The sequence below is a fragment of the Azospirillum sp. UENF 111221 genome, assembly GCF_058780625.1.
The window spans coordinates 260483-317713 of sequence record NZ_JBSNCH010000004.1; the positions used below are offsets into that span (position 1 = coordinate 260483).

A 57231-nucleotide genomic window follows, 5' to 3' on the forward strand; every position below is an offset into this window, starting at 1 on the left:
CGGCCAGCACCACGTCGAAGGGATGGCCGCCGGCCGCCCGGCGCCGCAACGCCTCCAGCGCGTCGGCCCCGTTTTCCACACAGGTCGGCCGGGCGCCCAGGCTGTCGAGCATCGAGGCCAGCACCCTGCGGTTCACCGCCAGATCGTCCACCACCAGCACGCTGCGACCGGCCAGCAGCTGTTCGGCCGGCGGCAACGCCTCTTCCGACAGGGCCAGCGGCAGGTCGACAAGGAAACGGCTGCCGATGCCAAGGCTGCTTTCCACCGCGATGCTGCCGCCCATCAGTTCCGACAACTGGCGGCAGATTGCCAGCCCAAGGCCGGTGCCGCCGAACTTGCGGGTGATCGAGCCGTCCACCTGCTGGAACTTGTTGAACAGGGTCGGCATCGCCTCGGCGGGGATGCCGATGCCGGTATCCGTCACGGTGATGCGCATCACCAGATGGGCGTCGGTGACGTCCAGCACTTCCAATTCCACCGCGACGGAGCCTTGATCGGTGAATTTCACCGCATTGCCGACCAGATTGACCAGAATTTGCCGGATGCGGGTCGGATCGCCCAGCAGGGTACGGCGCAGCAGCGGATCGATGTAGAAGCCGATCTCGATCCCCTTCTCGTGCGCGCGAGGCGTCAGCAGTTCCACCACCCCTTCCACCAGATCGGCGGCGTCGAAGGGCAGCGTTTCGATGGTGACGCGGCCGGCCTCCAGCTTGGAGATGTCGAGGATGTCGTTGATGATGGTCAGCAGTGCATTGGACGAGCTGCGGATGGCCTGGGCGAACTGGCGCTGCTCGTCGGTCAGCGGTGTGTCGAACAGCAGCTCCGTCATGCCCTGGATGCCGTTCATCGGCGTGCGGATCTCGTGGCTCATCGCCGCCAGGAATTCCGATTTCGCCTGGGTCGCCGCCTCGGCACGGGCGCGCAGGGCGTCGGCCTCCTCGCGGGCGGCGTCGAGCCCTTCGGCCAGCGCGCACATGTCGGCGGCCTGGCACTGCAACTCCGCCTCGAAGCGCTTGCGCTCGGTGATGTCGGTGCGGGTGCAGACCAGCGAGCCGTTGCTGGTCCGGTTCTCCGCCACCACGATCCAGCGGCCGTCGGGCAGTTCCCGCTCGAACGGCGCACTGGGGTTGCGGTGCTGGGCCAGTTCGGCCTGGATCCAGGTTTCATCGTTCGGCCCGTCCGGATTGCCGGCGAACTCGCCGTTCGCCACGGCGGCGCGCAGAATATCTTCGAACGGGCGGCCGGGAACCATCAGCGGCGCCGTCAGCGGATGGGCTTCGCGATAGCGCTCGTTGCACAGAATCAGCCGGTCGTCGGCATCGAAATAGGCCAACCCCTCCGGCACCGCTTCGATCGCATCGTCCAGCGTCTGCTTGGCGAGCCTCAGCTCCTCTTCCGTCAGCTTGTCGCGCGAGATGTCGGTATGGGCGCCGACCATGCGCACGACGCGCCCCTCGGCGTCGCGGATGTGGATGGCGCGGCTGAGGATGTAGACGGTGTGGCCCTGCTTGTGGCGGAAGCGCTGCACCGCCTCGAATTTCGGGATCAGCCCGGCATTGTAGGCGCGGACCATCTCCAGCGCGGCGATCCGGTCCTCCTCGAAGATCAGGCCGGCCCACATGTCCAGGCTGTTTGCCAGTTCGCAGTCGCGGTAGCCGAGCTGCTCCTTCCAGGTGGGGGAGAACCGAATCCCGCCGCTTTCCAGATTCCAATCCCAGATGCCGTCCCGCGTCGCCTGGACGGTGAGGTCGAGAAGCTCGCGGTTCGACCGCAGTTCCGCCTCCTCCCGCTTGGCCTCGGTGATGTCCTGGACGACACCGAGCAGGCCGACCGGCCGGCCATCGTCGCCGCATTCGGCCATGCCGCGGACGAAGACATGGCGCAGCGAACCGTCGGGCCGGATGACGCGCGCCTCGATCGAAAACCCCTCGCCGGTCTTCCGTGCGCGCTCGACCAGATCGGCCAGAGGCTTGCGGTCGTCGGGGTGGTAGCAGGCGCGCGACAGCTCGACGGTCGGCTGTTGCTGCTGCGGCGGCAGGCCCAGGATGCGATAGACCTCGTCGGACCAGCGGCGGGCATCGGTGACGAAGTCGATGTACCAGTGGCCGAACTGGCCGATCTCCTCGGCGAGATTCAGCAGGCGCGACCGGTCGCGCAGCTCAGCTTCCGCCCGCTCGCGCCGGGTAACCTCGCGGCGCAGCGTCATCTCGTCCACCACCAGCCGGGCGAGCTGGGCCAGCGTCTCCGCCTCGCGGGCATCGAAGCTGTCACGGGGCCTGTCGTCGATGACGCACAGCGTCCCCAGCTTCCGCCCGTCCGCCACCAATGGCGCACCGGCATAGAAGCGGATGTGGGGGTCGCCGGTGACCAGCGGATTTCCGGCGAACCGCCGGTCCTTGGTCGCGTCGGGCACCACCAGCACGCCGTCGTCCAGAATGGCATGGGCGCAGAAGGCGAAGTCGCGGTGGGTTTCCGTCGCCTCCAGCCCGGCGCGGCTCTTGAACCACTGGCGGTCGCGGTCGATCAGCGACACCAGCGCGATGCGGGTCCGGAAGAAATGTTGGGCCAGCCGGGTGATGTTGTCGAACCCCGGCTCGGGCGGCGTATCGAGGATGCAGTAGGAGTGCAGAACCGCCAGCCGGCCGCCCTCATCGGGCGGCAGGGCCGCCGGCACCGGCCCCCCGACCGGATCCGCACTCACGCAGCCGTCTCCCCGGCGCTGCGGCCGTCGGCGATACGCCACTGCTGGAGCTTGCGGTAGATGGTGGAGGGGCTGATCTCCAGTATCAGCGCGGCGCGCGGTACATCGTCGCCGGTCAGCCGCAGCGCCTTCCGGATCATCTCCTTCTCGACCTGCCACAACGGCTGCACGGCGTCGTCCCCTTCCGGCAGGTCGGCGGGCGGCGAACCGCAGGCGGTGCAGGCGGCAGCGGAGCCATCCGGGCCGGCCATCGGCGGCAGCATGTCGAGGGTGACCTGCGGCCCGTCGTTCAGGACCACGACGTTGCGGATGACATTCTGCAATTGCCGCACATTGCCCGGCCAGTCATGGGCGCGCAGCCTCGCCTCCACCTCCGGCGTGAAGGCCGCCAGCGCCTTCCCCTCCTCCCGCGCATAGTCGGACAGGAAGGAGCGGGCGATCTCGATCACGTCGTCGCCGCGGTCGCGCAGCGGCGGCAGGGCCAGCGGGATGACGTGCAGGCGGTAGTAGAGAATCCTCCCGGAAACGGGCGGCCTGCACCTCCGCCAGCGGATCGCGGTTGGTGGCGGCGACGAAGCGCACGTCCACCCGCTCCTCCCGGCCGCTGCCGACGGGGTTGACCGTGCCGGTCTGGACGAAGCGCAAAAGCTTGCTCTGCAAGTCGAATGGCATCTCGCAGATCTCGTCCAGGAACAGCGTGCCGCCGTCGGCCAGCAGCGCCGCACCCGGCCGGTCGCCGGACGCACCGGTGAAGGCGCCCTTCACATGGCCGAAGATCTCCGATTCCAACAGGTCCTTGGGAATCGCGGCACAGTTCAACGCGACGAAGGCACCGTCGCGCCTGGGGCTGGCGCGGTGGATGGCCTGGGCCGCCACCTCCTTGCCGGTTCCGCTTTCGCCGGTGATGAAGACGTTGGCCCGGCTGGCGGCCACGCTCTCGATTGTGCGGTAGACCGCCTGCATCTCGGGCGAGCTGCCGATGAAGCCATGGAAGCGCCCGCGGTCCAGAATCCTTGCGGTATCCCTCCACCATGCGGGCCAGGGTCCGGCGCTCCAGCGCGTTGCGCAGGGTCAGGTTCAGCCGGTCGGCGTTGAAGGGCTTCACGATGAAATCGAAGGCGCCGAGCTTCATCGCCTCCACCGCCAGATCGATGGAGCCATGGGCGGTGATGATGACCACCGACACGCTTGCGTCGCGGGCATGCAGCGCCTGCAACACCTCCAGCCCGTCCATGTCCGGCAGCTTCAGGTCGAGGATCACCGCATCGGGCGGGGAGGCCGCCGCCGCGTCCAGCGCTTCGCCCCCGCGGGTGCAATGCACGACCTCGTGCGCATCGGCGCGCAGGAACTCGATGTAGAGCTTGGCGAGCGGGACCGTATCCTCGATCAGCAGGATCCGGCGCTTCTTGGAAGAGGACGAGGAAGTGGACAAGGAAGACAAGGGCGGCACTCGGGCAGAGTGGATAAGGCAAGTCCAGTCGGGCAGGCGGCGACACTGAGCGAAGCCACAGTGTAACCCGGCCAAGGGCTTGCCGCCAGTCAGGGCAATCCCACAGACACAGTGCCTTCGCCATGACGCCCCGCCGGGCAGAGATCCGGAGCGGTCCGGCTCCTCTACACCCCGCTGTCGATCAGGTCGGTCCGCCCGATCCGCCGCAGCCAGACCTGGACGCGGGCATTGTGCTCGCGGATCTCGCGCAGGGTCTGCAAGGTGAATTCCACATGGGCCTCCGCCGCCGCGCTCGCCGCCGCCGCGTCGCCGTCCAGCACCGCATTGGCGATGGCCAGATGCTGTTGCAGCAGCAACTCGCGCACGCCCGGCCGGGAATAGAGGTCGGTGCGGTTGTAGAACACGTCGTTGCGCAGCAGGTCCGACAGCGTCCGCATGATGTGCAACATGACGACGTTGTGCGCCGCCTCGTAGATCGCCAGATGCAGGTCGGCGTCCGAATCCGCCTCTTCGGAGCTGTCGTCCTTGCCATGGGCGGCCTGCATGCGGGCGACGATCTCGCGGATGCCGTCGCGGTCGAGATCGGTCGCCCGCTGGGCCGCCAAGCCGGCCGCCGCCGCCTCGATGGAACGGCGGAACTCCAGATAGTCGAAGGACGCGTCCGGCTTGTTGCGCATCAGCGTCATCAGCGGATCGGCGATCTGCGACAGGAAGCTGGCGACATGGGTGCCGCCGCGCCCGCTGACCAGCAGACCACGTTCCTCCAGCTTGGCGATGGCGTCGCGCAGCGACGGGCGCGACACATCCAGCTTCACCGCCAGTTCGCGTTCGGCAAGCAGCTTCTCCCCCGGACGCAGTGCGCCTTCCAGGATCAGCCGTTCCAGATGCTCGGCAATGGCGTCGGCCAGCTTGGCCGGTTTGATCGTCCCCTGCATTGGGTGGGCGGCCTCTCCCTGTACGTCCCGACCCTCTTCAATAGCGATGGACGGAACAGGCGTCCAGAGCGGCGGCGAACGGCAGGGTCGCACCCCCCTACCAAAGTTGGTCGGCTGACAAACAATTCAGCCATTGCACAGTCTGGTAAAATATTTTATCCAACACGCACCGTATGGATAAGAGATGTCCATCGCCGCCGGAATGGCAAGGGGTTTTCCCCAAACCGGCCGGGGCGGAAAGTGCATCCACAACGTACCGGGACAGGACGGACCAGCACCCGCAAGGGCGCATCCGCACCGCGAGCATCGGGGCCGCAAGACCCCGGCGGCGGTGAACGCCTCAGCTTTGCCGAACATCCGGCCTTCCTCCCGCGCCGTCCTCCAGGCGCGGGCAGGGTCGAGTGCGGCCAAAACAAGGCCAACCCTCTCTCGGGACACCGTTCGGACCGACATCACTCCCCGAGAAGGAGACCCCTGACGATGAGCTGGTCGCAAGTCTACGACCCGATGAACAACATCTGGCTGTCGACGCTGTTCGCGTCGCTGCCGGTCCTGGTGATGCTGGGCGGCCTCGGCATCTTCCACATGAAGGCGCACCGCGCGGCCTTGGCTGGCTTGGCGACCGCGCTGGCGGTGGCCGTCGCCGTGTTCGGCATGCCGGTGGCGATGGCGGGAAGAACCGCGCTGCTGGGTGCGGCTTACGGTCTGCTGCCGATCGGCTGGATCGTCGTCAACATCATCTTCCTCTATCACCTGACCGAGCAGCGCGGTCAGTTCAAGATCCTGCAGGAAAGCATCACCGGCATCACCAACGACCGCCGGCTCCAGCTCCTGCTGATCGCCTTCTGCTTCGGCGCCTTCTTCGAGGGTGCCGCCGGCTTCGGCACCCCGGTCGCCGTGACCGGCGCCATGCTGATCGGTCTGGGCTTCACCCCGCTGGCAGCCTCGGGCCTGTCGCTGATCGCCAACACCGCCCCGGTCGCCTACGGCGCGCTCGGCACGCCGGTGCTGGCGCTGGCGGCGGTCACCGGCCTGCCGCTGCTGGACCTGTCGGCGATGATCGGTCGGCAGCTGCCCTTCTTCTCGGTCCTGGTGCCCTTCTGGCTGATCGTCGCCTTCGCTGGCTGGCGCGGCATGATCCAGATCTGGCCCGCCATCCTGGTCGCCGGCGTGTCCTTCGCCGTGCCGCAATATCTGGTGTCGAACTACCACGGCCCCTGGCTGGTGGACGTCGCCGCCGCCATCGTCTCGCTGGTCTCGGTCACCCTGTTCCTGAAGGTCTGGCACCCGAAGGCGATCTGGCACACCGCCGGCGGGGCGTCCGCGCTCACGCAGGGTGTCGGCGCCGCCGTGGTCCAGGGCGAGGCGCGCCGCAGCCACGGCTACAGCGCCGCCGAAGTCCGCCGCGCCTGGATGCCCTGGGCGATCCTCAGCGTGCTGGTCTTCCTGTGGGGCATCCCGGAGGTCAAGGCGTTCCTCGACGGCGTGTCGATCTTCAAGTTCCCGATCGACGGCCTGCACAACATGGTGATGCGCGTCCCCCCGGTGGTGGCCAAGGCCCATCCGGAGGCCGCCGTCTTCACGCTGAACTGGCTGTCGGCTACCGGCACCGGCATCTTCATCGCCGCCGTCATCTCCGGCTTCCTGATGGGCTATTCGCCGGTCGAGATGGTGAAGACCTATGGCCGCACCCTCTACGCCATCCGCAACTCGCTGCTGACCATCTCGGCGATGCTGGCGCTCGGCTACACCACCCGCTACTCGGGCCTCGACACCACGCTGGGCCTCGCCTTCGCCAACTCCGGCTTCCTCTACCCGTTCTTCGGCACCTTTCTGGGCTGGCTCGGCGTGGCGCTGACCGGGTCGGACACGGCATCCAACGTTCTGTTCGGCAGCCTGCAAAAGGTGTCGTCGGAACAGCTCGGCCTGCCGCCGACGCTGATGGCCGCCGCCAACAGCTCCGGCGGCGTGATGGGCAAGATGATCGATGCCCAGAGCATCGTCGTCGCCGCCGTCGCTACCAAGTGGCATGGACATGAGGGCAAGATCCTGCGCTTCGTCATCTGGCACTCGCTGGCGCTGACCGCGCTGGTCGGCCTGCTGGTGATGGCGCAGGCCTATCTCTGGCCCTTCACCGCCATGGTCATCGGCCGCTAAGCGGCCTGTGGTGATCGGCCGCTCAGCGGCCGATCCCTCCACTTCCACGTCCTCCTCCCCCAAGCAGGAGCCGCCGCCAATGCTGCCCGCCCCTTACGACCGTGTGCTGGCCGAGCTTCAGCCCGTCATCCCGCAGGCAAGGCTGGTCACCGATCCGCTGCGCACGCTGGCCTACGGCACCGACGCCAGCTTCTACCGGCTGATCCCGAAGATCGTGGCGCTGGTGGAAACGGAGGAGGAGGTGGTGCGGCTGCTGCGCATCACCCGCGGGCACGGCGTGCCGGTGACCTTCCGCGCCGCCGGCACCAGCCTGTCGGGCCAAGCGGTCAGCGACAGCGTGCTGGTGGTGCTGGGGGACGGCTGGCGGGGCTGCACCATCGGCCCGGCCGCAGCCACCGTCACCCTGCAACCCGGCGTGATCGGGGCGGAGGCGAACCGCCGCCTCGCCCCGCTGGGCCGCAAGATCGGCCCCGATCCGGCTTCCATCGCCACGGCGAAGATCGGCGGCATCGCCGCCAACAACGCCAGCGGCATGTGCTGCGGCACCGCGCAGAACAGCTACCGCACGTTGGAGTCGATGCGGCTGGTGCTGGCCGACGGCACGGTGCTGGACACCGCGGATGCGGCCAGCCGCCGTGACTTCCAGCGAAGCAATGGCGGGTTGCTCGACCGGCTGGCGGCGCTGGGATCCCGCACCCGCGCCGACGAGGCGCTGGCGACCCGCATCCGCGACAAGTTCCGCATCAAGAACACTACCGGCTACAGTCTGAACGCCCTGGTGGATTACGAGGACCCGGTCGACATCCTCCAGCACCTGATGATCGGGTCGGAAGGCACGCTGGGCTTTATCTCCGCCATCACGCTGCGCACCGTGCCGGAGCATCCGCACAAGGCCAGCGCGCTGCTGTTCTTCCCCAACATCGCCGAGGCCTGCCGCGCGGTGGCCCTGCTGAAGGCCGCCCCGGTCGACGCCGCCGAGCTGATGGACCGCGCCTCGCTCCGCTCCATCCAGGACAAGCCGGGCATGCCGCCGCAGATCCGCGGCTTCGGCCCCGAGGTGGCGGCCGTGCTGGTGGAGACCCGCGCCGAGAGCGCCGCGGCGCTGGACTCCAACGTGGCGGAGATCGCCGCGGTGCTGGCCGGCTACGTCACCATCGGCGATACGAGCTTCACCACCGACGCCAAGGCCTGCGAAGGCTTCTGGAAGATCCGCAAGGGCCTGTTCCCGGCGGTCGGCGCCATCCGCCAGACCGGCACCACCGTCATCATCGAGGACGTCGCCTTCCCCCTGCCCCGGCTGGCCGAGGCGACGCGCGAGCTGCAGGCGCTGTTCGAGCGCCACGGCTACCGCGAGGCGATCATCTTCGGCCACGCGCTGGAAGGAAACCTGCACTTCGTCTTCACCCAGGCCTTCGACACCCAGGCGGAGATCGACCGCTACCGCCGCTTCATGGACGATGTCGCGGAACTGGTGGTGACCCGTTACGACGGCTCGCTGAAGGCGGAGCACGGCACCGGCCGCAACATGGCTCCCTTCGTCGAGATGGAATGGGGTCCGCAGGCCTATGGGCTGATGAAGGAGATCAAGGATCTCTTCGACCCCGACGGGCTGCTGAATCCGGGCGTCATCCTGAACGGCGACCCGCAGGCCCACCTGAAAAACCTCAAGCCGCTGCCGCCGGCCGACCCGCTGGTCGACACCTGCATCGAGTGCGGGTTCTGCGAACCGACCTGCCCGTCCCACCGCCTCACCCTGTCGCCGCGCCAGCGCATCGTCGGCCGGCGCGAGATGGCGCGGCTGGAGACCGCCGGTGACGATGCCGGGCGTCTGGCCGAGATCGGCGCCGCCTACGATTACCAGGGCATCGACACCTGCGCCGCCTGCGGCCTGTGCGCCACCGCCTGCCCGGTGGGGATCGAGACCGGGCTTCTGATCAAGTCCATGCGCGGCGAGCGCCGTGGCGCCGTGGCCCGCAAGGCGGGCGCGCTGGTCGCCGACCATATGGAAGGGACGCTGGGCCTCGCCCGCACCGGCCTGCGTCTGGCCGATCTTGCCCGCCGCACGCTCGGGCATGGCGTGGCCGAAGCCGCGGCCCGCGTGCTGACCGGCGGAGGACTGCCCTCGCTGCCGCGCAGCCTGCCGACCGCCGCGACCTTCTCGCCAAAGGCGGAGGCGATCACCGACGACGACGTGCCGACGGTGGTCTATGCCCCCAGCTGCGTCAGCCGGACCATGGGCCCGGCCGTCGGCGATCCGCAGCAGCGCCCGCTGCCCGAGGTCGTCGAATCGGTGATGCGCAAGGCCGGCTTCCGCATCCTCTATCCGGAAGCGGCTGACGGCCAGTGCTGCGGCATGCCGCTGGAAAGCAAGGGGCTGATCGAGGCCGCCGACGCCAAGGCCGACGCCATGCTGGCGGCGCTGTCGAAGGCGAGCCGGGGCGGCCTCTACCCGGTGGTGATGGACACCAGCCCCTGCGCCCTGCGGCTGAAGAAGCGGCTGACCGACGCGGGGCTGCGCATCCTCGACGTGGCGGAGTTCCTCGGCGAGTTCGCCCTGCCCCGCCTGGACATCGCGAAGACGGCCGAGCCGGTGATGCTGCACCTGACCTGCTCCACCCGCCGGATGGGCCTGGACGGCGCCTTGACCGCGGTGGCGAAGGCCTGCGCCGAGACGGTGGTGGTGCCGCCCGATGTCGGCTGCTGCGGCTTCGCCGGCGACAAGGGCTTCACCACGCCGGAACTGAACGCCCATGCGCTCCGCCACCTGCCGGCCACGGTGCCGGAGGGTTGCGCGTCCGGCTACTCCACCAGCCGCACTTGCGAGATCGGCCTGTCCGACAAGGCGGGCGTGCCCTACCGCTCCATCGTCTATCTGGTCGACGCCTGCGCGACGGCGAAGGTGGAGGAGAAGGCGAGGGTGGCCGAACCGGCCTTCTGAACGACGCCCGCCGACAAGATTATTCCTGAGGAAGCGCCCGATGTCCGCGATCCCCAAGCCCGCCCGCGTCTATTACTTCGGCACCTGTCTCGTCGACCTGTTCTTTCCCGATGCCGGGATGGCGGGGATCGAGCTGTTGCAGTCGCAGGGCCTGACCGTCGTCTTCCCGCAGGGGCAGAGCTGCTGCGGCCAGCCCGCCTACAATTCCGGCTACCGCGCCGACGCGCTGAAGGTCGCCCGCGCCCAGTTGGACCTGTTCCCCGGCGACGATCCCATCGTCGTGCCGTCGGGCTCCTGCGCCGGCATGATGAAGAAGCATTGGCCCGACCTGTTCCACGGCGAGCCGGACGAGGCCAAGGCGGTGCAGGTGGCGGCCCGCGTCTGGGAACTGACCCAGTTCCTGGTCCATGCGCTGGATGTCCGGCTGGCAGACAAGGGCGAGCCGGTGCGCGTCACCTGGCACGCCTCCTGCCATGCCCAGCGCGAGATGGGCGTGGTCGAGGAACCGAAGGCGCTGCTGCGCCAGCTCGCCAATGTCGAGCTGGTCGAGCTGAAGCGGGAGAAGGAATGCTGCGGCTTCGGCGGCACCTTCGCCGTGCGCCATCCGGAGATCTCGGCCGCGATGGTCGGCGACAAGGTGGCGGACATCGAGGGCACCGGCGCCGCCCGGGTGGTGTCGGGTGACTGCGGCTGCCTGCTGAACATCACCGGCGCGCTGGAGGCCGGCGCCAAGGCCGCACGCGGCCAGCACATCGCCGAGTTCCTGAAGGAGCGCATCCATGGACGGTAACGCACCGGATTTCGCCGCCGCCTCGCGCACGGCGCTGGCCGACCCGCAGCTGCGCGGCAATTTCCGCCGTGCCATGGATGGCTTGATGAGCAAGCGCGCCGCGCAGTTCGCCGATGCCGGCGAATGGACCGGTGTGCGGGCGCTGGCCGCCTCGGTCCGGCTGCGCGCCCTGTCGAAGCTGCCGGAACTGCTGGAGACGCTGGAGGAAAACTGCACCCGCAACGGCATCACCGTCCATTGGGCGGCCACGACTGCGGAGGCCAACGCCATCGCCCTCGACATCCTGCACCGGGTCGACGCCAAGCTGGTGGTCAAGGGCAAGTCGATGGTTACGGAGGAGATGCACCTGAACGCCGTTCTCGAAAAGGACGGTATCGAGGTGCTGGAAAGCGACCTCGGCGAATACATCGTGCAGCTTGACGGCACCATGCCGTCGCACATCATCATGCCGGCGATCCACCTGAACACCAAGCAGATCGCCCATCTGTTCAAGCGCAAGATCAAGGACGCTGAGAGCCGCGAGGACGCGGCCTACCTGACCGACCTTGCCCGCCGGGTTCTGCGCGCCAAGTTCCAGGCCGCCGATGTCGGCATGTCCGGCGTCAACGCCGCGGTGGCGGAAACCGGCACCCTCTGCCTGATCGAGAATGAAGGCAACGGCCGCATGTGCACCACGGTGCCGCCGGTCCACATCGCCTTCATGGGGCTGGAGAAGGTGGTGGAAAAGCTGGAGGACGTAACGCCGGTCATCAGCCTGCTTCCGCGCTCCGCCACCGGCCAGCCGATCACCACCTACGTCAACATGATCTCCGGTCCACGCCGGCCAAGCGAGAAGGACGGCCCGCGCGAGGTGCATCTGGTCATCCTCGACAATGGCCGCTCCAGCATCTACGCCGACCCGGAACTGCGCGACACGCTGCGCTGCATCCGCTGCGGCGCCTGTATGAACCATTGCCCGGTCTACACCAAGGTCGGCGGCCACGCCTATGAGGCCCCCTATCCCGGCCCCATCGGCAAGATCCTGGTGCCACAGATCGAGGGGCTGGAGAAGCGCGGCGCCATGCCCCATGCCTGCACCATGTGCAACGCCTGCGTCGAAATCTGCCCGGTGAAGATCCCCATTGTCGAGATCATGGGACGGCTGCGGGTCGAGGCAGTGAAGCCCAGCGGTGCGGTGAAGGACGGCGGCGCCAAGGCCAGCCGGACGGAAGCGATGGTATGGAGCGGCTGGGCGGCGATGAACGCCTCGCCAACCGCCTACCGCGTCGCCACGCTGGCGATGAGCAAACTCGGCAATGCGGCGCCGTCGTCTCTGCCGATGCTGAAAGAGTGGACGAACGTCCGCACCAAGCCGCGCTTTGCCGGCCGCACCCTGCACGACCTCGCCCGCGCCAAGGGGGTTCCCGATGTCTGACGCCCGCAACTCGATCCTGACGAAACTGCGCAGGACGCGCGACGCCCACCCGCTCACCCCGCCGGCCTCGGATTTCGCGCCGATCGAGGCGAAGCGCTGGGCGGAGGAGGAGCGGCTGCCCCGCATCCGCCGCCTGATGGAGGCGGTGCATACCGAGTTTCTCGACGCGACCGAGGCCGATTGGCCGGCGGTGCTGCGCGAGTTCCTGGCGCGCGAAGGGGTGGGGTCGCTGGTCTATGCGCCGGCGACGGAGGCGGGGACGCGGCTGGTCGAGGGGTGGGGCACGGGTTCCACCGCCCTGATCCCCTACGACCGCCCGCTGGAAGACCTCAAACCCCAGTTGTTCGACACAATCGAAGCCGGCCTGACCACCACCCGCGGCGCCATCGCCGAGACGGGCAGCCTGATCCTATGGCCGACGGTCGAGGAACCGCGCACCCTGTCGCTGGTGCCGCACATCCACATCGCGCTGCTGCGTGCGGATGCCCTCTACGACACCTTCCTGCAAGCCATGCGCGAGCAGGGATGGGCGCAGGCGATGCCGACCAACGTGCTGCTGGTGTCCGGTCCCAGCAAGACCGCCGACATCGAGCAGACCCTGGCCTATGGCGTCCACGGGCCGAAGAGGCTGGTCGTCCTGGTGGTCCATCCGTGACGGCCCGTCCCACAGCGGAACCGCCAACCCGCCTCTACGAGGCGATCCTGCATCTCAGGCGCCTCGGCCACCGGGTGGAGAAATGCGAAGGGCGGCGTGGGCGACATCGGCTGGATGGGGCCGAGATCACCGACGCCGCCCTTCTCGAGCTGGCGATGACCCGCGTCCGCCGTGCGGCGCGGGTCACATATTCAAATCAGGCAGGCCAGGGTCAGGCCAGCCCAGGTCAGGCCGGACGCACCGCCGCCGGGCGCGACACCGCCACCGACGGCTTGCGGCCATAGCGGTCGACGCCGAGGCCTTCCATGTCGATCTCGGTCTGGCGGCCACTGACCACGTCGGCCAGCACGCGGGCGGAACCGGCGGACATCGTCCAGCCCAGCGTGCCGTGACCGGTGTTGAGGTAGAGGTTGCGGACATTGGTCGTCCCCAGGATCGGCGTGCCGTCCGGGGTGTTCGGGCGCAAGCCGGTCCAGAACTCCGCCTTCGACAGGTCGCCGCCCTTCGGGAACAGGTCGCTGACCACATGGTCCAGCGGACCGCGGCGGCTCGCGCGCATGCTGAGGTCGAAGCCCGACAGTTCCGCCGTGCCACCGACGCGGATGCGGTCGCCGAGGCGGGTAACGGCGATCTTGTGCGTCTCGTCCATCACCGTCGATTCCGGGGCATGGGCGGCGTCGGTGATCGGCAGGGTCAGCGAATAGCCCTTCACCGGATAGACCGGCAGGTCGATGCCCAGCGGCTTCACCAGCTTGGGCGAATAGCTGCCCATGGCGACGATGTAGCTGTCGGCGGTCAGAGTGCCCTGGTCGGTCAGCACCCCGGTGATCTTGCGGCCGTCGCTCTCCAACCCGCGGATGGAGACGCCGTAGCGGAACTCCACCCCGCGCTTGGCGGCATAGGCGGCCAGCTTGTTGGTGAACTGGAAGCAATCGCCGGTCTCGTCGCCCGGCAGATGCAGCGCGCCGACCAGCTTGTCCTTCACATGGGCCAGAGCCGGCTCGACCGAGGTCAGGCCGTCGCGGTCGAACAGGCTGTAGGGAACGCCGTAGCGCTCCAGCACCGCCATGTCGTAGCCGGCGGCGTCCATCTGCTTCTGGGTGCGGAAGACCTGCAGCGTGCCCTGTGTGCGCTCGTCATAAGTGATGCCGGTCTCGGCGCGGAGCGCCTTCAGGCAGTCGCGGCTGTATTCGGCGACGCGGACCATGCGGCTCTTGTTCAGCTGGTAGCTCGCCTCGTTGGCGTTGGCCAGCAGCTTCAGGCACCAGGACCACATCGCCGGATCCAGCTTCGGCCGGATCACCAGCGGCGAGTGCTTCATCATCATCCACTTGGCGGCCTTCAGCATCAACCCCGGCGCCGCCCAGGGAGCGGAATAGCCCGGCGACACCTCGCCCGCGTTGGCGTAGCTGGTCTCCAGCGCCGGACCGGCCTGACGGTCGATCACGGTCACCTCATGCCCGGCGCGCGCCAGATAATAGGCGGTGGTGACACCGATGACGCCGCTGCCCAGAACGATCACGCGCATGAGACTGGCTCCCCCTAGGGATGGATGACTTCGCTTGGATGAATGGATCGCAAACACCATGCCAATCCTGGAAATGGCGGATTTGCTGCAATGCAGCCGGACCAGCGGGTGATGGGGTGTATGGATATGTTTACAGGGAGGCGGTCTATCCGGTCTGAGATGTTGAAGATCAACGGTTTGAAGCGGTGTAAAGATTTTGATACGGCGTAACGATATGTGTACAGTGAGTGCCGGTCGTCCCCATTGCCACCGGCAAGCCCATGCGCATCGAAGTCACCTTCACCGACCGCGTCGGCATCGCCCATGAGATCCTCGCCGTGCTGGCGTTGCGCCGGCTCAATGTGGTCGGGGTCGAGGTCGACCCGCCGCTGATCCACATCGACGCCCCCGGCCTCGATCCGGCGGCCCTGCCCGCCCTGTCCGACGCGCTGCAGGGCATTGCAGGGGTACGGTCGGTGGCGGCCATCGACATGCTGCCGGGCACGCGGCGGCGGCTGCATCTGGATGCGCTGCTCGCCGCCCTGCCCGACCCGGTGCTGGCGGTCGACCGTGCGGCCCGTGTCGTGGTGGCGAGTGCGGCCGCCGCCCAGGTCGCCGGACTGCCGGAGTCGCGCCTCGCCGGCCTCGATCTCGGCGTGCTGTTCGGCGAACCGGGCCTGACGAGCGAGCTGACCGCAGGCGGCTTCCGCATGTCGGGGCGCGAGGTCACATTGAACGGCCAGCCCTTCCTGCTGGAGGTGACGCCCATCGTCGATGTCGAGGCGGCAGGCGCCGTCATCACCCTGTTCACCCCGTCGCGCCTCGGCGAGCGGTTGGACGCCATCCAGAATTTCGACGAGGGCGGCTTCGACCGCATCCTCGGTGAATCGCCGCCGGTCAGGGCGCTGAAGGCACGCGCCGCACGCGTCGCCGCGATGGAGGCGCCGCTGCTGATCCTGGGCGAGACCGGCACCGGCAAGGAGTTGATCGCCCACGCCTGCCATCGCGCCAGCCCGCGCCGGGACAAGCCATTCCTGGCACTGAACTGCGCCGCCGTGCCGGAGAATCTGGCGGAGAGCGAGCTGTTCGGCTACGCCCCCGGCTCCTTCACCGGGGCGCAACGCGGCGGCAAGCCCGGCCTGCTGGAACTGGCCCATGGCGGCACCGTCTTCCTCGACGAGATCGGCGAGATGTCGGCCTATCTCCAGGCCAAGCTGCTGCGTTTCCTCAATGACGGCAGCTTCCGCCGGGTAGGCGGCGAGCGCGAGCAGAAGGTGGATGTCCGCGTCATCAGCGCCACCCACCGCTCGCTGGAGGCAATGGTCGCCGACCACAGCTTCCGCGAGGATTTGTTCTACCGCCTCAACGTGCTGACGCTGGACGTCCCGCCCCTGCGCGACCGCGGACAGGACATCCTGCTGCTGGCCCGCCATTTCATCGCCCGCGCCGCGGCGCAGGCCCGACGCCCGCCCGGCCGGCTGACCCCGGCGGCGGCGGCGGCGCTGCTCGCCAACCGCTGGCCGGGCAATGTTCGGCAGTTGGAGAACGTCATCTTCCGTGCCGTGACGATGAGCGACGGCGGCACGCTGGATGCCGCCGATCTGGAGCTGGCCGGCGCCGGCATGCAAGCAGCCGAACTGCCGGCAGAGGATGCCGGTAGTTGGGAGGATGCGGTGGACGGGTTCGAGCGGACGCTGCTGCGGCGGCTCTACCCCCGCTTCCCATCCAGCCGCAAGCTGGCGGCGCGGCTGAACACCTCGCACACCATGATCGCCAACAAGCTGCGGAAATACGGCATTCCGGAGCGGTGAAGAGTGCCGCCCCGATCCGGTTCAGTGGCCCTTGGCCGGGGCCGCATGCTTTTCGGGAGCCGGCTTCGCAGCAGCCGGTTTTTCCGGGGTTTTCTCGGCAGGTTTCTCGGCAGCGGGCGGCTCCAGACCGGGAGGCGGACCGCCGAAGGTGATCGTCACTTCGGTCACCGGGCCGGGATCGGGCTGGGTGTGGCGAAATCCAGCCGCGGCGCCGGGGCCGAGCGTTTCGGCCGACTGCTCGATGGCCCAGCTTTGCAGCAGCTTGTGCTCCGGACCGAAGGTGTTGACGCGCAGCGGCGGCAGCGTGCGCTCGGTGTCGGTCTTGTTGGCGACCTCCCCCTCCAAAAGCAGGACGGTCTTCCCGCCTTCGAGCTTCTGTTCCGAGCGGATGTTGCGCAGCTCCAGCCCGAAACCCGGCTGTTCGGCCGGCATGCCGATGGCGTCATAGAGCAATGCCGCGGGCGGCCAGCTGCGGACGATGGCATCGCGGGCGAAATAGGCGCCGGCGGCGGAACCGGCGACCAGCAGCCCCAACACCGCAAAACCAACCACGGTGCTGCGGGACGGCTTGGCACGCGGGGCCTTGGGTGGCTTGATCTTGGCTTTTCCAGCGGCATTGGCCGCTTTTGCAGGCTTTGCGGGCCGGAGTTCTGTCAGGGCATCGGGAATGACCGGCTCAAGCTCCGCCCGGTCGGGCATCTGCCACCAGGTGTGGCCGCAGCGGGCACAACGAACCTTCCGGCCATCCTGCCCGATCGATTCGTCGGACAGGGTGTAGCGCGTCGAACAGGTCGGACAGGAAACGATCATCGCGCCGTCGCAGAGAGGTTACCACTTGCCTTATAGATAGGAGTGGCGCGCGGCGCAACCGGCACCCGCGGGGTGGTGCCGGTCATCCATCTGCATGTGGCTTCGGCGCATGCACCCGCCCCCTCCGACCTGCGGCGAAGCCGTGGGAGGGAGGAGGGCGGAAGCCTCTTACATGCCGCCCGGATAGTTCGGCCCCCCGCCGCCTTCCGGCACGACCCAGTTGATGTTCTGGGTGGGGTCCTTGATGTCGCAGGTCTTGCAGTGGACGCAGTTCTGCGCGTTGATCTGCAGACGCGGATCGCTGCCGTCGTCGTTGCGGACGATCTCGTACACGCCGGCCGGGCAGTAGCGCTGCTCCGGCGCATCGTAGAGCGCCAGATTGACGCTGATCGGGACCGACTTGTCCTTCAACGTCAGATGCGGCGGCTGGTCTTCCTCATGGTTGGTGTTGGAGAGGTAGACCGAGGACAGCCGGTCGAAGCTGACCTTGCCGTCCGGCTTGGGGTAGGCGATCTTCGGCGCCTCGCTGGCCTTCACCAGGGTGGTGTGGTCGGCGTGGTGCTTCAGCGTCCAGGGCGACTTGCCCTTCAGCCCCGTCTCGTAGGCGGCATTCGCCAGACCGGCCCACAGGCCCTTCTGGAAGCCCGGGCGGATGTTGCGGACGGCGTACAGCTCCGGCCAGACCCAGGACTGCTTCAGACGCTCCGGATAGGCGATGACCTCGGGGCCGTTGTCGGCGCCGCCGGTCAGGTGGTCGAACACCGCCTCGGCCGCGACCATGCCCGACTTCATGGCGGTGTGGTTGCCCTTGATCTTCGGCACGTTCAGGAAGCCGGCACCGTCGCCGATAAGGAGGCCGCCGGGGAAGGTCAGCTTCGGGATCGACTGGAAACCGCCTTCCGACAAAGCGCGGGCGCCATAGGACAGACGCCGGCCGCCTTCGAAGGTCGGGCGGATCGCCGGGTGGGTCTTGTAGCGCTGGAACTCCTCGAACGGGCTCATGTGGGGGTTCCAGTAGTCGAGGCCGACGACGAAGCCGACCGACACCAAATTCCCTTCCATGTGATACAGCCATGACCCGCCATAGGTCTTGGGGTCCATCGGCCAGCCGATGGTGTGGACGATCAGGCCCGGCTTGGACTGGGACGGGTCGACCTCCCACAGCTCCTTGATGCCGATGCCGTAGGTCTGCGGCTGGCAATCGCGGCGCAGGTCGAACCGCTCGAACAGGGTCTTGGTCAGCGACCCGCGGCAGCCCTCGGCGAAAATGGTCTGCTTGGCATGCAGTTCCATGCCGGGCGTGTAGTTGCCGGTCTTCTCGCCGTCCTTGCCGATGCCCATGTCGCCGGTGGCGACACCCTTCACCGCGCCCTTGTCGTCATACAGCACTTCCGCCGCGGCGAAGCCGGGGTAGATTTCCACGCCCAGCTCTTCGGCCTGGGTCGCCATCCAGCGGGCCAGATTGCCCAGGCTGATGATGTAGTTGCCGTGGTTGTTCATCTGCGGCGGGGCGAAAGGCGACTTGTAGGCCTTCGTTTCCGTCAGGAACAGGAAATGGTCTTCGCGCGCCTTGGTGGTGAGGGGGGCGCCCTTTTCCTTCCAGTCCGGGATCAGCTCGTCCAGCGCATGCGGTTCGAAAACGGCGCCGGACAGCAGGTGGGCCCCCACCTCCGACCCCTTCTCGATCACGCAGACGCTGAGTTCCTGCCCGGTCTCGGCCGCGCGCTGCCGCAGACGGATCGCGGCGCTCAGGCCCGACGGGCCGGCGCCGACGATCAGAACATCGTATTCCATGACCTCGCGCGGTTCGCGTTCCATCACCACACTCCCCCACCGTCTTGTTTTGGTACTGTTTCCCTCGGGACGCCCTATGGTCTTTTTGCGGGCGCGTGCTTGTAACACGGTTTGCGCCGCACCCAAATTGGGTATCTGGACATGTAAGACCACACGATCTGTGGTAAGGTCAAACAATGATTGACGTATGCGACATCCTCGACGCGCTGCGCTGGCATGCCGATATCGGCTGCGACGAGGCCATCGGCGACGAGCCGACCGACTGGGCCGCCCTCGCCGCCCGGCCGGTGGCACGCGCACCGTCCGCTGGCGCAGGCATGGCCGGTAGCGCCGCTTCCGGCCATGCCCCAGGGCTCAACGCCATTCCCAACGCGGCGCGCGGCGCCGGCCCGACTCGGGCGCCGGCCCCAGCGGCGGCGCGTCCGGCAACCACCCTCTTCGCTTCGCCCGACCAGCCGCTGGGCGCCAGCGAGGCCGGCATCCAGGCCCGCGCCCGGGCCGGAGAGGCGCAGACGCTGGAGTCTCTGGAAGCGGCCCTGCGCAGCTTCGACGGCTGCCCGCTGAAGGCGACGGCGATGAACACCGTCTTCGCCGACGGCAATCCGCAGGCACAGGTGATGCTGATCGGCGAGGCGCCGGGCGAGGACGAGGACCGGCAGGGCAAGCCCTTCGTCGGGGTCAGCGGCAAGCTGCTGGACCGCATGCTGGCCCAGATCGGGCTGGACCGCAGCGCGGTCTACATCTCCAACATCCTGCCCTGGCGCCCGCCCGGCAACCGCAGCCCGACCCAGGCGGAGATCGCCGCCTGCCTGCCCTTCTTGGAGCGGCATGTGGAGCTGGTGCGGCCCAAGCTGTTGGTGGCGCTCGGCGGCGTTTCGGCCAAGACCCTGCTGAACCGGGCGGAGGGAATCACCCGCCTGCGCGGGCAGTGGCGGACCTACGAGGTCGCCGGGACTTCCGTACCGCTGATGCCGATGCTGCATCCGGCGTACCTGCTGCGCAACCCTATCGCAAAACGGGAGGCGTGGCGGGACATGCTTGCATTGCAGCAAAAGATCGCCGAAGAAGGAATCAAGTAATCGAAAGAGAAAATGGGATGTCACAGGGCTGCCGAAATCGTTCGTATAATTGCGATCGCCGCGCAGCACAAATGTGGCCAGACCATGCCGAAAGGCATTTTCCCAACGGGCTAGAGCCTTTTTCCCATCTCTGTTAAAGCGTTGTAACATCTGGCGAATACCGGAGCCGACACATTCCGAGCGAATCCGTTGCTTGCGGTTCGCGCCGGCGTGATGTATCCCGAAGCCATGCTCCGGATATTTTGCAGTGCAGCATACCGGGTCGCGAGCGCGGCCCCGCTGCGGCGGAACCTTCTGGGGGTGCTGGGTCTCACGGTGGCTTACACCCTGGGACCCGACGGTGCGGTCGGGTTCCGGCCCGCTTGCGCCGCCCTCATCATCCACGCGCCGGACGGTCACGCCGTCGTCCCGCCCGGCGGGGATTCCGTGCCTGACCCCGCCAGCCCCGTTTTCGCCGACACGCCAATCGATCCGGCGCCGGTCGATCCCGCGATGGGGCTCCCCGAAACCGCCACCCCCGATTCCTCCGCTGCCAATTCCGCGGCATCCGGCAACCCGGCCGACGGTCCGTCGCCGTCCGCGGTCGTGGACGATACCCCCGCCTCCGCCGGCGCGCCGCTGCTGCTGGCGGTCGACGAGACGGCCCGCGCCGTCCAGCTGGACGAGGAGGATGCTGCCCGCTACCGCCGCATCTTCGCTGCCCAGGAACGGGCGGAGTGGGATGCCGCAGATGCCGAGATGGCGAAGCTGAAGGACCGCCGGCTGATCGGCTATGTCTTGCGCCAGCGCTATCTCCACCCCGACCGCCGCGCCGGCTACGAGGAACTCGCCCGCTGGATGCAGGATTACGGCGACCTCGCCGGGGCGGAGCGCGTCTACACTCTGGCCCAGAAACGCCAGCCCGCCGGCCAGCGGGCGCCGAAGCCGCCGCGCGGCGAAGAACGCGTCCGCCTCGTCGGGTCGCTGGAGCGGCTGGGCGGCCTGCGCACCGTTGCCAGCAACGAGGAGGACGAGGACGACAGCGTCACCGTCGCCCCGCGCAGCCGCACCGTGTCCCGGGCCCGCAGCGACCGTGCGGCGGTGGCGCGGGTGGAAGAGCTGCTGCGCTCCGGCCGCACCAACAGCGCGCTGAGCCTGCTGGGCCAGGACGAGTTCGGTGGCAAGCTCGACACCGTTCAGTATGACGCCGCCCGCGCCCGCATCGCGGCGTCCCTCTATTATGCCGGCGAGACGGCCCAGGCACTGACGCTTGCCTCGGCCAGCGCCGCGCGGTCGGGCGACATGCTGCCGGAGGCGCATTGGATCGCCGGTCTGGCCGCCTGGCGGCTGAAGCAGACCGACCGTGCCGCCCGCCATTTCACCGGCATGGCCGCCGCCGGCCCACGCAATCCCTGGAAGGCCGCCGCGGCCGATTACTGGGCTGCCCGCGCGCTGGCCCGCAAGCCCGGCAAGGAAAAAGAGGCGGCGGAGCATCTGGCCGCCGCCGCCCGCTACCCCCACACCTTCTATGGCCTGATCGCCCTGCAGGCGTTGGGCAGTCTGGGCGACGTGCGCTGGCAGGCTCCGGATCTGACCGGGCGGCAGCTGGCGGCGGTAGCGGCCAAGCCGGCGGGATCCCGCGCCATCGCCCTGCTCCAGGCCGGTCAGCGCGAACTGGCGGGGCTGGAGCTGCAACGTATCGACCCGCAGGGCGAGCCGCTGATCGAACAGGCAATGGTCGCGCTGACCGACCGCGCCGGGGTGGCCTCGCTGGCGCTGCGGCTCGGCAATGCGGTGGCCGGTCCGGACGGCGCCCCCTATGCCGCCGCACTCTACCCGCTGCCCCATTGGACGCCGCGCGACGGCTTCGCGGTCGACCGCGCGCTGGTCTTCGCGGTGATGCGGCAGGAATCGCGCTTCGACCCGCGGCTGGTCAGTTCCGCCGGAGCGACGGGGCTGATGCAGATCCTGCCCAGCACCGCCCAGCATGTGCGGGAGCGCAACGCCGACATCGGCAGCGACGACGCCAACCGCGACGCCCTGTTCGACCCGTCCCGCAACATGGAGCTTGGCCAGCGCTACCTTTCGGAACTGCTGGGCATGCCGGAGATCGACGGCAACATGTTCCTGGCGACGGCCGCCTACAATGCCGGGCCGGGCACGCTGGCGCGCTGGCGGCGGGATCTGAGCGACATCACCGATCCGCTGCTGTTCATCGAAAGCCTTTCCTTCGGCGAGACGCGCGACTATGTGGAGAAGGTGATGGCGAACTTCTGGATCTACCAGCTTCGGCTGGGCCAGGAGACCGCCTCGCTCACCGCCGTCGCCGACGGGAAATGGCCGGCCTATGTTCCCATGGACGGTCGTCCACCCCAGGTCGCCTCCCGTCCCGATCCGCAGCCTGCGGCGAAGGCGCCCCCCGGCTGCCGGCCTGCCTGTCGCGGCGGCAGCGGACCCGGTGGAAACGGCGCCAGTGACGGTGCCGGTGGAAACGGTTGCTGAGCGGGGAGAGGCCAGCCCGATACCCTGACCGCCGGCGCCCATGTCGGGCTCCGGACCGACATGAGGACACGCCTGCCGCCATGCCGAAGATCGACGAGAGCCGCCACTTCCTTCCCGTGAACATCGCCGTGGTGACGGTGTCCGACACCCGCAGCGCCGCCGACGACCGCTCCGGCGATGCGCTGGCGGAGCGGATCGCCGGGGCCGGCCACCGGGTCGCCGCCCGCACCATCGTCCGGGACGACATCGCCGCGATCCGCGCCCAGGTGCAGTCCTTCATCGCCGATCCGCAGATCGACGTGGTCCTGACCACCGGCGGCACCGGCGTCACCGGCCGCGATGTGACGCCCGAGGCGGTCGAGGCGCTGTACGAGAAGGCGATCCCCGGCTTCGGCGAGCTGTTCCGCTATCTCAGCTATGCCAAGGTCGGCACCTCCACCATCCAGAGCCGGGCGACCGGCGGCGTCGCCAACGGCACCTACATCTTCGCCCTGCCCGGCTCGCCCAGCGCCTGCCGCGACGCCTGGGACGACATCCTGGTCTGGCAGCTCGACAACCGCCATCGCCCCTGCAATCTGGTGGAGCTGATGCCCCGCCTGCGCGAGCACATGGCGTGAGCGAACCCCTGGGCTTTTCGATGGAGGCGCTGCACGCCGCCCTGATCCGGCTGCCGCGCCTCGCCGATCTCTCCCCCGACGCGCTGGAGCCGATGCCGTTGAAGGGCGTCGCCCATGACCATGTCCGCCTGCGCGGCCGGCGTCTGGTCGCCCGCATCCCGCGCTGGAGCCAGCTTGGCCTCGATGCCTGGACGGCGCTGGACCGGCAGGCCGCCGCCTTCCGGCGGGCGGAGATGTCGGGCCACGCCCCGCGCTTCGTCGGCCTGCTGCCGCCCGGAGAGGGGCTGCCGCTGGGCGCCCTGGTGGTGGGCGAGGTTGAGGGGCGCACGCCCGTCCTGCCCGGCGACATGCCGGCCATCGCCCGCGCGCTGGCGGCTTTGCACCGCATGGCACCGCCGGACTTCTACGAACCGCTGCCCGCCCCGCCCGATCCGGTCGCCGCTTTGCTGGCCCAGGTCGAACGGCAGGCGGCATGGTTCGACAATGCCCCCCTGTCGACCGAGGCCCGCGTCCTGATCGCGGAGGAGCTTGCCGCCGCCCGTGTCGGCGACCTCCTGCCGCCGCCCGAAACGCCGATGCCGCTGACCGCCGTCGGAGTGGACGTGCATCCCGGCAACTTCCTGGTCGACGACCACGGCAAGGCGTGGTTCACCGACCTGGAGAAGCTGCAATACGGCCATCCGGCCAGCGACCTTGCCCATGCCAGCCTCTACACCTCGACCAGATGGGACCCGGCGGTGAATGCGGAACTGGCCGCGGAAGACATCGACACCTTCGTCGCGGCCTGGGCAATGGCGGTGCCGGGCGACCTCGCCGACGAGGTGCTGCCCTGGCTGAAGGCACTGCGCCGGCTGACCTGGCTGCGTACCCTGTCCTGGATGGCACGCTGGTCGGTGGAGGGCGCCAGACTGTCGCCGGGCATGCCGGAAGACTTGCGAGCGCATATGGACGCCCACGCCACCGACATTCTGCGACCGGAACGGATCGAGCAGGTGCGGCGGGACTGGCGTTAGCAGGTGCGAAAAGGGGACGCGTGCGAAAGTCTCTTGCCCGTGCCCTGCCGAAGATGATGGGATACCGACTCGGAAAACGAGGTGACGAGAGCATGACGAGGTTCCGACGCCGGTTGCTGCCGGTTTCCCTGGCCATCCTGATGTCCGGGACCACCCTGACGCCCGTCCTTGCCGCCGGCCCCGGTGCGGGCCAGGGACAAGGTGCGGATGGCGGTGGATCGGCCACCGGCAGCTATCTGGCCGGCCGCTATGCCCAGCACCAAGACGATTGGACCGCGGCGGCACGCTTCACCGCCCAGGCGCTGGCCGCCGACCCGGACGACCCCGCCCTGCTGAGCCGCACCTTCCTGCTGCGGCTGGGCGAGGGGCGGATCGAAGCGGCGATCGACCATGCCAACCGGCTGCTCAGCGACCAGGGCGAGCCGCAGATGGCACTGACCCTGCTGGCCGCCGATGCGCTGGCCAGGGGCAAGCTGGACGAGGCCGACAGCTATGCCGCCCGGCTGCCGTCCGAGGGGCTCGGCCGCTTCCTGACGCCGCTGACCCGTGCGTGGCTGGTGACTGCCCGCGGCAAGACGGACGAGGCGCTGGCGGCCCTGCAGCCGCTGTCCGACGTCAAGGGCTTCGAGGCGCTTTACAACCTGCATGCCGCGCTGATCCTCGATCTTGCCGGCCGCAACGACGAAGCGGCGGCCCGCTATGCCAAGGTGACGGATACCGACGCGCCGCTGCGGGTGGTGCAGATCGTCGGCAACTTCATGACTCGCACCGGCCGCAAGGACGAGGCGCGCAAGCTCTATCAGACCTTCCAGGGCAACAACCCCGACGGGCTGCTGGTGGAGCCGGCGCTGGCCGCCATGGCGAACGCGCCGTCGGAAGCCCGCCCGGTCCCCGATGCCCGGTCCGGTCTGGCGGAAGCGCTGTTCGACCTGGGCAGTGCGCTGCACCACGAGAATGCCGACGAGCCGGCCCTGCTGTTCGGCCGCATCGCCCTGCATCTGCGCGATGATCTCGCCCTGGCCCATCTGCTGATCGGCGACATCACCGCCTCGCGCGACCATCACGAGGAGGCGTTGGCCGCCTACAAGCGGCTGGAGACGGATCCGCTGCTGGGCTGGACCGCCCGCATGCGCGAGGCCGACAGCCTCGCCCGCATGGACCGCAACGACGAGGCCATCGCGATCCTCAAGGATCTCTCCGCCGAACGGCCGGAGCGCACCGACGCGATTACCCGGCTCGGCGACATCTACCGCTACTCCAAGCGCTACGCCGAGGCGATCCCCGCCTACACCACGGCGCTGGAGCGGATCGGCACCCCGCAGGAACGGCATTGGCCGCTGCTCTACGCCCGCGCGATGTGCTTCGAGAAGACCAAGCAGTGGCAGCAGGCCGAAGCCGACCTGCAAACCGCGCTGAAGCTGCGACCGGACGAGCCGTCGCTGCTCAACTTCCTCGGCTACAGTTGGATCGACCGCGGCGAGAATCTGCCCAAGGCCAGGGCGATGGTGGAGCGCGCGGTGGAACTGCGCCCGCGCGACGGCTACATCGTCGACAGCCTGGGCTGGGCGCTCTACACGCTTGGCGATTACGAAGCGGCGGTCGCCAAGCTGGAACGCGCGGTCGAACTGAAGCCGGGCGATCCGACCATCAACGACCATCTCGGCGATGCCTATTGGCGCGCCGGCCGCCGGAACGAGGCCCGCTTCCAGTGGATGCGCGCGCTGCGCAGCGCCGACGAGGAAACCGACAAGGGAGCCATCCAGGCCAAGCTCGACAAGGGCATGCCCGACCAGAAAGCCGCTGCGAAGCAGTGAAAAGCCCCCTATCTCCTTCGGGGGAGAGGGAATTGCCCCGCCTTATGCAAGTCCCCCCACATAGGGCTTGTACTGGCTGTCGGTCTGCTGGATGTGCTCCACGAACCAGTCCTTGAGCAGCAGGATCAGGTCCACGCGCAGCATGGTGGGGTTGTCGCCCTCGAAGTCGCGGGCCAGCTTCTCCACCTCGTCGGCGAAATAGCGGTGGGCGGCGAGGTGGCCGTCCAGGTCGGGATAGCCGCAGCGCACCATCATCGCCTCCTCCCGTGCGAAATGGACGGCGACATAGTCGCGGAGGCTGGCGAGCAGGCTGGACAGCTCCTCGCGGTTGGCGGGTGTGATGCCGCTTTCCAGCAGGCCGTTGAACAGGTCGAGGAGCCGCCGATGCTCGTCGTCGAGCACGGGCACGCCGACGCTCATGGATTGGTCCCAGACGACATAGCTCATCGCAGCGATCTCCCCCCTCGCATCCCGCAATTGCAGGTGCATCCCGCGGAATCAAGCGGTTGCGGCCGGCCATGGCAGGGTTGTGGACATCTTGACAGGGATCCTGAAAACCGGCAACCGTGCCAGTCCAAGCGGCAAATCCCCGCAGGGGGCGCGGCAAGATGCGCGGTGCGCCACCCCCCTCCCCTGCCAAAGCGACAGAGTGACCGATGGCCCTGCTCGACGAGATCGCGGAGAAGAAACGGGCGCTGGACGCCGCACGCCCCCTGCCGCAGGAGGTCGTCCACGGCATCGCCGACCGGTTCGAACTCGATTTGACCGCCACCGCAGCGGCGCTGGAGGATTATCCGCTCAAACGCGCCGACGTTAAGGCCATTCTGGAGCGCGGCAGCGTCCTGCGCCACCGCGCGGTGGAGGAACAGCGATTTGTCCTGAACCACCGCGCCGCCCTGGAGTTGATGGCACGGCTGTCCTTCGAGCCGTCGGGGGCGGTCACCGAGCGCACCGTCACCGCCTTTCACAATGTGCTCTATCGCGGGATCGACGACGACGCCGGCAAATACCGCAATGCGGCACCCAAGGACGACCCGGCGGAAACCGCACCGGATCCGGCCAAGCTGCGCGTGTCGATGTCGGCACTGTCGACCTGGATGCGCAAGTCCGATGCCGGCCCCGACACCGCCTTCGAGGCGCATCACCGGCTGAGCGCCATCCGTCCCTTCGATGCCGGCAACCGGGCGACCGCACTGCTCCTGTGCAACCTGATCCTGAACCGTGCCGGCTATCCGCCGGTGGTGATCGGCACCGACGACCGCAGCCTCTATCTGGACCTTGTCGAGCGGGCCTGGTCGGTCGGCGACAAGACACCCTTCCGCGACCTGATGCTGCGTTTCCTGTCGCAGAGCCTCGACTTCTGCCTGGAGGCCGCCGGCCAGGACACAGCCGGGGACGAGATGCCTTAAGCGGACAGCCCGGCAGGCAAGCGCAGGCGCGACGGCCGGTCGGGACCGCTGTGGATCAGCACTGTGATCGGCAACGCATCGACCCGGCGGGTCTCGCCCGGTTCCGCCCCGGTGCCAGGATTGACCGGATAGGCCGGGAAGCAGGATCCGGCAAGGCTGAGGCGCAAGGCCGATCCCGGCGCCAGGGTGGCGCAGGTCGCCCGCATGGCCACGGTCAGCGGCCGGGTCGGGTCGCCCGGTTCCACCCGGGCATGGCCCTGGGTCAGCGGCAGAACCTGACCGTCGGGGCGCACCACCGACAGCACGGCGCTGACGTCGAAGGACGGAGCATCGGCCTCCACCCACACCTCCAGCGCCACCCGCCCGGCCAGTGTCAACGGTTCGTCCAGCGGCAGGCTGGTGTAGGTGGCGACATCCGGACGGCGGTCCACGGCGGCGCGGTCGGGGCGGCCGCAAGCGTCCGGCACCGCATGGCCGCCCACCGTCGGCACCGGCGTGCGCGGATCGTGGACCACCACGTCGAGTGCCTCCATTTCGGGCATCTCCAACTCCAGCCGACCGCCCTGCCGGTTGGCGAGGCCGTCGCTGGACAGATGCAGGACAGCCTCGGCCGCCGGAAGGTCGGACAGGTCGTGCCAGCGTCCCGCTTCCACGTCATGCAGGCGGACCGGACCGCCGCGGTCGGCCGCCTCTCCCTTCAGCACCCGTTCAAACCAGGCAAGCTGCAGCATGTCGAGAGACGGAGCCTGTCCAGGTGCCGCGGCCGGTCCGTCAGCGCCCCAGGGGCCGACCACCAGCCGCACCGGCGCCCGCCCGCGTGCCTTGAGACGGTCATGGGCATCCAGCATGCCGGCCAGCCGCGGATCGTACCAGCCGCCGATCTGCAGGACCGCCACATCGGTCGGCATGGCGTCCTGCATGGCCTTGGGCGACAGCGCGGCCCAGGCCGGGCCGGGCACCGGGTTGGTCAGCCAGTCGTCGTAATGGGTGTAGCGGGCATAGTCGCGCAGGGCCTGCGGCCGTGACGGGATCTCATCGTCGATCGGCAGGCTGCGCGCCGCATCCGACAGCACGCGGTGGCCGGTGCCGTCCTCGACCCGCTTTGCCGCGTCGGCGGCGGTGCGCAGGGCCCAGCTCATGGCGTCTGCCAGCCGGAAGGCCCCGCCCTCGTAAGCCCAGTCAGAGAACACGTCCCAGCCGGCGAAGGCCGGCGCCACCGCCCGCAGGGCCGCGGGCGCCTCTGCCAGTGCCAGCCACTGCGCCATGCCGGCATAGCCGCAGCCATACATCGCCACCGCCCCTGACGATCCCGGCAGGGACGCTGCCCAGGCAATGGCGTCGGCCCCGTCCTCCCGTTCCGCCTCGAAGGGTCGGAACCGGCCGTCGGACGTGCCGCAGCCGCGCATATCCTGCACCACCACGACATAGCCGCGCGCCGCGTACCAGCGCGGGTGGGCGTAATGGCTGGTCAAGGCAACACGACGGCCGCAGGGAACCCGCATCAGCAGGACCGGCCAGGTCCCCGCGGCATCGGGCCGGTAAAGGTCGGCGTCCAGCCTGACGCCGTCCCGCGTCCGCATCGACACGGTTTCCGGCGGCCGGACCGGCAGCAGGCTGTGCAACGGGTGGATCATCGGGGCCAGATGGGTCATGGCGGGTCGGGCTCGCTCGATGACTGACAACGAAGTATGTGTTGTCGTGGCAAAGCTCGTGCCAGAGCGCCGCCACCAAATTGTATAAACCTTTCGGCCGTTTCCCGCCGGAATGACGGCCCCTCTCCGCTTGTGCGAGAGGGATTGGAGTGAGGGAGGTGGCAACCGATAGGCCGATGGAAACCCTGTATTTGCGCGCCCTCACCCCGCCCCTCTCCCACAAGCGGAGAGGGCGTCCGTCAGATGGGCAGGCTCCCGACTTCCGTACCGACCATCTCCGCCCAACCTTCAGCCCTTTGCCGATTTCCTGGGCAAACCGCCTGCTCAGGCGGCAATCAGCTCGAACCGGTCGACATCGACCATACCGCGGTCGGTGATCTTCAGGTGCGGAATGACCGGCAGCGGCAGGAAGGCCAGTTGCAGGAAGGGCTCGGCCAGCGGGCAACCCATGGCGCGGACGGCGGCGCGCAGGGACCGCAGCCTCACCTCCACCGTCTCGAACGGCTCCAGGCTCATGAGCCCGGCCAGCGGCAGGGCCAGTTCGCCGACCACCTGTCCGTTGCGCACGGCGACGAAGCCGCCCTGAAGCTCGATCAGCCGGTTGACCGCGACGCGCATGTCGGCATCGCTGGCACCGACCACGCAGATGTTGTGGCTATCATGGCCGACAGACGACGCCAGCGCCCCCTCCGCGATGCCGAAGCCCTGGACGAAACCGCGGCCGATGTTGCGGTTGCTGCCATGGCGGGCGAAAACGCAGATCTTCAGCAAGTCGCGCGACGGATCGGCCACCATCCGGCCGCCCACCACCGGCACCTCGACCCGGCGGTGTTCGGTCAGGATCCTGCCCGGCTCCAGCCCGATCACCGATTGGACCGACCCGCCGGCCGGCACGACGAAATCCTCGTCCGTCACCGGCTCCAGCTTCACCGAAGCGAGCCCCACCGGCGTCACCGCCGGCCGGCCGTCGAAGCTGTGTGGTCCGACGATCTTGCCGTTGCGGATGACCCGGTTGACGGCGCAGTCCTCCAGATCGTCGAGCAGGACGAGGTCGGCGCGATGGCCCGGCGCCACCAGCCCGCGGTCATAGAGGCGGAAGCCGCGCGCCGCCGACCAGGTGGCGGCGCGATAGACATGGGCGACCGGCGCACCGAGGCGGATGGCGCTGCGGATCAGGTGATCCATGTGCCCCTCTTCCGCGATGTCCAGAGGGTTGCGGTCATCGGTGCAGAAGCCGAGGAAAGGGGAGGTCTCCGGCGTGATCACCTCGGCCAGGGCATGGACGTCCTTCGACACCGACCCGTCGCGGATCAGGACCTGCATGCCCTTGCGCAGCTTCTCCATCGCCTCATCCGCACTGGTCGTCTCGTGGCAGTTGCGGATGCCGCAGGAGAGATAGGCGTTCAGTTCCTTTCCCGACACCAGCGGGGCGTGGCCGTCGATGTGGCGCCCGTCGAAGGCGGCCAGTTTGTCGAGCACCCCGTCCACCTTGTGGAAGACGCCGGGGAAGTTCATGAACTCCGCCAGCCCAAGCACGCGGGGATGGTCCATGTGGCGGATCAGGTCCGGCGCCTCCAGCCGGGCGCCCGACGTTTCCAGCTCCGTCGCCGGCACGCAGGAGGACAGTTGCACGAACAGGTCGAGCGCAGTGCCGCCTGCACTGTCGAGGAAATAGCGCAGCCCCTGCTCACCCAACACATTGCAGATCTCGTGCGGGTCGCAGATGGCGGTGGTGGTGCCGCGCGGCAGGACGCAGCGGTCGAACTCCTGCGGGGTGACGCAGGTGGACTCGCAATGGACATGGGTGTCGATGAAGCCGGGAACCACGGTCAGCCCACGCCCGTCGATCTCCTCCACCCCATCATAGGACTCGTAGGTGCCGACGATGACCTCGCCACAGACGGCGATGTCGCCCTCCGCGATCTCGCCGGTCACGACATTGAGAAAGCGCGTGTTCTTGATGACCAGATCGGCCTTCGCCTCGCCCAGCGCCTGCCCGATGCGCGTCTTAAGATCGTCGCGGCTTACCGTCATGTCCCACCCCGCCAGTCTTCCATTCAAAGAGGCAAGGTGGCCCGCCTCACCATGCCGTGCAAGCGTCTATCGGCCATCCCGCTGCCGGTAAGGGGAGTGGGCCTTCGCCTCCGCGAATTTGGCGAGAGCCTTTGCGTTGTACAGCTCCAGCCCTTCCGCGACCGCGCCGCGCATGTTGGTGTGCAGGAACCAGTGGCAGGCATGAGTCAGAACCGGCAGGAAACCGCGTTCAAGTTTGTGCGGACCGCCGCGCCCGCCATTCACCCGGCTGAGACCATGGGCAATCGCCTGTTCGATGCTGCGGTAATAGCAGGTTTCGAAATGAACGAAGCGCGCTTCCTCTCTCGCCCCCCAGGTCCGGACATAGAGGCAGTCGTCCCCTTCCACCGACATCAAGCCACCGATCGCAACGCCGCCTGATTCGGCAAAGGTCAGCGTCACGGCGTCGCCCAGGGCCGCGCAGAGCCGCAGAAGGAAATCCATGGTCAGTGCCTGACGTTTCCCCCGGCGGAGATGAAGGTCGCTCAGCAAGTCCAGAAAAATCGCGACATCGGCCTCTGCGATCCGGCTGCCCGGCACCTCGCGGAACCGCACCCCGCTCGCCACGATTTTGCGGCGCTCCCACATCATCACTCTGCGCCGGCGGCTCGACAGGGCGGCGGCGAAATCGGCGAAGTCACGATATCCCTCGTTCCGCCACTCGTAATCGACGGCATGGCGGGTCAACCATCCCGCCGCCTCGAAACAGGCCCGGTCCTTTTCGTCGGGAAAACCGACATGGATGGACGACAGTCCATGCATGTGGGCCAGCGACCGCAGGGCGTCGATCAGCGCATCAACTGTGCCGGACGGTGCCCCCTTCCGCAGGAGGATGCGCGGCCCAGTCACCGGCGTGTAGGGAATCTCCATGACTAGCTTCGGGAAATAGCGCCCACCCGAAGCCTGATAGCCGTCGACCCAAGCCCGATCCGGCCAGAATTCGTCCGTGGAACGGTCGCGCAGATAGAGGGGAGCCACGCAAACCAGCCGGCCAGATGCCTCCCGCACAATCATATGCGCTGGACGCCAGCCAATGTCCGGGCCAGCCAGGCCGCTTTCTTCCAGCACACTCAGATAGGCATGGCTCACGAACGGTCCCTTGCCGGCGGCGCAGGCATCCCACTCCAGCGGATCGACCCCGGAAATTCCGAACACAACCGCGACCGACAACGGAACATCGTTCCGGTCGCCGTCCTGCGCCGCCGGTCCCTGTATCACAGACATGTCATTCCCTGATTGTTCCGGGCTCTGGCTATTCCCCGTCGTACGGCAACGCCGTCGGCAGGCGCACGCTGACCGTCGTGCCTTCCCCTTCGCGGCTGCGGATGTCCAGCGTGCCGTTCAGCAGATCGACGAAGGATCGCACGAGCGGCAGGCCCAGCCCGGTGCCGCCGGACCGCCGGGACAGCTGGCTGTCGACCTGACCGAAGGGTTGCAGGGCGATGGCGATGCCCTCCGCGCTCATGCCGATCCCGCTGTCCGCAACCTCGATCAGGATGCGGTCGCCTTCCGGACGGACCCGCAGGGCGACGCTGCCGCCGGCGGGGGTGAACTTCACCGCATTGCTCAACAGGTTCAGCAGGATCTGCTTCACCCGCACCGGGTCGCCCAGCAGGTGGGGCGTGTCGGAAGCAATGTCCTGGGACAGGGCCAGCCCCCCCTCCTCCGCCCGCTCGGCGATCAGCAGGAGCGAGCTTTCCACCGCATCGCGGACATCCATCGGCTGTGGATGCATTTCCAGCTTGCCGGCTTCGATCTTGGCGACGTCCAGGATGTCGCTGATGACCGCCAGCAGATGCTGGCTCGACTTGCCGATCACCTTGGCATAGTCGAGATATTTGGGATGGCCGAGCGGCCCGACGATCTCGCTTTCCATCATCGAGGAAAAGCCGATGATGGCGTTCAGCGGCGTGCGCAGCTCATGGCTCATGTTGGCAAGGAACTCGCTTTTGGCACGGTTGGCCAGTTCGGCCTGCTCCTTGGCCTGGATCAGCGCCTGCTCGGCGCGGCGGCGTTCCTGAACCTCTTGCATCAGCGCGCGGGTGCGCTCGGCCACCCGCATCTCCAGCTCGTCACGGGCCTGCCGCAGGGCCAGTTCGGCCCGCTTGCGCCGGGTGATGTCCTGGCCGACACACAGGATGCCGGCGGAAGCGCCATCGCCTTTCGGCAGGCGGTTCAGGTTCCACAGCAGCACCCGCTCGCTCATGCAGTCCTGCTCGCGCAGCACCTGCTCGAAGTTGCGGACTTCCGTGCCCATCGCGGCGACGGCAAGCTGGGCGGCGAAGGGGCCGGTCGGCTGCTCCCTCATCGCCTCGGCCCAGAGACGGCCGATGGCGCTGCCGGCTTCCAGCCCGAAGGCGCGCTCGGCGTCGCGGTTGGCCTCCACGATGCGGCCGTCGTCGCCCAGAACCAGGATGATGCTGGCCGCTGTCCGCAACAAGGACCGGAATCGTGCTTCGCCGGCCCGCGCCTCGCTCTGGCGCAGGGCGGCTTCCAGTTCGGCGATGCGGGATTCCAGCCGGCGGACGGTGTCGGCCGGACCACCGCCTGCCGGCTGGGCCGGACCGGAGAAAAAGGTCGGGTCGGTCACGCCGCCGCGTTTTCCGGCTGCATCATGTCGCCCAGCTTCGCCAGCAGGAACTCCAGATCCTCCGGCGCCAGATCCTCATACTGCGTCAGGATGCGCTCGATGACACGGCGGCGGTGGCGCTCGCGGTCGCCCGGCTCGCCGTCATAGGGGGTCTCCTTCAGCACGTCGATGGCGATGCGGCAGGCCGGCAGCAAAGCGGCCGGCAGCTTGGCCTTGTCGTACAGAGACTTCAGCCCCAAACGGCCGGCATCGTGGATCAGCAGCCGGGCATTGGTCATCGGCACATTCGCCATGCGCGACATCGCCGTCTCGAAGAAGGCGATGTCGCCGGTGCACAGCGAACGGACCAGCAACGACGGCGTCAGGCGGCCGGTGCGGGCAAGCTGCGTCACCAGACGGTCGAGCGCCCCTTCGTCGCTTTCGCCGGTGAACAGGGCGACGGTCGCCCGCTCGCGGCTCTGCAGGATCAGCTCCGACGCGACCTTCGACGGCAGTTCATGGTGAGAGACCAGATGCTGGCGCAGCCGTTCCGACACCACCGCCACCAGCCGTTCGGCGATGGTGATCGGCAGCCTGGAGCGGTGGACCAGCGGGTCCTGCACCGCCTCGCTCGCGCCGAAGCGGTCGATGACGCGTCCCAGGCTCTGCTCGCCCAGTTCCGCCCCCTCGTTGGCGACCAATGCTGCGACCGCGCGTTCGGACCCGCTTTCGATCAGCGCGTCGGCGACGGCGGCCGGCACGGTCGGGCGCTGGGCGATGGCGGTGCTCTTGGCGTCGGCGTCGGAGCGCACGATCTCGACAAGATCGGCCGGAGTCAGCACGGTGGAGACGCTCAGCACCGGAATCGCCACCGCCTCCACGTCGCGGGCCAGGGTCAGGGCGACGTCCCGCGGCAGGGAGGGGCTGGATTTCAGGTTCTCCGCCAGGGTCTGGCGGACGCGCAGGACCGTGTCCTTGACCATGACGCGGATGATGTCCTCCGCCAGCTTGCGCTCCGCCTGCGACAGCTCGGGACTGTCGAACTGCTGGGACAGCTTGGCGGCCAGATCGGTCCGGCTGTTCGGCGACGGGTCGGCCAGAAGCCGCGCCACGTCCTGCTGGGTCAGATGACCCGACTTGAAATCGTCACTCATGGGTCCCGGACCCTTCCTGCCCTGGTCCGTCTCCATATTGGACGCGGAACGCAAAACCCGCGCGGGTGTGGGCGGAGACTTGTCCACCCGTTCAGGATCTTCCGAAACGGTTGAACCTTCCTTAACGCCCTGCGGTCATAAGCCCAACGGCCGGGACGCCGATCATGGGATTTCGACGAAGCTCGGCGGTTCCGGCAGGATGGAGCCGCGGCGGCGTGTCCCGCGCAGGTGCAGGGCCACCTCGGCGATCTGCTGCTCCACCGAGATGTGGCGTTGAGAGGCGACCTCCAGCCCGCGGTCCTCATAGACATAGGCATCGGGATGGCCCTCGGCCCAGTCCCGGATGGCGGCATCGCGGTCGCGCAGCAGGGCGACGACGGTCGGGCGGAACAGCCGCATCATCGCCGTGATCCAACGGTTGGCCGGCCAGGACGGCCGGGCGTGATCGATCTCGAAGGCATCGAGCATGGCGATCACGTCGTCCGCCTTGTACCAGGTCTCCCCCGTCACCCAGCGGTTGGTGGTGAACAGCCGCACCGGCTGGCCGGCGACGTCCATGGCGATGCCGATCAGGTGGGACAGCGCGTCGTTGTCGTTGTTCGGAGCCACGAAATCGGCCAGCGGCGCCGGCCGCAGGCCCGGCGGCATGCCGTGCGGGCGCAGGAATGTGTGGAAATGGCCATGCTCGCCTTGCGGCCGCTCGCCTTCGGGATGGCAGTGGTAATAATACTGGGCATGGAACTCGGCGTCGTAGACGTCGCCCGGGGGATAATGCTTCCACTCGTACAGCGTGCCGTGGCCGCGCAGAAGCTCGCCCACCACCGTGTCGCCGGTCTTGGCGAGAACACGCTGGCACAGGCGTACTTCGCGTCCCGCCTCGGCCATCGCCTCCAACTCTTCCCGGGACACGTCCGACAAATCCGTCATCGCCCGATCCTGCGCTGCGCGAACATCCCCATTACGTACGCGGCTATGCGGGCGTGGCAAGGTCTTTTCGGACGTCGCACCTGCGGTTGCAGCCCCGCCTGCGCTTCCCGCCCGTCAGCTGCCGGATGGACGGACGCGCTGCGACAGCGACCAGCCGACCAGTTCGCCGGTGACCTGCCCCAGCGCCTGGTCGAAGGCGGCGATCACGTCGGTAAAGGAGCGGCCGCGCACCGGCGCCGACGCCTCGAAGGTCTCGCCGGCCTCGATGGTCCGGCGCGGCATGGCGACCAGCTTGGCCGACAGCCGAACATGCACCCGGTCCGGCATGGCGGCGCCCGGCGTGGCGTATTCCGCCTGGAAATCGCGCAGTTCCGATTTCAGCACATAGTCGGAACGCAACCCCACCGTGTCGCGCCCGACCGAGACGATGCGGCCGCTGTCCTCGAAGGTCTGGACGATCAGCCCCTGCACCATGTTCGGCGCCCGGTCGGCCCAGGACACGTCGGCGAAATAGTCGAGCGAGGTCGGCGAGCGGGCCAGCGCGATGCGCGGCGTGTCGATCCCGGCCGCCGCCGCCGGCGTCTCCACCAGCAGCTGCCAGTCGGCCTTCGGGCCGGCGGCGACGCTGGCCCGCGGGGTCAGGGTGTAGAGATGCGGCGCCGTCGGGTTCAGCGTCGAACAGGCAGCCAGCCCCAGCAGCAGCGCCGCCCCGCACATCCCGCGCACGGCGGCCCTTGCAAACCCGCTCCGCACCGTCGTCACCCGCCTCATTTCCCACGCACCTCCACGCCCTGCCGCGTCCCGCCGAAGAGGAAGTTCGACGGGTCGTTCTCGATCCGGGTGACCACCCGCGACAGCTGCCCGGACAGATCGCGCAGCTGGGTGATCAGCAACGTCAATTCATACAGCCCCGTGGCGGTAAAGTCGCGCACCGGTTCGCGATTCTCGGCCAGCATGCCGTTCAGGGTGTCGGAACTGCGTTTCAGCGACCGCATCAGCTCGCGCGTCTCGCCGGTCACGCTCTTGGCGGCGGTGTCGACGCTCGTCAGCGTGTCGCGCGCCTGCTCCATCGTGCGGTCGAACTGCGGGCCGGACGCCTCGAAGCCGCTCAGCGTCCGCCTCGCCTGCGCCATCGTCTCCTCCAGCCCGGCGCTGGTCCGGGCGAGTTCGGCGCTGGCGGTGCGGGCGTTGGCGAGGATGTCGCCGATGGCCTTCTGGTTGTCGCCGTTCAACAGATCGCCCAGCCGGGTGATGACCTCCAGCGACCGGCTGACCAGCTGCGGCGCGCTGTCGACCACCGCGGTCAGCGAGCTGGGCCGCGACGGGATGGTCAGCACGCCGTCGGCATCGGTGGCGGTCAGATGCTTGCCCCCCGCATTGCCGCCGGAGATCTGGACATAGGCGCCGCCGGTGATCCCCTGCAGTTCCAGCGAAGCGATGGAATTGGACATGATCGGCGTGCCGTTCTGCACCATGATCGTCACCCGCACCCGCGTCACGTTGTCAGGGTCGAGCCGGATGTCCGACACCGTTCCCACCGGCACGCCGCGGTAGCGCACCGGGCTGCCCTGCTGCAACCCGGTGACGGAGCCGGTGAAATAGATGCGGTAGGTTTCGCGCGTTTCATCGAGCTGGACCTTGGCGATCCAGGCGGTGAAGACCAGCAGGCCGGCGACCAGAGCCAGCACGAAGCTGCCGACCAGAATGTAGCTGGCGCGGGTTTCCATGACGTGCCCCTACCCTTTCGCAAGACGCTTGGCGTCTTCTTCTTCGTAGCGTCGTGCCTGATTGCGCTCTTTGGCGTCGAGGGCCGCGCGGCCGCGCGGTCCGTGGAAATAATCGTGGATCCAGGGATGGGGATCGGCCAGATGCTGGGCCAGGGTGCCCACCCGGATCTTCTTGTCGACCAGAACGGCGATGCGGTCGCAGATTGAGGTCAGGCTGTCCAGATCGTGGGTGACCATGAAGACGGTCAGCCCCAGGCTGCGCTGCAAGCCCTGGATCAGCGTGTCGAAGGCGGCAGCACCGATTGGGTCGAGGCCGGCCGTCGGCTCGTCCAGGAACAGGATGTCGGGGTCGAGTGCCAGGGCGCGGGCAAGGCCGGCGCGCTTGATCATGCCGCCCGACAACTGGGCCGGATGCTTGGTGCCGGCGTCGGGCGGCAGGCCGGCCATGGCGATCTTCACCCGTGCCACCTCGGCGATCAGCGCCGGGGCCAGGCCGGTGTGCTCCTTCAGCGGCAGCATCACATTCTCCGCCACCGTCATCGAACTGAACAGGGCGCCGTTCTGGAACAGCACGCCGGTGCGGGCCTGCAACGCGGTGCGCTCCGCCCGGTCCAGGTCGGCGGTGTCGTGGCCCAACAGCTCGATCCGGCCGGCGGCAGGGTCGATCAGGCCGAGGATTTCCTTCAGCAGCACCGACTTGCCGGTGCCGGAACCGCCGACGACGCCCAGCACCTCCCCCCGCTCGACGTCGAGGTCGAGGCCGTCATGGACGGTCTGCGGGCCGAAGCGGGTGACCAGTCCGCGCACGCGGATGACGGGAGCGGCGGTCATCACACCCCCAGCATGGAGAAGAGGACGGAGAACACCGCGTCGATGACGATAACCAGGAAGATGCCCTCCACCACCGCCTTGGTTGTCATGATGCCGACACTCTCGGCACTGCCGGAGACCTTCAACCCTTCGTAGCAGCCGACCATGGCGATCACCAGGGCGAAGACCGGCGCCTTGATCAGGCCGGCGATCACCGTGTTGATGCCGACGGCGCTGTGAAGCTGGCGGATGAACTGCCCGAAGGTGATGTCCAGCGTGGCATAGGCCATCACCGCCCCGCCGAACAGCCCCATCACATCGGCGTAGAAGGCCAGCAGCGGCAGGGTGATCATCAGCGCCAGCGCCCGCGGCACCACCAGCAGCTCCACCGGGTCGAGGCCCATGGTGCCGATGGCGTCGACCTCCTGGTTCACCTTCATGGTGCCGATCTGCGCGGTGAAGGCGGAGCCGGAGCGGCCGGCGACGATGATCGCCGTCATCAGGATGCCGATCTCGCGCAGGACGGAGATGCCCAGCAGGTTCACCACATACAGTTCCGCCCCGAAGCGCTTCAGCTGGTCCGCCCCCTGGAAGGCCAGCACCACGCCAATCAGGAAGGACAGCAGCCCCAGGATCGGCAGGGCATTCAGCCCGGTCTGCTCGATGTGAAACAGGACGGAGGTCAGGCGCAAGCGCGACGGGCGCAGGATCAGCCGGGCGAAGGTGACGGTGACGAGGCCAAGGAAGCCGACGAGGTCGAGGATCTCCTTGGCGGCGCTCACCGTCGTCTGGCCGGTGCGCACCACCATGTCGAGAACCGGGTGGTGTTCGCGTTCGATCGGGTGGGGCGGCGCCTTGCCGGCGTCACGCACGGCGTCGAACAGGGCGGAATGCTCCGGCCGGAGGCCGACCACCGAAACGGCATGCCCCTCGGCCCCCAGCCGTTCGGCCGAGCGGTTCAGCAGATAGGCGCCGACGGTGTCGAGCGCCTCAACCCGCGCCAGATCGAGCCGCACCGCGGTGCCGCCCGGCGGCTTGGGCGCATGGTCCAGCGCATCCGACGCAGCTGTGGCCCATTCCAGGGTCCAGCGCCCGGCGGCGGCGATCCGCCACCCGCCATCGGCCAAGCCCGGATCGTTCCCGGCTTCGATCCGGGCCCCATCCTTCGCCGCTCCGTCTTTCGCCAAAGTCGCTGCCACAGGCTCCGCCGCACGCATCCGCACATCGAACCGGTACGTTTGGCCGGCACGCCTGGAACGTGGCGGAGCATCGCCGGATGGTCAACCCCATCCGGCAAATCCGTCTCATCCGCAAGCAGGGCGACAGCTTGGTCTGCGTCCAATCGCGGCTTTGCGCCGGGGTGGCCAGCGGCTAGAGTGCCGGGAGGCGGACCGGGCCATGCATGCCGGCTTGCGATTCTTTACGGACAAGATCTCCGATGAACTTCCCGATGAACTTCAAAGACCATATCCGCGACATCCCGGATTTCCCGAAGCCCGGCATCCTGTTCTACGACGTCTCGCCGCTGCTGGCGAACGGCGCCGCCTGGAAGGCCGCCATCGACGCGCTGGCCGAGGCGGTGCGCCCGCACAAGCCGGAGCTGCTGGTCGGAATCGAATCGCGCGGCTTCCTGGTCGCCGCCCCGCTGGCGCTGACGCTGGGCATCGGGTTCATCATGGTGCGCAAGCACGGCAAGCTGCCGGGCGACAAGATCGCCCATTCCTACGACCTCGAATACGGCACCGATACCATCGAGGTGCAGGCCGACGCGGTGAAGCCCGGCCAGCGCGTGGTGGTGCTGGACGATTTGCTGGCGACCGGCGGCACCATGGCCGCCGCCATCAGCCTGCTGCGCCAGGTCGGCGCCGACGTCCGCGCCGCCGCCTTCCTGGTGGAACTGACCTTCCTCAATGGCCGCGGCCGGATCGACGTGCCCAGCGTCTCGCTGATGGCGTACGATTCCTGAGGTCAGCGCCGGCTGAGCCAGCCGTCGACGCTGAAGCGCCCGCCGCCCGAGGCGACCAGCGAGAGGAAGCCGCCGATGATGGCGAGGTTCTTCATGAACTGGATCTGCTGCATCTTCATGGCGTCGGGCGCAGCCTCCCAATAGCGGTGGGCGATCAGCGTCGCGGCGACGGTGAAGACCGCGACCAGCAGAGCCGCCAGCCGGGTCCAGGCGCCCAGCACGATGGCCAACCCGCCGAACGCCTCAACCAGCGCGCCGATGGGGGCGACGATGGTGGCCATCGGCACGCCCTGGCTCTCCATCCCGGCGATGAAGCCGCTGAGCGCCATCAGCTTGCCGAAACCGCTCTGCACGAAGATGGCGCCCAGCAGCACGCGGGCCGCCAGCAGCAGCGCGTCCTGCCCGGTGGTGGCGGTGCCGTATCCCGCCGGTGTGGTCGCATAGTTCGTCATCCCGGATATCCCTTTCATTCTATTGGAAGAGGAGACGACGGAAGACGCACGGTTATTCCCCAAAAAAGCTCAGGCCGTCTTCCACAGGCTGATGATCATGACGCCGGCGACGGTCAGGGCGGCACCGGCCAGCTGCAGCCAGCCCATCGGCTCCGCCAGCACCAGAGAACCGAACACCGCGGCGGAGACCGGGCCGATGGCGCCGCTCAGCGCCACCAGATTGGGGCCGACCCGCCGCAGCGCCTCCGCCGTCATCAGCACCGGCAGCACGGTGCAGACCACCGCCATCACCGCCGACAGCCCATAGACCGGCAGCGGCAGGTCCAGCGCCGACAGGGGGCGCAGCACCAGGAATTGCAGGATGCAGCACAGGCAGGCCGCCGTCATCGCATAGGCGGTGAAGCGCATGGAGCCGATCCGCTGGACCACGCGGCTGCTGCCGACCAGATAGATCGAGTAGAGGAAGGCCCCCATGAAGACCAGCGCCGCTCCGGTCATGAAGTCGGGATGGCCGGTCCCGATCTCCGACCAGACCACCAATGCCACGCCGGCATAGGAGACCACCAGCGCCACCACCTCGCGCAGGCCGATCCGCTTGCCGAGGAACAGGGCCGACAGGACAACGACGATGGTCGGGTAGAGGAACAGCAGCAGCCGCCCCATCCCGGCCGTGACATAGCGCAAGCCCAGGAAATCGCAGAAGCTGGCGGCGTAATAGCCGGTGACGCCCAGCGCCACCGTCAAAGCGAGGTCGCGGCCGGCGATCGGGGCGCGCTCTCCCTTCCTGGCTCCTGCCCACAGCGCCATGCCCAGGAAGAAGGGCAGCGCGAAGACCATGCGCAGCATGATCAGGGTGACCGGATCGACATTGTAGCGGTAGGCCAGCTTGATGATGACCGGCCGCAGCGAGAAGGCGACCACCCCGGCCACCGCAAGCCCCAGACCGGCCAGCATCTGGACCGGCGGCAGCAGGCGCTTCCCGGCATCGGGCAGGACTGCTTCGGAAGACAGGCTGGGCTGGGACAAGGGGAAAATCCGGGGACTGGAGGGGGGAGGCCATTCAAGCATCCCCGCCGCCATTTGGCTTCCGTCAAGGCCGTGTCGGGCCATGACCGCCGTCATACCCTGGATTGCGTCAGGCGATTGTCCCAGCGGCGACGGCGGTGCCGGACATCGGCTCCAGGCCGGTGAAGGCGATGCGCGCCTGCTGGCCGATGGCGATGGCATGCACGCCGGTCAAAGCACCGGTCGAGATCCACTGCCCGGCCTTCAGCGGACGGCCCAGCCGGACCGCGATGCTCAGCGCCACTGCGACCGCGGCGGCGATGCCGCCCGGCAGCTTGGCGGCACTGCCGACGCCGACGCTCTGCCCGTCGATCAGCACCTCGGCCCTGAGTGCATCGCTGCCCTCGACGCCACCGACGATCTCCTCGCCGACGATCAGGCCGTTGTTGTTGCCGAAGACGGCGGTGGAGGCGGTGGGGCCCAGCGTGTTGACCGGGGCCAGCGGACCGCCCGCCACCTCGATGGCGGCATGGACGGCGGCGATGAAGGCCGCGGCCTCCGCCGGGCTGTAATCCAGCTTGTCGGCGGGGGCGTCGGCGGCGATGCGCACCGCGAACTCCGCCTCCACCGCGCCGAAGCCGCCGGGGATGACCGGGAAGGTCAGGGAGCCGCCGGCGCCCGTCACCACGGTGCCTGCGAAGATCGGGCCGATGTAGCGCATGGCGCCCAGCGTCTCCTCCAGGGCCGGCGGCACCCGCGCCACCTTCCAGCCGGCGACCTCGTCGGGCCAGGCGGCGGTCGCCGTCGCCTGGATGGCGTAGGCGGTGGCGAGGTCGGCCGGCAGCGGGCCGGGGAAATCGGCAAGGCCGGTCGCGCTGCGGCGGGCGTCGACGAAGCGGGCCGCTGCCTCGGCGATCACCGGGTCGGCCAGGGTCGGGGCGCTCAGCCCGATGGGATGCGTGACGGTCATAGAGGATCTCCACTGAGAGGCGCCGCGACTGTAGCGGTCCCGGACGGTCCGGGAAAGTGCGCTGCACCAGACCGCCGACAGGACCGTCCACAGGGCCGCTTCCCGAAAGGCGGGGTGGACGGACCATCGGGATGCGGCGACACTGACCGCGTCCTTGCCGCGGGAGAGGCCATGCGTTCCGACACCGACGCCGCAACCACCCAGCTGTTTCGCCGGCTTTTCGGCCGGATCGAGTTGCGGCGCGACGAGCTGGTCGCGCTGACCCAAGCGCTGATCCGCATCCCCACCGTCAACCCGCCGGGCGACGTCTACACCGACTGTGCCGAGCTGATCGGCCGGCGGCTGGCAGCGCGCGGATTCGGGGTGGAGTATGTGCGGGCGGAGGGGGCGGCGGGAGACAGCGACCGCTATCCGCGCACCAATGTCGTCGCCCGCATCGAGGCGCCGCGTCCGGGGCCTTGCGTCCATTTCAACGGCCACATCGACGTGGTGCCGGCCGGCCAGGGCTGGACCGTCGATCCCTTCGGCGGGGTGGTGAAGGACGGCAGGGTCTATGGCCGCGGCGCCTGCGACATGAAGGGCGGCATCGCCGCCTCGATCATCGCGGTGGAGTCGCTGCTGGAGGAGGGTCTGCTGACGGCCGGCGCCCTGGAGATCTCCGGCACGGTGGACGAGGAATTGGGCGGCTATGGCGGGGTCGGGCATCTGGCGACGCTCGGCTATTTCTCCCGGCCCAGGGTCGACCACGTCATCATCCCGGAGCCGCTGAACGTCGACCGGGTCTGCATCGGCCATCGCGGCGTCTGGTGGGCGGAGATCGAGACCAGGGGCCGCGTCGCCCACGGCTCGATGCCCTTCCTCGGCAACTGCGCGGTGCGCCACATGGGCGCCGTGCTGCACCGGATCGAGACCGAGCTGATCCCGCGCCTCGCCGCCAAGCGCACCGACATGCCGGTGGTGCCGGAGGGGGCGCGCCAGTCGACCATCAACATCAACGCCATCCATGGCGGCCAGCGCGAGGATCATGACGGGCTGCCCAGCCCGATGGTGCCCGACCGCTGCCGCATGGTGATCGACCGCCGTTACCTGATCGAGGAGGACCCGGACGCGGTGCGCGGCGAGGTCGTCGCCATCCTGGAGGATCTGCGGCGCAGCCGCCCCGGCTTCGACTATGAGCTGCGCGAGGTGCTGGCCTTCCTGCCGACGATGACCGACGCCGACGCCCCCGTGGTGCGGGCGGTGGCCGCCGCCATCGAGACGGTGCTGGGCCGCCCGGCGCAGCAGGTGGTGTCCCCCGGCACCTACGACCAGAAGCATGTGGTCCGCGTCGGCCAGCTGAAGGACTGCATCGCCTACGGCCCCGGCATCCTCGACCTCGCCCACCAGCCCGACGAATGGGTCGGCATCGACGACATGGTGCAATCGGCTCAGGTGATGGCGCTGGCGACGCTGGAATTGCTCGGCGGTGGTGCTGCGGAAGCCGGCGGCGGGCTGCGCTTCTGACGGCTCCGGCTCTGCGGTTGGGACAGCGGATGGAACGGCGTGGAACGCTTTCCGGCCGATGTTCCATCTACCGCCGGCCGGCGAAGGCACCGGCGGCACGGCGGCTGACCGGGCCGGGGTTGAGGTTGGGGTACTCCTCATACTGGTTGAGCGTATAGGGGAAGACGCCCTTCGGCCCGGCGGCCTCCGGCTGGGCCAGGACGGCGGCGACCATCGCCGGGTTGGGCGGGCAGCGTTCGCGGATGGCGCCGGGGATGGCGTCGTCGTCCAGTTCGGGGACGATGACGGCGGGCGGGTCTTCCGGTTTCGGGGCCGGCTTCGGGGCAGGTTTCGGGGCGGACGGCTGATCGGGTTGGGCATCAGGCTGGGTGGCCTGCCGCTTGGCTGCGGGAAGGTCGAGGCCGGCGAACAGGCCGAGCCGCTCGGCCAGCCAGCGGACGGTGGCGGGATCGCCGGAGGAAACCAGCCGCTCGATCTGTTCGGCCACCAGTACCCGCAGCGAGGACAGGCGCAGTTCCGCCTCGCGGTTCAGCGCCTGCCGTTCCCACCAGACCCTGTGACGAAAATCCTTGGCGCCGTAATAGGCGCGCCACAGCGTCGTCCGGCTGCACCCCATGGCGCGCGAGACCTGGAAGAAGCTGTTGCCGCGGGCCAGCATGCCGGCGGCCATGATCCATTGTTCCTCGTGGAACTGCGAACCGGGAACCAGCGAGCCTTCCGACGGGGTCGGCGGCTCCTCGGCCCAGCGGGGAAAATTGTCGGTGGTGAAGCTGCGGGGATCGAGGGGCATGGCGGGACTCCACAAGCGAGGGGGCTTGCGGAGAGGTTACAGGAAAATTTTCCTTTACAGTGGCGTTCTTTGAAAATCGAGATGGGGGTTGCTTCATCGGCACAGAGGAAGTCCTGCCCTCTCGCTCTTGCGATCTGGATGCTCCGCTGCAAATATCCTCGCCATGAAGGCCGCACCAAGTACCACCTGCATCGCGCTCTCGCGCGCCTGACGCGAAGAGCGTTACCGTGAGCCCCCTGATGGGCGGCTCGCGTCGACTGTCTGCGCGCCCATGCAGACAGGAAACCGCCTGTTTGGCGGCTCGGATGCAGAGAGTGATTCGATGAAGAACTTTTTTGAAAGCCCCTTCAAGGGCGTCCTTCTGGAAAAGCAGGTCACCAACCCGAACATCGTCTTTGGCCGATACAGCTATTATTCCGGCTATTATCATGGCCACAGCTTCGATGACTGCGCCCGGTTTCTTCTTCCGGACGAAGGGGCCGACAAGCTGGTGATCGGCAGCTTCTGCTCCATCGGATCCGGTGCAGCCTTCATCATGGCGGGCAACCAAGGCCACCGGAGCGACTGGATCAGCACCTTTCCCTTTTTCTGGATGCCCGACGTGCCGGCCTTCGCCGGCGCGCAAAACGGCTACCAGCCCGCAGGCGACACGGTGATCGGCAATGACGTCTGGATCGGGTCGGAAGCCATCGTCATGCCCGGCATCACAGTCGGCGACGGTGCTGTGATCGGCACAAGGTCGCTGGTGACGCGGGACGTCGAGCCCTATGCGATTGTGGGCGGTAACCCCGCCAGACCGATCCGGAAGCGCTTCGATGACCATCTTGTGGCGTTGCTGCTTGAGATGGCGTGGTGGAATTGGTCCGACGACCAGTTGCGGAGCGCCATGCCGATCCTGACCAGCGGCGACGTCGCAGCACTTCATCGTCACTGGGAAAGCATGATCAAGCACAGCTGACAACGACCATGCCGGCTTCGCCTGTCCCGGGAGCGGGATGGGCAAAGCCGGCACTTGCCGGGCCCATGGTCAGAACCGCAATGGCTGAGCCCCCTGGCGCTCTCGCGAAAGCGACCGTGTTTTGCATAGCGTAAACCACACCGTCAGGGCTGCAATTCCTGTCCAGCTCGTGCGTGTCTTCAGTGTCGATCTGGAGGGCAACCGCCAGATTCTCTCGGTCGTGGCCAGCCCCCGGTCAGCCACTCCCGAATGTTGATTCAGCGCCAGAAGCGGACTTGATCGTGTGTGCTGAAAGAGCAGACCTGAAGTTTTTACACTCGAACCTAATCCCCAACCAGAGCGGCAAGAAGTATATCAATATCGCATATAAGCTGACCGCAGGATTCAGTGTTATACTCATAGGCGCATTAACAGCTTAACACAAACAAGTTACCGACTTGAGCGCAGTTTATACGGATGTTACGCGACCAGATGCAAGTTCAATCCCTCCGCCCGTGAGACCATCACACAAATAAAGTTAATTGAAAAATATCGCAGACTATTATTATAAAAATTTACTTTTCTTTATTTTCTTTATTTTCTTTTGCTGCATCCTTTGCTTCTTTTTCCTCTTGTGTTAAGCTGTCTCCGAGTAGTTCTCGAATGGGATCCAGCATTTTCCGATCGAGCTGGTCGAGTCGAGAAGCCACCTCGCAGAAGCACATGGCAAAGGCTGCTTGCGCACGGTGAATTTCCGTCTCGTGCCCGCCATCACCTGTATGTACGATTTCGCTGCGAGCATGGTAAATAGTCAAGACACTGGATTTGTAAACTTCTACATTTGGGTGGCTGCTGAGACAAATCCCAACACGGCGCTGGATACGTGCGGCGCTTCCGGGTGCGTAATAATCAGTAAGCAGTGTTTCGAATGCAACGGCCAGTGCAACGATGCATTCAGCTTCCTTCAACCGTGACCCAAACGACTGCCTATACCAATCGATCGACGTTACCAATCGACGATAGACTCTGATATGAATTTTTTCTTCTGAGCTCAGGTTCACATATCGTAGATATCCAACCTCTACAGATCGCAAGATTGGAGTTAGCTTTTCCTTCCACTTTTGGACCTCCGACCGTGCCAACGTGCGCGTACTTACTGTGACAGCTAGATCTGAAAGCCTTGCTAATTCTAGAGCTGCGACATTCATAGGTACACGGCGAAGGTTAATCGGTTTTTCGGGGTGAGTCGCCTCGCCTACCAAGTAGTGGCGAATGTCCAAAGTTTCCCAATTGTTCACATTTGCCGATGACTGAAATTTTTCGACCAATATGCCAGCATCAATACTTAGGGCATGCAACATTACCACCTGCGCCGCTGCGATCCGAATCTTGAGGGTGTAGATGAATTGGTTCTCGTAGTAATCGCCGGTATGAGAGGAAAGGCGCACCAGCATAAGAGGGTTGCGGGTTAGCCACTTCATGTTGCTGCCGCGAGCATAATGCTCGATGTCGGACCGATGAATTTCAGCAGTGATGCCAAGTGCCGTTGCCATCCTCCTGAGGTTGGCGAGAGCTTCGTCGAAGCCGTTGGCCTGGGCCGTCACAGCGAAATTGGCGTCCAGAAAGACAGCCATGGATTCAAGCTCTGAGGATGCTGTCATCAGCGGCGGAATCTCCATCCCGAACTCGGTCAGCGGATAAAGAACGAAGCCCGGCCGCTCGACTCCGGCACTTCGAAGATCCTGGATTACGCGACCACATATGTCGGCATGTCCGTTCTGTGCTGCACTGAGCACGAACTCGTCGAGCACTGAGACCCCGACAAAAATGCCCGATTTCCATAATGCTTTCGCCAGAATTGAGCGCACCGTAAGTAGGTTATGGAGAATTCCTTCTCTGTCTTTCTCGCTAAGAATGCTTTCATCCGTAGCCAAATCTTCCACGCTGCCGAACTGCTTCAGCTGATTGTGCTTTGAAATCAGGTAGCGCTCAGATTTCTCTAGTTTTTTAGTAGAATTTATAGTCAAATTAGGGAAAGCTTGCTCTTCCATTGGCTCGGCAGACATAATTAAGTTGAACAGGGCACTCTGCCTACGTCTTTTTTTTATTCATGTCTACACCGTTTTCGCCGCGCTATAGCGCTTGCGCAGGTTCCGCATTGCGAGAAGCTGTTGATTGATAAGCCAGTTCCAACGGCTTGTAATATATTAGATGAATTGACATTCTAAAATAATAATAGGTATACAAATACAGGAAATACTGTCCTAATTATAAAAAATCGCTTTAATGATCGACCAGCATTTTTAGGATGCAGATTGCCTGTTCAGCATATGCACCATAAGGCGGAATATTGGTGGATTCGCTTACTGTAGCATCCAAAGTTATTTTCGCAATGAAGCGCGGGCGCGACCGGCATTTATTCCTGTCGCAAAATAGTCTTGGGTAAAAGTCTGCTCCGGGTCAGAAGCAGACGCATCTGCATTGCTCACAACCACACCGCAGGCAGAGCCTTCCGCCGGCTGCCGCTATGGGACCGCGTGCTCTTCGATGCAATCGACGCGCTCCGGATAAAATGCCAAATGGTCGCGGATGGCGGCCACGGCGGGATAGGGAATCTCGTAGGTCCAGACAGCGTTGACCGCGACGCGGTCACCCACGCGCAGGCTGTAGTACGACGCATCGCCCTTGTAAGGGCAATGCGTCGTGTGTGCCGTGCGCTCGAAGGCCGTCATGTCGGCATCCTCGCGGGGAATATAGTGGACCGCGGGCAACGTCGCCTCGGTCAGCGTCAGGGCACGGGCCGTTTCGGCGACGACCCGGCCGGCGAAGACGACACGGATCCGAGTCGGGTTGGGGATGATCGTGATGGGATGCTCGGGGCCGGGAATCTTCACAGCGATACTCCTTGCTCGCCAGTGGTCGCGCCGGTCGGTCGCGCCGGTCCTGGCGCGGCCATCATGCTTCATACCAGTGACTCTTGATCGCGACCCGTCAGGATCAAGAGCTTCGGCGGCATGGTTCGGCGGCGGGAGCCGGCCGCTTGTGAGCGTGGTGTCGCAGATCGGCGGCCGGCGCTTTCGCCATGCTACTTTGGGCGGCGTGACGGAGCGTCGTCCCTGTTTCACATCCGTGCCGCAGGGGGCTCCAGCGATGAAAGATTGGATCTCAATGAGCATGCACCCATGGGAAGGACGTGACCGGCTGGTCGCAATCGACATCGAGACGACCGGACGGCGCCTGCCGAGCCTCCAGGACATCCGCAAGGCGCCCAAGGGCCTGCGTCAGCCCGGCATCATCATCGAAATCGGGTGTCTTGAGCTTCTCCGCGAGGGGGATGGCTGGCGGAAAGCGCGCAGCTGGGAGACGCGGGTCAACCCCGACGCCCCTCTCCATCCCGACGCCATCAAGGTGCACGGCATCAAGCCCGCCGACCTGAAGGCGGCGCCCCGCTTTCCCGAGGTGGCCGACGCGCTTCTCGCCTTCCTGGGCGAGGATCTTCTGGTGGCGCATGCCTATGAGAACGAGATGGACTTCCTGAACCACGAGTTCGCGCGCTGCGGACGCGCCGCATGGGGGGCCGAAACCTTCCCGGCGGACCGGTTCATCTGCACCAAGGAGATGTCGCACGCGGCCTTCCCCGGCGCTTCCGGCTCGCTCGATGCGCTGTGCGACCGGCTGTGGCTCGACCGGAGCGACCGCTTCGCCCACCATGGCGCGCTGCTCGACGCGGACCTGACGGCCGACGCTTTCGTCAAGATGGCGTTGGGCGATACCGGCCCGCGCGACGCCGTGTATGAGTGAGACGCGGCGCCCTATTCCGCCGACACCGGATGCGCGGGGGGCTGCACGGGCGGCTGCATGGGGGGCTGCACCGCCGTCCGCGTCTCCAGCAGCCGCTCCACCTCCTCGGCCGGGATGGGGCGGCTGAACAGGAAGCCCTGGTAGCTTTCGCAGGCCAGATCGCGCAGAAGCTGCAACTGCTCCTGGGTCTCCACCCCCTCGGCGATCACCGACAGGCCCAGGCTGCGGCCGAGACCGACGATGGCGCGCGGGACCGACGCGTCGCTGGCGCCGGTCGACAGGTCGTGGATGAAGGAACGGTCGATCTTCAGCTTGTCGATGGGCAGGCGATGCAGGTAGCTGAGGCTGGAATAGCCGGTGCCGAAATCGTCCAGCGCGATCAGCACGCCGCGCTGCTTCAAGGCCGCCAGGGTGGCCGCTGCCGATTCGATGTCGTCGATCAGCGTGCTTTCCGTCACCTCGATCTCCAGCTCGGAGCCGCTGAGGCCGTTGGCGTCGAGCGCGCGGGCGACCGTGACCGGAAGCTGGCCGTCGCGGAACTGGGCGCCGGACACGTTGACCGCCACCGGGATCGACAGGCCGAACCGCGCGCGCCAGCGCCGGATCTGGGCGCAGGCCTCGGACAGCACCCAGTCGCCCATCGCCAGAACCAGCCCGGTCTCCTCCGCCACCGGCAGGAAACGGCCGGGCAGGATCAGCCCCTCCTCGGGATGGCGCCAGCGGACCAGCGCCTCCAGCCCGACGATGCGGCCGGTCAGGGTGTCGACCTGGGGCTGGTAGACCAGGAAAAGCTCGCCCTCGCGGATCGCCTGGCGCAGCGCGCTCTCCAGATCCAGGCGCTCGCGCGACTTGGCGCCCATCTCCCTGGTGACGAAGCGGAAGCCGTTCCGCCCCTGCTCCTTGGCATGGTACATGGCGATGTCGGCGCAGCGGATCAGCCCTTCGGGATCGTCGGCGTCGTCGGGGTACAGGCTGATGCCGATGCTGGGCGTCACCACGAAATTCTGGCCGCCGACGGCAAAGGGGCTGGCCAGATGCGCCACCACCTTCTCCGCCACGCGGGCGGCGTCCTTCGGCTCCGTCACCCGGCGGACGACGATCAGGAACTCGTCGCCGCCCAGCCGGCCGACCGTGTCGGATTCGCGCAACCCCGCCTGGAGCCGGCGCGCCACCGAGCGCAGCACCTCGTCGCCGAAGCTGTGGCCCAGGCTGTCGTTGATCACCTTGAAGCGGTCGAGGTCGATGAACAGCACCGCCACCTTGGTGCCGTCGCGCCGCCCCTCGCGCAGCGCCTGGGCGATGCGGTCGTAGAGCAGGACGCGGTTGGGCAGGCCGGTCAGCGCGTCGAAATGGGCGAGATACTGGATGTGCTGCTCGGCCCGGCGCTTCTCGCCGATGTCCTCGGCGAAGGCCAGGACGAATTTCAGCGCCCCCCCGGCGGTGACCGGCTGAAAATGCAGGCTGAAATGGCTGCGCCGGCCGCCCATCAGCAGCGGCTGGTCGGATTCGAGCTTGCCGCTCTCGCCATGCAGCGCCGCCTCCAGCGCGACGACCGACGCCTGGTCGCCGAAGCGCAGCCGGGCGTCGGTGCCGACCAGCCCCTGCCGCGGCAGGCCGGCGGCGGCGGCGAAGGCCGGGTTGCAGTCCAGCACCAGCCCGTCGGTGCCGAGCAGTGCGATGCCCAGCGGCGCCTGGGTGAACAGCTGCTGCCGCTCCGCCTCCTGCAGGCGCAGCGAGGCGGTCATCTCGCCGGCCAGCTCGACCGCGCGGGAATGGGTCACCAGCGCCATGCGCAGGACCAGCGACAGCGCGATGCTGAGCGCGAGGCCGACCGCCAGCAGGGCGCCGGGCACCCAGTCATGGGCGGTGAACAGTCCGTCGGGAAGCCGGTCGTAACGGACGGTCCAGATGCGCCCGCCGACCGGCAGCTCGCGGTTCAGGGTGATCGTGGGCGCGGCTTCCAGCGGGCGGTGGCTGCGGTAGAGCGGAAACTCGGCCTCCGCCGGCGGCACGTCGTAAATCTCGAGACCGGTGTCGGGACTTTGGCCGTCGATCAGCCCGTCCACCAGCGGGCCGATCCGGACCGGGGTCAGCACCACCCCGGTGAAGGAGGCGCGGCGCGCTTCCAGCGACGGCGGCAGGGGATCGCCGCGGTAGGTCGCTTGATAGAGGATGAAGGCGGGCCTGGCCCCCGCCGCCTCGTCGATCTTCAGGGTGATCGCGCGGGTGGCGGCCGGTTCGCCGCTGTCGCGCGCCCGTTCGATGGCCGAGCGCCGCACCGCCTCCGACATCATGTCGAAGCCGATGGCCCGCACATTCGCCTCGTTGACCGGGGCGGTGAAGATGTTGACCACCCGGTCCGCCCCGGCATGCGCCGGCCAGATGCGGAAGGCCGTCAGGCCGGACGCCCGCATCGACGCCACCAGTTCGCCCGACCGCTCGGCCGCGACGGCGCGGGCATAGGCGATGGAGATGATGCCGGGATAGCGCTGCGGCATGTCCAGCGCCTCGACGAAGCGGCTCCACTGCGTCCAATGCAGGTCGGGGAAGGTCATCGCCAGCGAGGCGGCGCTGCGTGCCACCTGCTCGTACACCTTGATGCGGTCGGCCAGCTGGCCGTGGATTTCCTCGACCCGCGCGGAAAAGCGGTGCGCCTCCTCGCGCGCCAGCAGATGCTCGGACTGGAGCATCGCCAGCAGGGACAGGCCGGCGCCGACAATCAGGGCCAGCAGGGGGACAGCCACCGGCATGTGAGGATTGCGCAGGACGCGACGGGCTGTCGGGTTCGGACCGGAGGCCGACGGGCTGTCCGCAATCGGATCTGCCTTGGGATCGGCTGCCGGTTCCGGCATCAGAACTCCTCTAGGATCTTCGGGCTGGTCAACAGAAGCTTTTCGATCATGCCGAGGATCTGTTCGATCTTGCTGCGGGTGGCGTCCAGCTCGTCGGCCATCTTGTCGTCGATGCCGGCTTCCATCAGCATGGTGTCGAAGGTGTGCAGCGTTTCGTTGAAGGCCTTCTGTTCCGCCACCAGCACGTCGAAGGCGCCCAGCGAGGCGGTCAGCGCCAGCGGCGGGTCGCTGACGAAGGAATGGCTGATGTCGGTGAAGATGGCGATGGCGCTCAGCTTCTGCCGCAGCACCCATTGCGGGAAATTCGACGGCAGCTCCTTGCCGGCGACCTCCAGCCTTTCCTGGATCGAGAAGATCAGGCCCTGGATGTCGAGATAGGCCGCCCGGATTTCGCGGAAGCGCGGAAAGGTCTTCGGCTTGCCGGCGGCCCGCAGGCGGGCCAGCGCCGCGATGTCCTCGGTCAATTTGCGGGCCATCCGAAGAACGACGTCCGTCACCTTCGACATCACACGCCTCCGCTCAACGGACTGCCCCCGCGCATCGCCAGATCCGGACCGCCGCACTCACCGGTCCGGAGGCCAGATTACACCAGATCCTACCACGAACGTTAGTGTTACCGAGCGGCGGCCGGCGGACAGCGTCGCGCTTGCTGTGTTTTCCACGCTCCACCCGGCCGCATCGGCGGGAAAATCGACCGGCGAAGACAGGCAACAACTCAAGTCAAGCCGAAATCCTTTCCCTATTCGGGTTAGGCACTCAGAGGGAGTGCGTCCAAGTTGAATCGATGGAAACGATACTTTAAATTTGCGCAACCATCCTGTTACTGAGCACGTATTACGGCCTACTCGGCTTTGCCCACGGATTATTTCGTCCGGCGCAGGTCATTCCAATCTTGTCTCAATCCGATGAAAGATCCGACATGCGACGTGTATCCGTTGTCCTGGTTTGCCTCGCACTTCAAGGATGTGCCGGCTCGCCCTTGTCAAATCTGGTTTCGGGCCAGCGCTACCAGACCACGTCCGACGTCACGGCGTCCTGGGTGGGAGCGTCCGAAGACGATCTGGTCCTGTCATGGGGCCCGCCGCAGAACAGCCATGTGCTGAACAACGGATCGAAGATGATCGGGTATCAGTATTCATGGCTGACGAACGGCCGGCACTCGGAAGAGTGGGGCTATGTTCCCGATTACGCCAGTTGCGAACAGCGCTTCCTGGTCGAACAGGGCGTCATCACCCGCTGGTACTCGTCCGGCGACTGCCCCAAGCGGCCCAAGGGAGCCAAGCTGATCCCGGCCGGCACGCCGGTCCCCCGGCCGACCCTGTAAGATCGCAGGGGATCCGAAGCGCGGCCGGCCGCCGCGGGGACGGCCTATTGGGGTCCGAACGACGCGATCGCATCGGCCAGAAGGCCGCTGAGCGACAGGGCGTTGGAGGGGTGTGGCACGCCGTCGCAGGACAGCGGGCGGCCCAGCCCCTCCGCGGTGAAGCGTTCGGCGACGATGTCGCTGAACAGGGCATGGACGCCATAAACCTGTACCCGGCTCGCCCCCAGCACCCGCGCGGCGCGGGCACAGGAGAAGATCGTCTCGCCGGAGCTGATGACGTCGTCGACGATCACCACCGGCCGGCCATGGATCGGCGCGTCGGGGGGCAGCGCCACCGTCACGTCGCGGTCGCCGCGCCGTTCCTTGCGGCCGACGATGCCGGTCAGGCCGAGCGGGCCGGCCACCGCCTCCACCAGCGGGGCGGACTCCTCGTCCGGGCCGACGATGACGGTGCCCGACGCCACGCCGTTCGCCCGCAGATGCTCGGCGATGGGGGCAGCACCGCTGAGTGCTGCGGACGGGCGGCCGACGAAGACCTCGTCCAGCGTGTGGGTGCGGTGCAGATGCGGCTCGACGCAGACGAAGCGGTCGAAACAGCGGCCGAGCCAGTCGCCGACCACCGTCTGGCTGACCGGCTCTCCCGGCCTGAAGATGGCGTCCTGGCGCATGTAGGCCATGTAGGGCGCCACCAGGCAGAGCTCGGTCGCCCCCTGGCGCCGCAGCACCGAGGCGGCGAGCGTCAGCTCGACCAGCTTGTCGTTCGGGCGGTCGAGCGAGCGGTAGACGATGGCGCGTTCCACCGGCTCCGGCAGCCGGACCAGGCTTTCGCCGTCGGGGAAGCGGTGCAGCTCGGCGATGTGGCAGGGGATCTCCAGCGCCTGGGCCAGACGGCGCGCGGCGTCCGCCGATTCCGGAAAGCCATAGACGGCCGTGTAATTGCCCGTATTGCGGGCCATGCCTCTTCTCCCTCTACCACCTTGGACGGCAGCAAGCTTGGCGCAGGCGGCAGGGGCGGGTCAATCACGGCAAAAGGCGGCACGGCAAAAGGCCGACATGGTCGGCCTAATCGCCACCGGCCTCCACCGCCGGCCGCTTGTCCTCATCGGCCTCGTCCGCTTCCGACGCGGCGGGATCGACATGGATGCTCTCCGCCTTGCGCGCCAGCAGCTGGAAGGCGCCCAGCCCGACGACCAGCAGCGTGACCACGCCCAGCAGCATCACCGGATAGACGATGGCGGAAATCTCGCTGGTGCGCGCCTCGAACACCAGGACCAGCCCCTCCAGGCTGGCGGCGATGATGATCGTGGTCAGGAACTTGGTCAGGGTGCGGCGGGCCTCGTCGGCGCGGCGCAGCTCGCGTTCGCGGACGATCTCCTCCTCATAGAGGTATTTGGCGATCTCGAACACCGCGATGGCCAGCACGATCATCCCCACCCCGTCCAGCATGGCCGAGGTCAGGACGGCGCTGTCCAGCGCCACCACCCCCTCCACCACCGTCAGGGCCGACAGGGCGATGAACATCATGGCGAAAAGGCCGAGCGTCGCCGCCGCCAGGAAATACATCACGCGTGACGCCGATTCGAACATCGCCCTCGCCTTCCTGCAAGCTGGTCCTTGGCAATGAGAACGCGCGAGGCGGCCGGTCCGCCCGGAGGAGGGAAGCGAATTCGTCGACGCTGCCGGGGAACCTCTTTAGAGTGGCGGCGACCTGCCGCCCCTCTTCCGGTTTTCCACTCCATGACGCAGTTGCCTCCCCCCTCCCCTTCCCCTTCCTCCGGCCATCCCCGTGACGGCGTGGTCGCCAGCGCCGCCTATTGCGACGGCCGGCGCATCGCCGAGGTGCCCATCGACGAGGCCGGCGCCTGGGCGGCCAAGGAGAACCACTTCGTCTGGATCGGCCTGTGGGAGCCGGACGAGGCCCTGCTGATGGAGGTGAAGCGGCAGTTCGGCCTGCATGAGCTGGCGGTGGAGGACGCCCTGCACGCCCACCAGCGGCCGAAGCTGGACGTCTATGGCGACAGCCTGTTCATGGTCCTGCGCACCGCCCGGCTGGAAAACGGCGAGCTGGTGCTGGGCGAGACCCATGTCTTCGCCGGCCGCGGCTATGTCGTCACCGTCCGGCATGGGGCGTCGACAAGCTATTCGCCGGTGCGGGCGCGGGCGGAAAGCGCGCCGCAGCTTCTGAAGCATGGCGAGGACTTCATCGTCTACACCATCATGGATTATGTGGTGGACTGCTATTTCCCGGTGCTCGACCAGATGGGAACCACGGTGGACGAGCTGGACGCCATGCTGATCGCCCGCCCGCCCAGCACGGGGGAGATCGAGCGCATCCACCAGCTGCGCCGCGACCTGGAGCGGCTGCGCCGCAACGCCTCGCCGCTGCTGGAGGTCTGCTCGCGGCTGGAGCGCTTCGACCTGCCGATGATCGACCAGGCGATCCGGCCCTATTACCGCGACGTGCAGGACCATGTGATCCGCGTCAACGAGCAGATCGGCTCGCTGCGCGAGGTGCTGTCCTTCGCCTTCGAAACCAGTATGATCCTGGCGACCGCGCGGCAGAACGACGTGACGCGCAAGCTGGCCGCCTGGGCCGCCATCCTCGCCGTGCCGACCGCCGTCGCCGGCCTGTACGGCATGAACTTCGAGCATATGCCGGAGCTTCACTGGCGCTACGGCTACCCGGCGGTGCTGGCGGTGATCGCCGTGGTCTGCACCGCGCTGTATGTCCGCTTCCGGCGGACGGGATGGCTGTGACGGCGGTCCGGCGGAGCGGCGACGGATCGGGGTGGCCCGGTTCCGGCCGGCTCGTTTGACATGGTTGGTTTTGGAGTTTGGTGAGGGACATGACCGACGCGACGAACAGGCTGCACGCCCTGCTGGACGCCTATCTGCGCTGTCCGGTGGAGGCCGCGCGCACGGAACTGGAACAGGCGCTGCGCGGCTACCAGACCGACTGGATCCGCACCCGCGCCGGGGCCGACGCCCCGCCGCTGCCGGTGGCCGCACCGGCGCCGACCGCCAAGCCGGCGGTGGCGAAGCCGCGCTTCCCCATCGCGGCGGCCGACCTCGACGTTCTGAAGCGTCTGGCCGACGGCTGGACCGGCACCACCGCCGAGGTGGCGCGCTGGGCTTGGTTCGAGAACCGCGAACTGGTCAGCCTGGAGCCGAACCCGGCCGGCGAGGGCCCGGAGCTGCTGCGCCTCACCCCGCTCGGCTGGGCCGCCATCGGGCGGACGCCGGCGGGCTGACGGACCCGGCCGCGCCCCCTCAGTTCACCTGCGGCAGGGTGAAGATCTGGCCGGGATAGATCATGTCCGGGTCGCGGATCTGCTCGCGGTTGG

47 protein-coding genes and 1 pseudogene (2 of these 48 only partly in view) are annotated in these 57231 nt (G+C 67.5%); 20 read left to right on the forward strand and 28 right to left on the reverse strand.

The features are described from left to right. The 3 genes and pseudogenes from ACWPN3_RS13225 to ACWPN3_RS13235 all read right to left on the reverse strand — a co-directional run. On the reverse strand, nucleotides 1–2701 hold the 5' portion of the coding sequence (locus tag ACWPN3_RS13225; protein ID WP_492239609.1) for a response regulator. Its footprint begins 1097 nt before the window's first position; the window shows 2701 of its 3798 coding nt (coding positions 1–2701); the start codon lies at nucleotides 2699–2701; the stop codon falls past the left edge of the window. Continuing rightward, nucleotides 2698–4133 (reverse strand): annotated as a pseudogene (locus ACWPN3_RS13230) (sigma-54-dependent transcriptional regulator). Before ACWPN3_RS13230 ends, ACWPN3_RS13225 begins: the two are co-directional and overlap by 4 nt. Before the next feature lie 182 nt (nucleotides 4134–4315). Then, entirely contained in the window at nucleotides 4316–5086 is a 771-nt protein-coding gene (locus ACWPN3_RS13235; RefSeq protein WP_492261474.1) for an FCD domain-containing protein, read from the reverse strand. 480 nt (nucleotides 5087–5566) lie between these two features. On the opposite strand from ACWPN3_RS13235, the gene ACWPN3_RS13240 reads away from it, so the two are divergent. The 6 genes from ACWPN3_RS13240 (at nucleotide 5567) to ACWPN3_RS13265 (ending at nucleotide 13324) form a co-directional block, all read left to right on the forward strand. Further along, a complete protein-coding gene (locus tag ACWPN3_RS13240) occupies nucleotides 5567–7243 on the forward strand; it encodes an L-lactate permease (protein ID WP_492239608.1) in 1677 nt (558 codons plus the stop codon). A gap of 79 nt (nucleotides 7244–7322) precedes the next feature. Further along, nucleotides 7323–10181, forward strand: a complete 2859-nt coding sequence (locus ACWPN3_RS13245) for an FAD-binding and (Fe-S)-binding domain-containing protein (RefSeq protein ID WP_492239607.1) — start codon at nucleotides 7323–7325, stop codon at nucleotides 10179–10181. A 40-nt stretch (nucleotides 10182–10221) separates the two neighbouring features. Then, nucleotides 10222–10971: a (Fe-S)-binding protein gene (locus tag ACWPN3_RS13250; protein ID WP_492239606.1), complete on the forward strand. Its 750-nt coding sequence runs from the start codon at nucleotides 10222–10224 to the stop codon at nucleotides 10969–10971. After that, on the forward strand, nucleotides 10961–12385 hold the full coding sequence (locus ACWPN3_RS13255; RefSeq protein WP_492239605.1) for a LutB/LldF family L-lactate oxidation iron-sulfur protein: 1425 nt from the start codon (nucleotides 10961–10963) through the stop codon (nucleotides 12383–12385). Before ACWPN3_RS13250 ends, ACWPN3_RS13255 begins: the two co-directional genes overlap by 11 nt. Further along, on the forward strand, nucleotides 12378–13040 hold the full coding sequence (locus ACWPN3_RS13260) for a LutC/YkgG family protein (RefSeq protein WP_492239604.1): 663 nt from the start codon (nucleotides 12378–12380) through the stop codon (nucleotides 13038–13040). The genes ACWPN3_RS13255 and ACWPN3_RS13260 overlap by 8 nt, the downstream gene beginning before the upstream one ends. Then, nucleotides 13037–13324 (forward strand): hypothetical protein, encoded by a 288-nt coding sequence (locus ACWPN3_RS13265; RefSeq protein WP_492239603.1) that lies wholly within the window; start codon nucleotides 13037–13039, stop codon nucleotides 13322–13324. The genes ACWPN3_RS13260 and ACWPN3_RS13265 overlap by 4 nt, the downstream gene beginning before the upstream one ends. Here ACWPN3_RS13265 and ACWPN3_RS13270 read toward each other — a convergent pair. Beyond that, nucleotides 13267–14568: a D-amino acid dehydrogenase gene (locus ACWPN3_RS13270; protein WP_492239602.1), complete on the reverse strand. Its 1302-nt coding sequence runs from the start codon at nucleotides 14566–14568 to the stop codon at nucleotides 13267–13269. The two genes, ACWPN3_RS13265 and ACWPN3_RS13270, sit on opposite strands and share 58 nt — an antisense overlap. Before the next feature lie 260 nt (nucleotides 14569–14828). Between ACWPN3_RS13270 and ACWPN3_RS13275 the strand changes: the two genes are divergently transcribed. Further along, complete coding sequence (locus ACWPN3_RS13275; RefSeq protein ID WP_492239601.1) at nucleotides 14829–16358, forward strand: sigma 54-interacting transcriptional regulator; 1530 nt, start codon at nucleotides 14829–14831, stop codon at nucleotides 16356–16358. Between the two features lie 21 nt (nucleotides 16359–16379). On the opposite strand, the gene ACWPN3_RS13280 is transcribed toward ACWPN3_RS13275, so the two are convergent. Further along, complete coding sequence (locus ACWPN3_RS13280; protein ID WP_492239600.1) at nucleotides 16380–17168, reverse strand: zinc-ribbon domain-containing protein; 789 nt, start codon at nucleotides 17166–17168, stop codon at nucleotides 16380–16382. A gap of 168 nt (nucleotides 17169–17336) precedes the next feature. Continuing rightward, nucleotides 17337–18986, reverse strand: a complete 1650-nt coding sequence (locus ACWPN3_RS13285; protein ID WP_492239599.1) for an electron transfer flavoprotein-ubiquinone oxidoreductase — start codon at nucleotides 18984–18986, stop codon at nucleotides 17337–17339. A 152-nt stretch (nucleotides 18987–19138) separates the two neighbouring features. Between ACWPN3_RS13285 and ACWPN3_RS13290 the strand changes: the two genes are divergently transcribed. The 5 genes from ACWPN3_RS13290 (at nucleotide 19139) to ACWPN3_RS13310 (ending at nucleotide 25966) form a co-directional block, all read left to right on the forward strand. Next, nucleotides 19139–20041: a uracil-DNA glycosylase gene (locus ACWPN3_RS13290; protein ID WP_492239598.1), complete on the forward strand. Its 903-nt coding sequence runs from the start codon at nucleotides 19139–19141 to the stop codon at nucleotides 20039–20041. 315 nt (nucleotides 20042–20356) lie between these two features. Beyond that, complete coding sequence (locus ACWPN3_RS13295) at nucleotides 20357–22522, forward strand: lytic transglycosylase domain-containing protein (protein ID WP_492261506.1); 2166 nt, start codon at nucleotides 20357–20359, stop codon at nucleotides 22520–22522. 80 nt (nucleotides 22523–22602) lie between these two features. After that, complete coding sequence (moaB, locus tag ACWPN3_RS13300) at nucleotides 22603–23139, forward strand: molybdenum cofactor biosynthesis protein B (RefSeq protein ID WP_109451865.1); 537 nt, start codon at nucleotides 22603–22605, stop codon at nucleotides 23137–23139. Beyond that, nucleotides 23136–24152: an aminoglycoside phosphotransferase family protein gene (locus tag ACWPN3_RS13305; protein WP_492261475.1), complete on the forward strand. Its 1017-nt coding sequence runs from the start codon at nucleotides 23136–23138 to the stop codon at nucleotides 24150–24152. Before moaB ends, ACWPN3_RS13305 begins: the two co-directional genes overlap by 4 nt. A 92-nt stretch (nucleotides 24153–24244) precedes the next feature. Continuing rightward, nucleotides 24245–25966: a tetratricopeptide repeat protein gene (locus ACWPN3_RS13310; protein WP_492239595.1), complete on the forward strand. Its 1722-nt coding sequence runs from the start codon at nucleotides 24245–24247 to the stop codon at nucleotides 25964–25966. A gap of 42 nt (nucleotides 25967–26008) precedes the next feature. On the opposite strand, the gene ACWPN3_RS13315 is transcribed toward ACWPN3_RS13310, so the two are convergent. After that, nucleotides 26009–26413, reverse strand: a complete 405-nt coding sequence (locus ACWPN3_RS13315) for a bacteriohemerythrin (RefSeq protein WP_492239594.1) — start codon at nucleotides 26411–26413, stop codon at nucleotides 26009–26011. A 209-nt stretch (nucleotides 26414–26622) separates the two neighbouring features. Between ACWPN3_RS13315 and ACWPN3_RS13320 the strand changes: the two genes are divergently transcribed. Then, nucleotides 26623–27375 carry a Fic family protein gene (locus ACWPN3_RS13320; protein WP_109451872.1) on the forward strand — a complete coding sequence of 251 codons (753 nt, stop codon included), beginning with the start codon at nucleotides 26623–26625 and terminating at the stop codon, nucleotides 27373–27375. Here ACWPN3_RS13320 and ACWPN3_RS13325 read toward each other — a convergent pair. From ACWPN3_RS13325 to ACWPN3_RS13370, 10 genes are all read right to left on the reverse strand, one after another. After that, nucleotides 27372–29027, reverse strand: coding sequence for a CocE/NonD family hydrolase (locus ACWPN3_RS13325; RefSeq protein WP_492239593.1), 1656 nt, complete (start codon nucleotides 29025–29027; stop codon nucleotides 27372–27374). The two genes, ACWPN3_RS13320 and ACWPN3_RS13325, sit on opposite strands and share 4 nt — an antisense overlap. A gap of 324 nt (nucleotides 29028–29351) precedes the next feature. After that, entirely contained in the window at nucleotides 29352–31061 is a 1710-nt protein-coding gene (ade, locus tag ACWPN3_RS13330) for an adenine deaminase (RefSeq protein ID WP_492261476.1), read from the reverse strand. A gap of 66 nt (nucleotides 31062–31127) precedes the next feature. Next, nucleotides 31128–32324, reverse strand: coding sequence for a GNAT family N-acetyltransferase (locus tag ACWPN3_RS13335; RefSeq protein ID WP_492239590.1), 1197 nt, complete (start codon nucleotides 32322–32324; stop codon nucleotides 31128–31130). A gap of 28 nt (nucleotides 32325–32352) precedes the next feature. Then, on the reverse strand, nucleotides 32353–33690 hold the full coding sequence (locus tag ACWPN3_RS13340) for a PAS domain-containing sensor histidine kinase (protein ID WP_492239589.1): 1338 nt from the start codon (nucleotides 33688–33690) through the stop codon (nucleotides 32353–32355). Then, nucleotides 33687–34823, reverse strand: coding sequence for a SpbR family protein (gene spbR / locus ACWPN3_RS13345; protein ID WP_109451882.1), 1137 nt, complete (start codon nucleotides 34821–34823; stop codon nucleotides 33687–33689). The genes ACWPN3_RS13340 and spbR overlap by 4 nt, the downstream gene beginning before the upstream one ends. Nucleotides 34824–34985: 162 nt before the next feature. Then, a complete protein-coding gene (locus ACWPN3_RS13350; RefSeq protein ID WP_492239588.1) occupies nucleotides 34986–35750 on the reverse strand; it encodes a DUF6969 family protein in 765 nt (254 codons plus the stop codon). 114 nt (nucleotides 35751–35864) lie between these two features. Continuing rightward, the gene (locus tag ACWPN3_RS13355) at nucleotides 35865–36512 is read right to left on the reverse strand and encodes an ABC-type transport auxiliary lipoprotein family protein (RefSeq protein ID WP_492239587.1); all 648 of its coding nucleotides are present in this window, start codon (nucleotides 36510–36512) and stop codon (nucleotides 35865–35867) included. A 5-nt stretch (nucleotides 36513–36517) separates the two neighbouring features. Continuing rightward, a complete protein-coding gene (locus tag ACWPN3_RS13360) occupies nucleotides 36518–37477 on the reverse strand; it encodes an MlaD family protein (protein ID WP_492261477.1) in 960 nt (319 codons plus the stop codon). A gap of 9 nt (nucleotides 37478–37486) precedes the next feature. Further along, a complete protein-coding gene (locus ACWPN3_RS13365) occupies nucleotides 37487–38308 on the reverse strand; it encodes an ABC transporter ATP-binding protein (protein ID WP_492239586.1) in 822 nt (273 codons plus the stop codon). Next, on the reverse strand, nucleotides 38308–39414 hold the full coding sequence (locus ACWPN3_RS13370; protein ID WP_492239585.1) for an ABC transporter permease: 1107 nt from the start codon (nucleotides 39412–39414) through the stop codon (nucleotides 38308–38310). The genes ACWPN3_RS13365 and ACWPN3_RS13370 overlap by 1 nt, the downstream gene beginning before the upstream one ends. A gap of 323 nt (nucleotides 39415–39737) precedes the next feature. On the opposite strand from ACWPN3_RS13370, the gene ACWPN3_RS13375 reads away from it, so the two are divergent. Further along, nucleotides 39738–40253 carry an adenine phosphoribosyltransferase gene (locus ACWPN3_RS13375; protein ID WP_109453326.1) on the forward strand — a complete coding sequence of 172 codons (516 nt, stop codon included), beginning with the start codon at nucleotides 39738–39740 and terminating at the stop codon, nucleotides 40251–40253. A gap of 2 nt (nucleotides 40254–40255) precedes the next feature. On the opposite strand, the gene ACWPN3_RS13380 is transcribed toward ACWPN3_RS13375, so the two are convergent. The 3 genes from ACWPN3_RS13380 to ACWPN3_RS13390 all read right to left on the reverse strand — a co-directional run bounded on the left by ACWPN3_RS13380 (nucleotide 40256) and on the right by ACWPN3_RS13390 (nucleotide 42680). After that, nucleotides 40256–40705, reverse strand: coding sequence for a DoxX family protein (locus tag ACWPN3_RS13380; protein WP_492239584.1), 450 nt, complete (start codon nucleotides 40703–40705; stop codon nucleotides 40256–40258). A gap of 69 nt (nucleotides 40706–40774) precedes the next feature. Next, nucleotides 40775–41731: a DMT family transporter gene (locus tag ACWPN3_RS13385; RefSeq protein ID WP_247873327.1), complete on the reverse strand. Its 957-nt coding sequence runs from the start codon at nucleotides 41729–41731 to the stop codon at nucleotides 40775–40777. Between the two features lie 109 nt (nucleotides 41732–41840). Beyond that, nucleotides 41841–42680: a 2-keto-4-pentenoate hydratase gene (locus ACWPN3_RS13390; RefSeq protein WP_492239583.1), complete on the reverse strand. Its 840-nt coding sequence runs from the start codon at nucleotides 42678–42680 to the stop codon at nucleotides 41841–41843. Between the two features lie 171 nt (nucleotides 42681–42851). On the opposite strand from ACWPN3_RS13390, the gene ACWPN3_RS13395 reads away from it, so the two are divergent. After that, on the forward strand, nucleotides 42852–44183 hold the full coding sequence (locus ACWPN3_RS13395) for an acetylornithine deacetylase/succinyl-diaminopimelate desuccinylase family protein (RefSeq protein WP_492261478.1): 1332 nt from the start codon (nucleotides 42852–42854) through the stop codon (nucleotides 44181–44183). A gap of 67 nt (nucleotides 44184–44250) precedes the next feature. Here ACWPN3_RS13395 and ACWPN3_RS13400 read toward each other — a convergent pair whose 3' ends face one another. Continuing rightward, nucleotides 44251–44973, reverse strand: coding sequence for a hypothetical protein (locus ACWPN3_RS13400; RefSeq protein WP_492239581.1), 723 nt, complete (start codon nucleotides 44971–44973; stop codon nucleotides 44251–44253). 322 nt (nucleotides 44974–45295) lie between these two features. On the opposite strand from ACWPN3_RS13400, the gene catB reads away from it, so the two are divergent. Next, complete coding sequence (catB, locus tag ACWPN3_RS13405; protein ID WP_492239580.1) at nucleotides 45296–45931, forward strand: type B chloramphenicol O-acetyltransferase; 636 nt, start codon at nucleotides 45296–45298, stop codon at nucleotides 45929–45931. Between the two features lie 554 nt (nucleotides 45932–46485). Here the strand turns inward: catB and ACWPN3_RS13410 are convergent. Together ACWPN3_RS13410 and ACWPN3_RS13415 are read right to left on the reverse strand one after the other, a co-directional pair. Beyond that, a complete protein-coding gene (locus ACWPN3_RS13410) occupies nucleotides 46486–47961 on the reverse strand; it encodes a hypothetical protein (protein WP_492239579.1) in 1476 nt (491 codons plus the stop codon). 474 nt (nucleotides 47962–48435) lie between these two features. Beyond that, on the reverse strand, nucleotides 48436–48876 hold the full coding sequence (locus tag ACWPN3_RS13415) for a DUF427 domain-containing protein (RefSeq protein ID WP_492261479.1): 441 nt from the start codon (nucleotides 48874–48876) through the stop codon (nucleotides 48436–48438). A gap of 202 nt (nucleotides 48877–49078) precedes the next feature. Between ACWPN3_RS13415 and ACWPN3_RS13420 the strand changes: the two genes are divergently transcribed. Then, nucleotides 49079–49711: a 3'-5' exonuclease gene (locus ACWPN3_RS13420; RefSeq protein ID WP_492239577.1), complete on the forward strand. Its 633-nt coding sequence runs from the start codon at nucleotides 49079–49081 to the stop codon at nucleotides 49709–49711. Nucleotides 49712–49722: 11 nt separating this feature from the next. Here the strand turns inward: ACWPN3_RS13420 and ACWPN3_RS13425 are convergent, their stop codons facing one another. Both ACWPN3_RS13425 and ACWPN3_RS13430 read right to left on the reverse strand, forming a co-directional pair. Next, the gene (locus ACWPN3_RS13425; protein ID WP_492239576.1) at nucleotides 49723–52563 is read right to left on the reverse strand and encodes a bifunctional diguanylate cyclase/phosphodiesterase; all 2841 of its coding nucleotides are present in this window, start codon (nucleotides 52561–52563) and stop codon (nucleotides 49723–49725) included. Then, a complete protein-coding gene (locus tag ACWPN3_RS13430; protein ID WP_109446453.1) occupies nucleotides 52563–53069 on the reverse strand; it encodes a hypothetical protein in 507 nt (168 codons plus the stop codon). Before ACWPN3_RS13430 ends, ACWPN3_RS13425 begins: the two co-directional genes overlap by 1 nt. 473 nt (nucleotides 53070–53542) lie before the next feature. On the opposite strand from ACWPN3_RS13430, the gene ACWPN3_RS13435 reads away from it, so the two are divergent. After that, a complete protein-coding gene (locus ACWPN3_RS13435; protein WP_199237571.1) occupies nucleotides 53543–53887 on the forward strand; it encodes a hypothetical protein in 345 nt (114 codons plus the stop codon). Between the two features lie 44 nt (nucleotides 53888–53931). Here ACWPN3_RS13435 and ACWPN3_RS13440 read toward each other — a convergent pair whose 3' ends face one another. Together ACWPN3_RS13440 and ACWPN3_RS13445 are read right to left on the reverse strand one after the other, a co-directional pair. Then, the gene (locus tag ACWPN3_RS13440) at nucleotides 53932–54843 is read right to left on the reverse strand and encodes a ribose-phosphate diphosphokinase (protein WP_492239575.1); all 912 of its coding nucleotides are present in this window, start codon (nucleotides 54841–54843) and stop codon (nucleotides 53932–53934) included. Nucleotides 54844–54949: 106 nt separating this feature from the next. Then, the gene (locus ACWPN3_RS13445; protein WP_109446446.1) at nucleotides 54950–55474 is read right to left on the reverse strand and encodes a hypothetical protein; all 525 of its coding nucleotides are present in this window, start codon (nucleotides 55472–55474) and stop codon (nucleotides 54950–54952) included. A 150-nt stretch (nucleotides 55475–55624) separates the two neighbouring features. Here ACWPN3_RS13445 and corA point away from each other — a divergent pair, with 150 nt between their 5' ends. Both corA and ACWPN3_RS13455 read left to right on the forward strand, forming a co-directional pair. Beyond that, nucleotides 55625–56644 carry a magnesium/cobalt transporter CorA gene (gene corA, locus ACWPN3_RS13450; RefSeq protein ID WP_109446444.1) on the forward strand — a complete coding sequence of 340 codons (1020 nt, stop codon included), beginning with the start codon at nucleotides 55625–55627 and terminating at the stop codon, nucleotides 56642–56644. Nucleotides 56645–56733: 89 nt separating this feature from the next. Then, the gene (locus tag ACWPN3_RS13455) at nucleotides 56734–57138 is read left to right on the forward strand and encodes a hypothetical protein (protein ID WP_492239574.1); all 405 of its coding nucleotides are present in this window, start codon (nucleotides 56734–56736) and stop codon (nucleotides 57136–57138) included. A 19-nt stretch (nucleotides 57139–57157) separates the two neighbouring features. Here the strand turns inward: ACWPN3_RS13455 and ACWPN3_RS13460 are convergent, their stop codons facing one another. Continuing rightward, on the reverse strand, nucleotides 57158–57231 hold the 3' end of the coding sequence (locus ACWPN3_RS13460; RefSeq protein ID WP_492239573.1) for a LysM peptidoglycan-binding domain-containing protein. Its footprint extends 913 nt past the window's final position; 74 of the gene's 987 nt are visible here — the last part of the coding sequence; its start codon lies beyond the right edge, outside the window; its stop codon occupies nucleotides 57158–57160.

What these genes read in the sequence shown, in the direction of transcription:
- ACWPN3_RS13235 (WP_492261474.1), bottom strand. Translation starts at nt 5,086, where the DNA reads ATGCAGGGGACGATCAAACCGGCCAAGCTGGCCGACGCCATTGCCGAG.
- ACWPN3_RS13240 (WP_492239608.1), top strand. Translation starts at nt 5,567, where the DNA reads ATGAGCTGGTCGCAAGTCTACGACCCGATGAACAACATCTGGCTGTCG.
- ACWPN3_RS13245 (WP_492239607.1), top strand. Translation starts at nt 7,323, where the DNA reads ATGCTGCCCGCCCCTTACGACCGTGTGCTGGCCGAGCTTCAGCCCGTC.
- ACWPN3_RS13250 (WP_492239606.1), top strand. Translation starts at nt 10,222, where the DNA reads ATGTCCGCGATCCCCAAGCCCGCCCGCGTCTATTACTTCGGCACCTGT.
- ACWPN3_RS13255 (WP_492239605.1), top strand. Translation starts at nt 10,961, where the DNA reads ATGGACGGTAACGCACCGGATTTCGCCGCCGCCTCGCGCACGGCGCTG.
- ACWPN3_RS13260 (WP_492239604.1), top strand. Translation starts at nt 12,378, where the DNA reads ATGTCTGACGCCCGCAACTCGATCCTGACGAAACTGCGCAGGACGCGC.
- ACWPN3_RS13270 (WP_492239602.1), bottom strand. Translation starts at nt 14,568, where the DNA reads ATGCGCGTGATCGTTCTGGGCAGCGGCGTCATCGGTGTCACCACCGCC.
- ACWPN3_RS13275 (WP_492239601.1), top strand. Translation starts at nt 14,829, where the DNA reads ATGCGCATCGAAGTCACCTTCACCGACCGCGTCGGCATCGCCCATGAG.
- ACWPN3_RS13280 (WP_492239600.1), bottom strand. Translation starts at nt 17,168, where the DNA reads ATGATCGTTTCCTGTCCGACCTGTTCGACGCGCTACACCCTGTCCGAC.
- ACWPN3_RS13285 (WP_492239599.1), bottom strand. Translation starts at nt 18,986, where the DNA reads ATGGAACGCGAACCGCGCGAGGTCATGGAATACGATGTTCTGATCGTC.
- ACWPN3_RS13290 (WP_492239598.1), top strand. Translation starts at nt 19,139, where the DNA reads ATGATTGACGTATGCGACATCCTCGACGCGCTGCGCTGGCATGCCGAT.
- moaB (WP_109451865.1), top strand. Translation starts at nt 22,603, where the DNA reads ATGCCGAAGATCGACGAGAGCCGCCACTTCCTTCCCGTGAACATCGCC.
- ACWPN3_RS13310 (WP_492239595.1), top strand. Translation starts at nt 24,245, where the DNA reads ATGACGAGGTTCCGACGCCGGTTGCTGCCGGTTTCCCTGGCCATCCTG.
- ACWPN3_RS13315 (WP_492239594.1), bottom strand. Translation starts at nt 26,413, where the DNA reads ATGAGCTATGTCGTCTGGGACCAATCCATGAGCGTCGGCGTGCCCGTG.
- ACWPN3_RS13320 (WP_109451872.1), top strand. Translation starts at nt 26,623, where the DNA reads ATGGCCCTGCTCGACGAGATCGCGGAGAAGAAACGGGCGCTGGACGCC.
- ACWPN3_RS13325 (WP_492239593.1), bottom strand. Translation starts at nt 29,027, where the DNA reads ATGACCCATCTGGCCCCGATGATCCACCCGTTGCACAGCCTGCTGCCG.
- ade (WP_492261476.1), bottom strand. Translation starts at nt 31,061, where the DNA reads ATGACGGTAAGCCGCGACGATCTTAAGACGCGCATCGGGCAGGCGCTG.
- ACWPN3_RS13335 (WP_492239590.1), bottom strand. Translation starts at nt 32,324, where the DNA reads ATGTCTGTGATACAGGGACCGGCGGCGCAGGACGGCGACCGGAACGAT.
- spbR (WP_109451882.1), bottom strand. Translation starts at nt 34,823, where the DNA reads ATGAGTGACGATTTCAAGTCGGGTCATCTGACCCAGCAGGACGTGGCG.
- ACWPN3_RS13350 (WP_492239588.1), bottom strand. Translation starts at nt 35,750, where the DNA reads ATGACGGATTTGTCGGACGTGTCCCGGGAAGAGTTGGAGGCGATGGCC.
- ACWPN3_RS13360 (WP_492261477.1), bottom strand. Translation starts at nt 37,477, where the DNA reads ATGGAAACCCGCGCCAGCTACATTCTGGTCGGCAGCTTCGTGCTGGCT.
- ACWPN3_RS13365 (WP_492239586.1), bottom strand. Translation starts at nt 38,308, where the DNA reads ATGACCGCCGCTCCCGTCATCCGCGTGCGCGGACTGGTCACCCGCTTC.
- ACWPN3_RS13375 (WP_109453326.1), top strand. Translation starts at nt 39,738, where the DNA reads ATGAACTTCAAAGACCATATCCGCGACATCCCGGATTTCCCGAAGCCC.
- ACWPN3_RS13380 (WP_492239584.1), bottom strand. Translation starts at nt 40,705, where the DNA reads ATGACGAACTATGCGACCACACCGGCGGGATACGGCACCGCCACCACC.
- ACWPN3_RS13390 (WP_492239583.1), bottom strand. Translation starts at nt 42,680, where the DNA reads ATGACCGTCACGCATCCCATCGGGCTGAGCGCCCCGACCCTGGCCGAC.
- ACWPN3_RS13395 (WP_492261478.1), top strand. Translation starts at nt 42,852, where the DNA reads ATGCGTTCCGACACCGACGCCGCAACCACCCAGCTGTTTCGCCGGCTT.
- ACWPN3_RS13400 (WP_492239581.1), bottom strand. Translation starts at nt 44,973, where the DNA reads ATGCCCCTCGATCCCCGCAGCTTCACCACCGACAATTTTCCCCGCTGG.
- catB (WP_492239580.1), top strand. Translation starts at nt 45,296, where the DNA reads ATGAAGAACTTTTTTGAAAGCCCCTTCAAGGGCGTCCTTCTGGAAAAG.
- ACWPN3_RS13410 (WP_492239579.1), bottom strand. Translation starts at nt 47,961, where the DNA reads ATGGAAGAGCAAGCTTTCCCTAATTTGACTATAAATTCTACTAAAAAA.
- ACWPN3_RS13415 (WP_492261479.1), bottom strand. Translation starts at nt 48,876, where the DNA reads ATGAAGCATGATGGCCGCGCCAGGACCGGCGCGACCGACCGGCGCGAC.
- ACWPN3_RS13420 (WP_492239577.1), top strand. Translation starts at nt 49,079, where the DNA reads ATGAGCATGCACCCATGGGAAGGACGTGACCGGCTGGTCGCAATCGAC.
- ACWPN3_RS13425 (WP_492239576.1), bottom strand. Translation starts at nt 52,563, where the DNA reads ATGCCGGAACCGGCAGCCGATCCCAAGGCAGATCCGATTGCGGACAGC.
- ACWPN3_RS13430 (WP_109446453.1), bottom strand. Translation starts at nt 53,069, where the DNA reads ATGTCGAAGGTGACGGACGTCGTTCTTCGGATGGCCCGCAAATTGACC.
- ACWPN3_RS13440 (WP_492239575.1), bottom strand. Translation starts at nt 54,843, where the DNA reads ATGGCCCGCAATACGGGCAATTACACGGCCGTCTATGGCTTTCCGGAA.
- ACWPN3_RS13445 (WP_109446446.1), bottom strand. Translation starts at nt 55,474, where the DNA reads ATGTTCGAATCGGCGTCACGCGTGATGTATTTCCTGGCGGCGGCGACG.
- corA (WP_109446444.1), top strand. Translation starts at nt 55,625, where the DNA reads ATGACGCAGTTGCCTCCCCCCTCCCCTTCCCCTTCCTCCGGCCATCCC.
- ACWPN3_RS13455 (WP_492239574.1), top strand. Translation starts at nt 56,734, where the DNA reads ATGACCGACGCGACGAACAGGCTGCACGCCCTGCTGGACGCCTATCTG.